General features: G+C 59.1%; 66 protein-coding genes (1 of these 66 running past the window's edge). 53 read left to right on the forward strand and 13 right to left on the reverse strand.

What is annotated here, in order from left to right; translation table 11 throughout:
- Together ACW9UQ_RS07955 and ACW9UQ_RS07960 are read right to left on the reverse strand one after the other, a co-directional pair.
- A partial coding sequence (locus ACW9UQ_RS07955) for an isocitrate lyase/PEP mutase family protein (protein WP_458930479.1) occupies positions 1-591 on the reverse strand: 591 nt, incomplete at its 3' end.
- A gap of 68 nt (positions 592-659) precedes the next feature.
- The gene (locus tag ACW9UQ_RS07960) at positions 660-998 is read right to left on the reverse strand and encodes an MmcQ/YjbR family DNA-binding protein (protein WP_458930480.1); all 339 of its coding nucleotides are present in this window, start codon (positions 996-998) and stop codon (positions 660-662) included.
- 210 nt (positions 999-1208) lie between these two features.
- Here ACW9UQ_RS07960 and cysS point away from each other — a divergent pair, with 210 nt between their 5' ends.
- The 4 genes from cysS (at position 1209) to ACW9UQ_RS07980 (ending at position 5925) form a co-directional block, all read left to right on the forward strand.
- Positions 1209-2600 carry a cysteine--tRNA ligase gene (gene cysS, locus ACW9UQ_RS07965; RefSeq protein WP_458930481.1) on the forward strand — a complete coding sequence of 464 codons (1392 nt, stop codon included), beginning with the start codon at positions 1209-1211 and terminating at the stop codon, positions 2598-2600.
- A 210-nt stretch (positions 2601-2810) separates the two neighbouring features.
- Complete coding sequence (gene cimA, locus ACW9UQ_RS07970) at positions 2811-4433, forward strand: citramalate synthase (protein ID WP_458930482.1); 1623 nt, start codon at positions 2811-2813, stop codon at positions 4431-4433.
- Positions 4430-5152, forward strand: coding sequence for a class I SAM-dependent methyltransferase (locus ACW9UQ_RS07975; protein ID WP_458930483.1), 723 nt, complete (start codon positions 4430-4432; stop codon positions 5150-5152). Before cimA ends, ACW9UQ_RS07975 begins: the two co-directional genes overlap by 4 nt.
- Positions 5149-5925, forward strand: coding sequence for a squalene/phytoene synthase family protein (locus ACW9UQ_RS07980; protein ID WP_458930484.1), 777 nt, complete (start codon positions 5149-5151; stop codon positions 5923-5925). The genes ACW9UQ_RS07975 and ACW9UQ_RS07980 overlap by 4 nt, the downstream gene beginning before the upstream one ends.
- Here the strand turns inward: ACW9UQ_RS07980 and ACW9UQ_RS07985 are convergent.
- Together ACW9UQ_RS07985 and ACW9UQ_RS07990 are read right to left on the reverse strand one after the other, a co-directional pair.
- Positions 5909-6643, reverse strand: a complete 735-nt coding sequence (locus ACW9UQ_RS07985; RefSeq protein ID WP_458930485.1) for a hypothetical protein — start codon at positions 6641-6643, stop codon at positions 5909-5911. The genes ACW9UQ_RS07980 and ACW9UQ_RS07985 overlap by 17 nt on opposite strands.
- The gene (locus ACW9UQ_RS07990) at positions 6640-7854 is read right to left on the reverse strand and encodes an MFS transporter (RefSeq protein WP_458930486.1); all 1215 of its coding nucleotides are present in this window, start codon (positions 7852-7854) and stop codon (positions 6640-6642) included. The genes ACW9UQ_RS07985 and ACW9UQ_RS07990 overlap by 4 nt, the downstream gene beginning before the upstream one ends.
- 90 nt (positions 7855-7944) lie before the next feature.
- On the opposite strand from ACW9UQ_RS07990, the gene ACW9UQ_RS07995 reads away from it, so the two are divergent.
- The 4 genes from ACW9UQ_RS07995 (at position 7945) to ACW9UQ_RS08010 (ending at position 11065) form a co-directional block, all read left to right on the forward strand.
- Positions 7945-8583 (forward strand): DNA-3-methyladenine glycosylase family protein, encoded by a 639-nt coding sequence (locus tag ACW9UQ_RS07995; RefSeq protein ID WP_458930487.1) that lies wholly within the window; start codon positions 7945-7947, stop codon positions 8581-8583.
- Positions 8580-9242 (forward strand): alpha/beta hydrolase, encoded by a 663-nt coding sequence (locus ACW9UQ_RS08000; protein WP_458930488.1) that lies wholly within the window; start codon positions 8580-8582, stop codon positions 9240-9242. The genes ACW9UQ_RS07995 and ACW9UQ_RS08000 overlap by 4 nt, the downstream gene beginning before the upstream one ends.
- 249 nt (positions 9243-9491) lie before the next feature.
- Positions 9492-10076: an HNH endonuclease gene (locus ACW9UQ_RS08005; RefSeq protein ID WP_458930489.1), complete on the forward strand. Its 585-nt coding sequence runs from the start codon at positions 9492-9494 to the stop codon at positions 10074-10076.
- A 167-nt stretch (positions 10077-10243) separates the two neighbouring features.
- A complete protein-coding gene (locus ACW9UQ_RS08010) occupies positions 10244-11065 on the forward strand; it encodes an ABC transporter substrate-binding protein (protein WP_458930490.1) in 822 nt (273 codons plus the stop codon).
- Between the two features lie 74 nt (positions 11066-11139).
- On the opposite strand, the gene ACW9UQ_RS08015 is transcribed toward ACW9UQ_RS08010, so the two are convergent.
- From ACW9UQ_RS08015 to ACW9UQ_RS08030, 4 genes are all read right to left on the reverse strand, one after another.
- Positions 11140-12531 (reverse strand): TRAP transporter large permease, encoded by a 1392-nt coding sequence (locus ACW9UQ_RS08015; RefSeq protein ID WP_458930491.1) that lies wholly within the window; start codon positions 12529-12531, stop codon positions 11140-11142.
- Positions 12531-13142, reverse strand: coding sequence for a TRAP transporter small permease (locus ACW9UQ_RS08020; RefSeq protein ID WP_458930492.1), 612 nt, complete (start codon positions 13140-13142; stop codon positions 12531-12533). Before ACW9UQ_RS08020 ends, ACW9UQ_RS08015 begins: the two co-directional genes overlap by 1 nt.
- 30 nt (positions 13143-13172) lie before the next feature.
- Entirely contained in the window at positions 13173-14183 is a 1011-nt protein-coding gene (locus tag ACW9UQ_RS08025) for a C4-dicarboxylate TRAP transporter substrate-binding protein (RefSeq protein ID WP_458930493.1), read from the reverse strand.
- Positions 14184-14245: 62 nt separating this feature from the next.
- Positions 14246-14827 (reverse strand): VOC family protein, encoded by a 582-nt coding sequence (locus tag ACW9UQ_RS08030; protein WP_458930494.1) that lies wholly within the window; start codon positions 14825-14827, stop codon positions 14246-14248.
- 198 nt (positions 14828-15025) lie between these two features.
- On the opposite strand from ACW9UQ_RS08030, the gene ACW9UQ_RS08035 reads away from it, so the two are divergent.
- Positions 15026-16036, forward strand: a complete 1011-nt coding sequence (locus ACW9UQ_RS08035) for a Fe(3+) ABC transporter substrate-binding protein (protein ID WP_458930495.1) — start codon at positions 15026-15028, stop codon at positions 16034-16036.
- A gap of 56 nt (positions 16037-16092) precedes the next feature.
- On the opposite strand, the gene ACW9UQ_RS08040 is transcribed toward ACW9UQ_RS08035, so the two are convergent.
- Complete coding sequence (locus ACW9UQ_RS08040; protein ID WP_458930496.1) at positions 16093-16920, reverse strand: LysR family transcriptional regulator; 828 nt, start codon at positions 16918-16920, stop codon at positions 16093-16095.
- Positions 16921-17192: 272 nt separating this feature from the next.
- Entirely contained in the window at positions 17193-18824 is a 1632-nt protein-coding gene (locus tag ACW9UQ_RS08045; protein ID WP_458930497.1) for an ABC transporter permease, read from the reverse strand.
- A 68-nt stretch (positions 18825-18892) separates the two neighbouring features.
- Between ACW9UQ_RS08045 and ACW9UQ_RS08050 the strand changes: the two genes are divergently transcribed.
- From ACW9UQ_RS08050 to cobM, 10 genes are all read left to right on the forward strand, one after another.
- On the forward strand, positions 18893-20005 hold the full coding sequence (locus ACW9UQ_RS08050; protein WP_458930498.1) for a PQQ-dependent sugar dehydrogenase: 1113 nt from the start codon (positions 18893-18895) through the stop codon (positions 20003-20005).
- 193 nt (positions 20006-20198) lie between these two features.
- Positions 20199-20357: a DUF6732 family protein gene (locus ACW9UQ_RS08055; RefSeq protein ID WP_458930499.1), complete on the forward strand. Its 159-nt coding sequence runs from the start codon at positions 20199-20201 to the stop codon at positions 20355-20357.
- A complete protein-coding gene (locus tag ACW9UQ_RS08060) occupies positions 20354-21397 on the forward strand; it encodes a sirohydrochlorin chelatase (protein WP_458930500.1) in 1044 nt (347 codons plus the stop codon). Before ACW9UQ_RS08055 ends, ACW9UQ_RS08060 begins: the two co-directional genes overlap by 4 nt.
- Positions 21394-23016, forward strand: coding sequence for a precorrin-8X methylmutase (locus ACW9UQ_RS08065; protein ID WP_458930501.1), 1623 nt, complete (start codon positions 21394-21396; stop codon positions 23014-23016). The genes ACW9UQ_RS08060 and ACW9UQ_RS08065 overlap by 4 nt, the downstream gene beginning before the upstream one ends.
- Positions 23013-23471, forward strand: a complete 459-nt coding sequence (locus ACW9UQ_RS08070) for a CPCC family cysteine-rich protein (protein ID WP_458930502.1) — start codon at positions 23013-23015, stop codon at positions 23469-23471. The genes ACW9UQ_RS08065 and ACW9UQ_RS08070 overlap by 4 nt, the downstream gene beginning before the upstream one ends.
- Positions 23468-24661 carry a precorrin-6y C5,15-methyltransferase (decarboxylating) subunit CbiE gene (gene cbiE / locus ACW9UQ_RS08075; RefSeq protein ID WP_458930503.1) on the forward strand — a complete coding sequence of 398 codons (1194 nt, stop codon included), beginning with the start codon at positions 23468-23470 and terminating at the stop codon, positions 24659-24661. The genes ACW9UQ_RS08070 and cbiE overlap by 4 nt, the downstream gene beginning before the upstream one ends.
- Positions 24658-25359 (forward strand): precorrin-2 C(20)-methyltransferase, encoded by a 702-nt coding sequence (cobI, locus tag ACW9UQ_RS08080; RefSeq protein ID WP_458930504.1) that lies wholly within the window; start codon positions 24658-24660, stop codon positions 25357-25359. The genes cbiE and cobI overlap by 4 nt, the downstream gene beginning before the upstream one ends.
- Positions 25349-27160 carry a precorrin-3B C(17)-methyltransferase gene (gene cobJ / locus ACW9UQ_RS08085; protein WP_458930505.1) on the forward strand — a complete coding sequence of 604 codons (1812 nt, stop codon included), beginning with the start codon at positions 25349-25351 and terminating at the stop codon, positions 27158-27160. The genes cobI and cobJ overlap by 11 nt, the downstream gene beginning before the upstream one ends.
- Complete coding sequence (locus ACW9UQ_RS08090) at positions 27153-27563, forward strand: GFA family protein (RefSeq protein ID WP_458930506.1); 411 nt, start codon at positions 27153-27155, stop codon at positions 27561-27563. Before cobJ ends, ACW9UQ_RS08090 begins: the two co-directional genes overlap by 8 nt.
- Positions 27564-27567: 4 nt before the next feature.
- Positions 27568-28329 carry a precorrin-4 C(11)-methyltransferase gene (gene cobM / locus ACW9UQ_RS08095; RefSeq protein ID WP_458930507.1) on the forward strand — a complete coding sequence of 254 codons (762 nt, stop codon included), beginning with the start codon at positions 27568-27570 and terminating at the stop codon, positions 28327-28329.
- A 166-nt stretch (positions 28330-28495) separates the two neighbouring features.
- On the opposite strand, the gene ACW9UQ_RS08100 is transcribed toward cobM, so the two are convergent.
- Together ACW9UQ_RS08100 and ACW9UQ_RS08105 are read right to left on the reverse strand one after the other, a co-directional pair.
- The gene (locus ACW9UQ_RS08100) at positions 28496-28933 is read right to left on the reverse strand and encodes a DUF7832 domain-containing protein (protein WP_458930508.1); all 438 of its coding nucleotides are present in this window, start codon (positions 28931-28933) and stop codon (positions 28496-28498) included.
- Positions 28934-29005: 72 nt separating this feature from the next.
- Positions 29006-29320, reverse strand: a complete 315-nt coding sequence (locus ACW9UQ_RS08105; protein WP_458930509.1) for a DUF3775 domain-containing protein — start codon at positions 29318-29320, stop codon at positions 29006-29008.
- A gap of 305 nt (positions 29321-29625) precedes the next feature.
- On the opposite strand from ACW9UQ_RS08105, the gene rplB reads away from it, so the two are divergent.
- The 31 genes from rplB to ACW9UQ_RS08260 all read left to right on the forward strand — a co-directional run bounded on the left by rplB (position 29626) and on the right by ACW9UQ_RS08260 (position 48404).
- On the forward strand, positions 29626-30465 hold the full coding sequence (rplB, locus tag ACW9UQ_RS08110) for a 50S ribosomal protein L2 (protein ID WP_458930510.1): 840 nt from the start codon (positions 29626-29628) through the stop codon (positions 30463-30465).
- A gap of 2 nt (positions 30466-30467) precedes the next feature.
- Positions 30468-30746 carry a 30S ribosomal protein S19 gene (gene rpsS / locus ACW9UQ_RS08115; RefSeq protein WP_458930511.1) on the forward strand — a complete coding sequence of 93 codons (279 nt, stop codon included), beginning with the start codon at positions 30468-30470 and terminating at the stop codon, positions 30744-30746.
- Positions 30747-30749: 3 nt separating this feature from the next.
- A complete protein-coding gene (gene rplV / locus ACW9UQ_RS08120; RefSeq protein ID WP_458930512.1) occupies positions 30750-31133 on the forward strand; it encodes a 50S ribosomal protein L22 in 384 nt (127 codons plus the stop codon).
- Positions 31133-31831: a 30S ribosomal protein S3 gene (gene rpsC, locus ACW9UQ_RS08125; protein ID WP_458930513.1), complete on the forward strand. Its 699-nt coding sequence runs from the start codon at positions 31133-31135 to the stop codon at positions 31829-31831. The genes rplV and rpsC overlap by 1 nt, the downstream gene beginning before the upstream one ends.
- Positions 31832-31843: 12 nt before the next feature.
- On the forward strand, positions 31844-32257 hold the full coding sequence (rplP, locus tag ACW9UQ_RS08130) for a 50S ribosomal protein L16 (protein WP_458930514.1): 414 nt from the start codon (positions 31844-31846) through the stop codon (positions 32255-32257).
- A gap of 221 nt (positions 32258-32478) precedes the next feature.
- Positions 32479-32985 carry a hypothetical protein gene (locus ACW9UQ_RS08135; protein WP_458930515.1) on the forward strand — a complete coding sequence of 169 codons (507 nt, stop codon included), beginning with the start codon at positions 32479-32481 and terminating at the stop codon, positions 32983-32985.
- 451 nt (positions 32986-33436) lie between these two features.
- Complete coding sequence (gene rpmC, locus ACW9UQ_RS08140; RefSeq protein WP_458930516.1) at positions 33437-33643, forward strand: 50S ribosomal protein L29; 207 nt, start codon at positions 33437-33439, stop codon at positions 33641-33643.
- Positions 33643-33873 (forward strand): 30S ribosomal protein S17, encoded by a 231-nt coding sequence (gene rpsQ, locus ACW9UQ_RS08145; protein WP_458930517.1) that lies wholly within the window; start codon positions 33643-33645, stop codon positions 33871-33873. The genes rpmC and rpsQ overlap by 1 nt, the downstream gene beginning before the upstream one ends.
- Before the next feature lie 65 nt (positions 33874-33938).
- Positions 33939-34307, forward strand: a complete 369-nt coding sequence (rplN, locus tag ACW9UQ_RS08150; protein WP_458930518.1) for a 50S ribosomal protein L14 — start codon at positions 33939-33941, stop codon at positions 34305-34307.
- Positions 34307-34621, forward strand: a complete 315-nt coding sequence (rplX, locus tag ACW9UQ_RS08155; RefSeq protein ID WP_458930519.1) for a 50S ribosomal protein L24 — start codon at positions 34307-34309, stop codon at positions 34619-34621. The genes rplN and rplX overlap by 1 nt, the downstream gene beginning before the upstream one ends.
- The gene (rplE, locus tag ACW9UQ_RS08160; RefSeq protein ID WP_458930520.1) at positions 34614-35189 is read left to right on the forward strand and encodes a 50S ribosomal protein L5; all 576 of its coding nucleotides are present in this window, start codon (positions 34614-34616) and stop codon (positions 35187-35189) included. The genes rplX and rplE overlap by 8 nt, the downstream gene beginning before the upstream one ends.
- A complete protein-coding gene (gene rpsN, locus ACW9UQ_RS08165; protein ID WP_458930521.1) occupies positions 35190-35498 on the forward strand; it encodes a 30S ribosomal protein S14 in 309 nt (102 codons plus the stop codon).
- A gap of 12 nt (positions 35499-35510) precedes the next feature.
- Positions 35511-35909 carry a 30S ribosomal protein S8 gene (rpsH, locus tag ACW9UQ_RS08170; protein WP_458930522.1) on the forward strand — a complete coding sequence of 133 codons (399 nt, stop codon included), beginning with the start codon at positions 35511-35513 and terminating at the stop codon, positions 35907-35909.
- Between the two features lie 11 nt (positions 35910-35920).
- Positions 35921-36454 (forward strand): 50S ribosomal protein L6, encoded by a 534-nt coding sequence (rplF, locus tag ACW9UQ_RS08175; RefSeq protein ID WP_458930523.1) that lies wholly within the window; start codon positions 35921-35923, stop codon positions 36452-36454.
- A gap of 11 nt (positions 36455-36465) precedes the next feature.
- Positions 36466-36825, forward strand: coding sequence for a 50S ribosomal protein L18 (gene rplR, locus ACW9UQ_RS08180; protein WP_458930524.1), 360 nt, complete (start codon positions 36466-36468; stop codon positions 36823-36825).
- A 12-nt stretch (positions 36826-36837) separates the two neighbouring features.
- Positions 36838-37413, forward strand: coding sequence for a 30S ribosomal protein S5 (gene rpsE, locus ACW9UQ_RS08185; protein WP_458930525.1), 576 nt, complete (start codon positions 36838-36840; stop codon positions 37411-37413).
- A gap of 3 nt (positions 37414-37416) precedes the next feature.
- The gene (rpmD, locus tag ACW9UQ_RS08190) at positions 37417-37605 is read left to right on the forward strand and encodes a 50S ribosomal protein L30 (protein WP_458930526.1); all 189 of its coding nucleotides are present in this window, start codon (positions 37417-37419) and stop codon (positions 37603-37605) included.
- 275 nt (positions 37606-37880) lie between these two features.
- On the forward strand, positions 37881-38363 hold the full coding sequence (gene rplO, locus ACW9UQ_RS08195; protein WP_458930527.1) for a 50S ribosomal protein L15: 483 nt from the start codon (positions 37881-37883) through the stop codon (positions 38361-38363).
- A gap of 98 nt (positions 38364-38461) precedes the next feature.
- Positions 38462-39832: a preprotein translocase subunit SecY gene (gene secY, locus ACW9UQ_RS08200; RefSeq protein ID WP_458930528.1), complete on the forward strand. Its 1371-nt coding sequence runs from the start codon at positions 38462-38464 to the stop codon at positions 39830-39832.
- Positions 39829-40476 (forward strand): adenylate kinase, encoded by a 648-nt coding sequence (locus ACW9UQ_RS08205; protein ID WP_458930529.1) that lies wholly within the window; start codon positions 39829-39831, stop codon positions 40474-40476. The genes secY and ACW9UQ_RS08205 overlap by 4 nt, the downstream gene beginning before the upstream one ends.
- Positions 40477-40696: 220 nt before the next feature.
- On the forward strand, positions 40697-41065 hold the full coding sequence (gene rpsM / locus ACW9UQ_RS08210) for a 30S ribosomal protein S13 (RefSeq protein ID WP_458930530.1): 369 nt from the start codon (positions 40697-40699) through the stop codon (positions 41063-41065).
- A gap of 12 nt (positions 41066-41077) precedes the next feature.
- Positions 41078-41470, forward strand: a complete 393-nt coding sequence (rpsK, locus tag ACW9UQ_RS08215; RefSeq protein WP_458930531.1) for a 30S ribosomal protein S11 — start codon at positions 41078-41080, stop codon at positions 41468-41470.
- 119 nt (positions 41471-41589) lie between these two features.
- Positions 41590-42606 (forward strand): DNA-directed RNA polymerase subunit alpha, encoded by a 1017-nt coding sequence (locus ACW9UQ_RS08220; protein WP_458930532.1) that lies wholly within the window; start codon positions 41590-41592, stop codon positions 42604-42606.
- 141 nt (positions 42607-42747) lie between these two features.
- The gene (rplQ, locus tag ACW9UQ_RS08225; protein WP_458930533.1) at positions 42748-43167 is read left to right on the forward strand and encodes a 50S ribosomal protein L17; all 420 of its coding nucleotides are present in this window, start codon (positions 42748-42750) and stop codon (positions 43165-43167) included.
- A 94-nt stretch (positions 43168-43261) separates the two neighbouring features.
- Positions 43262-44554: a replication-associated recombination protein A gene (locus ACW9UQ_RS08230; RefSeq protein ID WP_458930534.1), complete on the forward strand. Its 1293-nt coding sequence runs from the start codon at positions 43262-43264 to the stop codon at positions 44552-44554.
- Entirely contained in the window at positions 44551-45066 is a 516-nt protein-coding gene (locus ACW9UQ_RS08235) for a hypothetical protein (RefSeq protein ID WP_458930535.1), read from the forward strand. Before ACW9UQ_RS08230 ends, ACW9UQ_RS08235 begins: the two co-directional genes overlap by 4 nt.
- A 48-nt stretch (positions 45067-45114) precedes the next feature.
- Positions 45115-45489, forward strand: a complete 375-nt coding sequence (gene crcB, locus ACW9UQ_RS08240) for a fluoride efflux transporter CrcB (protein WP_458930536.1) — start codon at positions 45115-45117, stop codon at positions 45487-45489.
- A complete protein-coding gene (locus tag ACW9UQ_RS08245) occupies positions 45486-46526 on the forward strand; it encodes an RluA family pseudouridine synthase (protein ID WP_458930537.1) in 1041 nt (346 codons plus the stop codon). The genes crcB and ACW9UQ_RS08245 overlap by 4 nt, the downstream gene beginning before the upstream one ends.
- Positions 46523-47194 (forward strand): HAD-IA family hydrolase, encoded by a 672-nt coding sequence (locus ACW9UQ_RS08250; RefSeq protein WP_458930538.1) that lies wholly within the window; start codon positions 46523-46525, stop codon positions 47192-47194. Before ACW9UQ_RS08245 ends, ACW9UQ_RS08250 begins: the two co-directional genes overlap by 4 nt.
- Positions 47191-47907, forward strand: coding sequence for an ATP12 family chaperone protein (locus ACW9UQ_RS08255; RefSeq protein WP_458930539.1), 717 nt, complete (start codon positions 47191-47193; stop codon positions 47905-47907). The genes ACW9UQ_RS08250 and ACW9UQ_RS08255 overlap by 4 nt, the downstream gene beginning before the upstream one ends.
- The gene (locus ACW9UQ_RS08260; protein ID WP_458930540.1) at positions 47907-48404 is read left to right on the forward strand and encodes a PaaI family thioesterase; all 498 of its coding nucleotides are present in this window, start codon (positions 47907-47909) and stop codon (positions 48402-48404) included. Before ACW9UQ_RS08255 ends, ACW9UQ_RS08260 begins: the two co-directional genes overlap by 1 nt.
- 180 nt (positions 48405-48584) lie before the next feature.
- Here the strand turns inward: ACW9UQ_RS08260 and ACW9UQ_RS08265 are convergent, their stop codons facing one another.
- The gene (locus ACW9UQ_RS08265) at positions 48585-48767 is read right to left on the reverse strand and encodes a hypothetical protein (RefSeq protein WP_458930541.1); all 183 of its coding nucleotides are present in this window, start codon (positions 48765-48767) and stop codon (positions 48585-48587) included.
- On the opposite strand from ACW9UQ_RS08265, the gene ACW9UQ_RS08270 reads away from it, so the two are divergent.
- From ACW9UQ_RS08270 to ACW9UQ_RS08280, 3 genes are all read left to right on the forward strand, one after another.
- Positions 48754-49770 carry an amino acid ABC transporter substrate-binding protein gene (locus tag ACW9UQ_RS08270; protein ID WP_458930542.1) on the forward strand — a complete coding sequence of 339 codons (1017 nt, stop codon included), beginning with the start codon at positions 48754-48756 and terminating at the stop codon, positions 49768-49770. The genes ACW9UQ_RS08265 and ACW9UQ_RS08270 overlap by 14 nt on opposite strands.
- Before the next feature lie 141 nt (positions 49771-49911).
- Complete coding sequence (locus ACW9UQ_RS08275) at positions 49912-51477, forward strand: amino acid ABC transporter permease (RefSeq protein WP_458930543.1); 1566 nt, start codon at positions 49912-49914, stop codon at positions 51475-51477.
- 1 nt (position 51478) lies between these two features.
- Positions 51479-52487, forward strand: partial view of an amino acid ABC transporter permease gene (locus ACW9UQ_RS08280; RefSeq protein WP_458930544.1) — the 5' portion only. The gene runs 725 nt beyond the window's last position; only the first 1009 of its 1734 coding nucleotides appear in the window; it begins with the start codon at positions 51479-51481; its stop codon lies beyond the right edge, outside the window.

Below are 52487 nucleotides of genomic sequence, written 5' to 3' on the forward strand. Positions count from 1 at the left end.
CGGCAGGACAGGGACATAGACGCAATCCGCCCCGGCGGTTTCGAAGGCCTGAATGCGGGCGGTCGCCTCGGCTTCGTCATAGGCGCCATGCATCACGCCATCGGCGCGGGCGACCAGCACGAAATCCCGGGGCAGGGCGCGCGCAGCGGCAGCGGCGGCGCGAATACGCTCTATCGCGAAATCCCGGTCATAGGGTGTCGCATCTGGATAGCACATATCCTCGATTGAGCATCCGGCCAGCCCGGCCTCAGCCGCCAATCGGATGGTTTCGGCAACGATCTCTGGCGCATCGCCATAACCGTTTTCCAGATCGCCCGAGACGGGCAGGGGCGTTGCGGCCACCAACGCCTGAGCATGGGCCATCGCATCATCGCGGCTGACCTGCCCCAGATCGGCGGTCCCGATGGTAAAGGCGTGACCGGCAGATGTGGTGCCAATGGTAAAGGCGTGACCGGCAGATGTGGTGCCAATGGCTTGCGCCCCAAGGGCGGCCAGGACGCGGGCAGAACCAGCATCCCAGGCATTGGCTAGAATGAAAGGATCACCCGGTTTGTGCAGAGCACGAAAGGCGGGGCCGGGGTCGTGGGTCATGATCAGTCTCCGTTTGTTGATGCCGTTCGATTAGACCGAGCGGTGCAGACACGGCGACCCGTTTCCTGCTACCCGTCGATTTCGGCCTGCAGTTTTTTCGGCAACCCGGCCTTGATGGTCCGATAGCTGACATCAAGGCGATGCGTCAGATCCTCTACCGGCGTGGCATACTCTACCGCCACCCAGCCGCCGCGCGGCAGATGGGGGGCTTTGGTTGCGGCCCCAACCTCGATCAGCATCTCTGCCGTTTCAACACTGTCGCATTTGACCGAAACCCGCCCGGCCTCTGGCGCGGAAATGGCAAAGACCTTTCCGCCGACCTTCCAGACGTGGCATCCCTCCCATTGCACTACCATTGTGGTGCCGGGCAGTGCGGCGCAGTGTTTGTCGACCATATCGCTGCTCATAAGCGGCAGCCTGCAGCAGACCCGCGACAATCGCAACTTGCTTTTGTGTCGGCACCAGGTCATAAATGACCTCATGAAGACACGCATAATCTGCATTCGGATTTGTATTACCCGCTGACATAGTGTCCGTGGCGTCTCTTCATGTTTCCAAAACGATACTGGGATGGTAGGCCGCCGCGGGCGACGTTCGCGTAACAGGAGCCTTTGGCCATGACCGAGATCAGACTGACCAACACCGCCACCAAACGGAAAGAGGTATTTACCCCCCTCGATCCGTCAAACGTGCGGATGTATGTCTGCGGCCCTACCGTCTATGATCGCGCCCATCTGGGCAATGCCCGCCCGGTTCTGGTGTTTGACGTGCTGTTTCGGCTGTTGCGCCATGTCTATGGCGAAAGCGCTGTGACCTACGTGCGCAACTTCACCGACGTGGACGACAAGATCAACGCGCGTGCTGCCGAGACGGGACGTCCGATCCGCGACATTACGGATGAGACCATCGACTGGTATCACGCGGATATGGATGCGCTAGGGGCAATGCGCCCGACGAAGGAACCGCGGGCGACAGACTATATCACCCATATGGTCGAAATGATTGGCGAGCTGGTCGATAAGGGCGTCGCCTATGCGGCTGAGGGCCATGTGCTGTTCGCCGTCGATCAGTACGAGCAATACGGCCAGCTCTCACGCCGTTCGCTGGATGACATGATCGCCGGAGCCCGGGTCGAGATCGCACCCTACAAGCGCAACCCGATGGATTTCGTTCTGTGGAAACCGTCGGGGGAAGACGTGCCCGGCTGGCCCAGCCCCTGGGGCCGGGGCCGGCCCGGCTGGCATATCGAATGCTCGGCCATGGCGCGCGATATCCTGGGGGAACGCTTCGACATCCACGGCGGCGGCGTCGATCTGGTCTTTCCGCACCATGAGAATGAAATCGCACAAAGCAAATGCCTGTGCGGCGAGGAGTCCTTTGCCCAAGTCTGGATGCATAACGAGATGCTGCAGGTCGAGGGCAAGAAGATGTCCAAGTCGCTGGGCAATTTCTTCACCGTGCGTGATCTGCTGGATCAGGGCGTGCCGGGCGAGGTGATCCGCTTTGTGATGCTGTCGACGCATTACAGGAAGCCGATGGATTGGACGGAAGAGAAGCGACGCGAGGCTGAAAACACGCTTAGACGATGGAGGCACATCACTGCTGGTTTGGAAGCTTCCGAACCTCATCCGGATGTCGTTGCCGCATTGAGTGACGACCTTAATGTCGCAGAAGCTATAAGAGTTCTTCATTGGCTTGCCAACGATCCAAGTTGGGATCGCTCAATGCTATCTTCTTTACTTTCGAGCGCTCAGTTATTGGGGCTCTTGGAGGAAGAGGGAGGGGCTTGGCTTGCAACAAGGCGTGTTGGTCGAGGGGTTGATACTATTATTCAATCTCTAATGTCTGCTCGCTGGCAGTATCGCCAGGTGAAGATGTGGGCCGAAGCCGATGATATCAGAAACAAACTAACTGAAGCAGGTGTGTTGATCTCTGAAAGTAAAGACGGAAGCTATACGTATGACTTCTCAGAAGATTTTGACCCCGCTAAACTTGAGGCCTTCAAATGACCTGTTTAAGCGTAACAGAGATGAGGGCCGCGACCGACCTGGGGCGCGCTTTGGATCGGTTGAATGGGTTGGAGTGTTTCTCAAGTTGCAAGCATCAGTTCAACTTGAAACGTCGCACACGCGCCCTCCGGGGGGAGGTCGGGCGCGGCCCGGCCCAAGGGCCGGGCGGTGCGGTTGGTTGGTGTGTCACTTTTAGTTCGGAGGCCCGCCATGCAGCGTGAACGCCTTTACCTCTTCGACACCACGTTGCGCGATGGGCAGCAGACCCAAGGCGTCGATTTCTCGCTTGAGGATAAGCTCAAGATCGTCGCGGCCCTCGATAAGCTGGGCCTAGACTATATCGAAGGCGGCTGGCCGGGCGCTAATCCGACTGACAGCGATTTCTTCGACGCCGCCCCCCAGACCAAAGCCACCTTTACCGCCTTTGGCATGACCAAACGCGCCGGACGCTCTGCCGCGAATGACGAGGTGCTGGCCCCGGTGCTGAACGCAGGCACAAAAGCCGTCTGTCTGGTCGGCAAATCCCACGATTTCCATGTCGAAACCGCGCTTGGCATCAGCCTGGAAGAGAACCTCGACAATATCCGCGAAAGTTTTGCCCATATCACCGAGCGCGGGCAGGAAGCGCTCTATGATGCCGAGCATTTCTTTGACGGTTGGAAGGCAAATCCAGACTACGCCATTGCCTGCTGCAAAGCGGCCTATGACGCGGGCGTGCGCTGGATTGTCCTGTGCGACACCAACGGCGGCGCACTGCCGCATGAGGTGCGTGCAGGCGTCAAGGCGGTGATCGCGGCGGGCATCCCCGGCAGTCATGTCGGCATCCATACCCATGACGACACCGGCAATGCTGTGGCCAATTCGCTGGTGGCCGTCGCCGCAGGCGCGCGGCAGATCCAGGGCACACTCAACGGCCTTGGCGAACGCTGCGGTAATGCCAACCTGACCACGCTGATCCCGACCCTGCTGCTAAAGGAACCCTATGCCAGCCAGTTCGAGATCGGCGTAACGGCAGAGGGCCTGACCTCCCTGACCCATGTCAGCCGTATGCTGGACGATATCCTGAACCGCGTGCCAAACGCCCATGCGCCTTATGTGGGTGCCTCGGCCTTTACCCATAAGGCGGGGCTGCATGCCTCGGCCATTCTGAAAGACCCCAGCACCTACGAGCATGTGCCGCCTGAAACGGTCGGCAACAGCCGCTTTATCCCGATGTCCAATCAGGCCGGGCAGTCGAACCTGCGCGAACGGCTGGGGCAGGCGGGGCTGACGGTTGAAAAGGGCGATCCGCGCCTTGCTGCGATCCTCGATGATATCAAGGCGCGTGAGGATCGGGGCTATGCCTATGACAGTGCTGCGGCCAGCTTTGAGTTGCTGGCGCGGGGGCATCTCGGCCAGTTGCCGCGGTTTTTTGATGTCAGTCGCTATCGGGTAACGGTGGAACGCCGCCAGACCCGACCAGGGGAATTCGTCACCGTGTCCGAGGCGGTGGTTGTTGTTCGGATCGGCGAAGACCGCATTCTGTCTGTGTCAGAAAGCGTTGATGCGGCGGGCAATGACCAAGGGCCAGTCAACGCCCTGTCGCGGGCGCTGGCCAAGGACCTTGGTCCCTATCAGGCCTGCATCGCGGATATGCATCTGGTCGATTTCCGCGTCCGCATCACCAATGGTGGGACCGAGGCGGTGACCCGTGTGCTGATCGACAGCGAAGACGGGCAGGGCCGCCGCTGGACCACCGTTGGCGTCTCGGCCAACATCGTTGATGCCTCGTTCCAGGCGCTGATCGACGCCATTAACTGGAAACTGATCCGCGACAAGGCAGACCCGGCATGAGCGATTGGCGCGCCGCTTTTTTCACGCTGCATCAGGACCTGCCGCGCGAGGGGCCGGGGGATCGCGCCACGCTGGACTGGGCGTTGGATCTGGCTGGGGTCGACAATAATGCCCGCATATTGGATGCCGGTTGCGGACCCGGGGCGGATTTATCTGGCCTGCTGGATCGCGCCCCGCAGGGGCAGGTGACGGCGATTGACCGGCAAGACGGTTTTATCGCAGCGGTTCGGGCAAATTTTGGCGACGATCCGCGCGTGATTGCGCAGGTCGGGGACATGACCGAGGCGGGCGGACCGTATGATCTGATCTGGTGTTCCTCGGCCATCTATGCGGTGGGCGTCACCGAGGGGTTGTCCGCTTGGCGCGATGCGCTTGCGCAGGGCGGCAAGGTAGCGTTCAGCGAAGCGGTTTGGTTTACTGACAGCCCCGATGAGGAACCCGCTGCGTTCTGGAATGCGGAATATCCGGCGATGACCGGGATGGATGGCGTGGCTGACAAGGTTGCGGCCGCCGGCTATCGCCTGCTGGGCCAGCGTCAACTGCCCGATGCGGCGTGGGAGGCATATTATACGCCGCAGGAAACGCGGGCAAACGCCCTGCGGGCCGGGGCTGATGACGCGATGGTTCAGGTACTGGATGAGGCGGATGCCGAGATCAGCCTCTGGCGGCGCTACCGCGATCAGTTCGGTTACGCAGCCTTTGTGGTGGCCTCGGCGTGAGCATCGATGCCTGCGCCGAACTGGTGGCCAAGGGTGACCCGGACCGATTTGCCGCGACCATGACGGCACCGCCTGTTTTACGGGCAAAGCTGCTGCCGCTTTATGCCTTCAATCTGGAGGTCGCTCGCGCCCCTTGGGTCACGCAGGAACCGATGATTGCCGAGATGCGCCTGCAATGGTGGGCCGATGCGGTGGAAGAGATATTTACCGACGCAACGGTGCGGCGGCACGAGGTGGTTACACCTTTGGCCGAGGTGATTGCCGCCGCGCAGCTTCCTCGTGCGCCGTTTGACGCATTAATTGAGGCCAGACGGCGGCATGATGCGCAGGGCCAGGCCTTTGCCGATGATGCGGGGGTGCTGGACTATCTTGATGCAACCTCAGGCGGGCTGATGGCTTTGGCCGTGGCCGCTGCGGGTGCGGATGATGGCGTGCAAGGGTGCGCGCGACTGTTTGGGCTTGGCAGTGGGGCGGCGAATATGCTGGCCGCAATGCCGGTGCTGTTGGCCGAAGGGCGATATGAGTTTCATGCCGCACCTGAAGCCATCGCAGAGCTTCTCGTCCATCATGGCCGCAAAGCCTTGTACGCTGCCCGGAAAGATGACGCGCAAGTACCGCGCGATTTTGCGCCTGTGATGCTGTCCGGGTGGCAGGCTGACTATGTGCTGAAACGCGCCCGCGATTTTGAGGCCGTCAAAAAGGGCCAGCTGCTGCCGTCAGAGTTCCGCCGCCGTGCCAGCCTGAACTGGCGCGCACTTACCGGGCGCTGGTAGGCGCACGCAGACCGCGCAGTAAAACGATCTCATCCTCGCGTTCATCGCGCTGCCGCAAGGCGCGGTGCAGACGCTTGCGCAGGTAGCTGTCAAGGAAAGGCTCGGCGATACCGGGCGAGATATCTTTCAGCCGCAGAAAGGTCGCCAGCGCATAAGCACGGGTGTCTGAGGTCAGGTATCCTTTCCAGCCGACATCACGCGCGCCTTGCATATCAATCACGCCCATACCAGCATAGATCACCGTCAGGTCGGTCAGCAGCTCATGTTCTTCCTCGCCGCCCGGGGCCGTTTCCACATGCGGGGCCAGAATGTAATGCGCCAGTTCATGCGCCAGCGTGCCCATGAACGCGCAGGGCTTGGCCATCAAGCGCGGGTCATAGGTGATGGTCGTTTTGCCGCCATCGCCCTGATAGAATGTGCCTGCAATGTCGGTAAGGGACAGCGTGTCCATACCGAATTCCTGCGCTACTGTCGCGCGCGGCACCAGATCGACGGGCCAGTGGTCGATGCCCATATGCGCGCGCACTTCGTTAAAGATTGATTGGGCTGTGCCCTCATCCCGGCCTTGACCGGTCTTGAAAAAGCTGCGTGTTGGCAGGATCAGCCGGGTGTTCTCAAAAAACTCACGTGGGCCGAGCGTTGTGATCAGCCATTCGAACCGATCAATGACCCAGTCGGCCATCGCGTCCGATACAAGGTTGCGCCGCGCCCAGATCATGCCGGGCTGCGCTTGTGACGGACCACGTACCACCCCAGGGCACCGGCGGCCAATGCAAGGAACGGAACCATGGCGTAGTTTACCGCGCTCCATCCGGTCTGGGCCGAACCGCCGGAACAGTTCATCAGAAAACCAGAGGAGAGAGAGGCAATCGTGACCATGCCAAAGACAAAGAAATCATTCATTCCCTGAACCCGCCCACGTTCCTCGGGCGCATGGGCGGTGGCCAGCATGGCGGTGCCGCCGATAAAGCCGAAATTCCAGCCTATGCCCAGAAGGACAAGGGCAATAAAGAACTGCTCCAGCTGCACGCCGGACAGCGCGACCAGACCCGCGCCGACCAGGATGAACAGACCAATGGCAATGATTTTTTCCACACCGAAGCGCGCGATCAGATGGCCGGTGAAAAACGAAGGAAAGAACATCGCGATGACATGCGCCGATACAATATCAGCGGCATTGTCCGTCGAATATCCGCAGCCGACCACCGCCAAAGGGGTGGATGTCATCACCAGGTTCATTAGCGCATAGGACACCATTGCACAGATCATCGCCACGACGATTTGGGGGTCTTTCAGCAACTGAGCATAGCTGCGGCCCTTGGGGGCATCCGCTGCCGGTGGTTTGGGCTTGGGGATATCCAGCAGGAAAAACACTAGCGCGCCCACGAGGTTCAGCATCATCGCGGCCAGATAGCCGCCTGCAAACGGAATCGGGTCTGTCATTCCATCGGTTGCCTTGACCAACTGCGGCCCGATTAGTGCTGCAGCAAGCCCACCCGCCATGACATAGGAAATCGCTTTGGCGCGAAACGCCTCGCCAGCGGTGTCAGTGGCGGCAAAGCGATAGAAGCCATGCGCCGACATATAGATCCCGGTAAAAAGTGAGCCGATCAGAAACAGCGTGAACGAATCCCAGTAAAGCCCTGCCGCCGACAATCCGGCACCAATCGCCCCACCAATCGCTCCGATGAAGAAACCCAATTGCCGCCCGTGTTTCTGCATCACGTTGGAAATCACCGGTGCGGTTAGCATTGAGCCCAGCACGATCAGTGAGATGGGTAGCGTCGCAAAACAGGGGTTTGAGGCAAGATATTCACCGGACAATCCGCCCAAAGTGAAGGATATCGGCATCTGCGCGCCCAGCACCGCCTGAGCGATGACGAGTATGGTGACATTGCGCACGGCCTGTGGGGTAGCAGTCTCAGTCATTCCATCGCTTCTAAACGCCACTCCGGTTTTGTCCAGTCACGTTGCGTGTCAGGTTTGGATGTGCATGCTGGCCGCAAGGGAAGGGATACGATGCCGGAACGTCTGCTGACATCAGAAAAGGATATGGCGGAAGGGCTGGCCTGGCTGGCCGGGTCTTGTCCGAACCTCGCCCGTGCGGTTCAGGCCGTGGGTGAGGTGCCGATGCGCCAGCGTGAGGCTGGCTTTGGGGCTGTGTTGCAGATGATCGTATCACAGCAAGTCTCGGTCGCATCGGCCCGCGCCATCTGGTCCCGGCTTGAGGAGGCCGGTTTGGTCAAAGCGGACAAGGTGGTCGGTTGCACGGATGAGGACATGCGGGCCTGCGGCATGTCGCGCCAAAAGATGCGCTATGCCCGTGCTTTGGCAGACAGCGGCATCGATTTTGCTGCGCTGGGTGACTTGCCCACCGATCAGGTGATTGCACAATTGACCAAGGTTACCGGTATCGGCGTCTGGACTGCGAAAATCTATGCGATGTTTTCACTGCGCCGGGCGGATGTGTTCCCCTCGGGCGATCTGGCCTTGCAGGAGGCCGCGCGCCTGATCTTTGACATGGACAGCCGCCCCACCGATAAAGCCCTGCGCAAGCAGGCCGAAGCCTGGAGCCCCTGGCGCACGGTTGCAGCCAAGCTATTCTGGAAATACTACCATATCGCCAAGCAGCGCGAAGGAATAGGAGTAGGCACATGACACTGACCGGCCCCCGCCGCGCCCCGACCTCGGGGACAGCAAAGACCATGGTGATCTTGCTGCATGGCTATGGCGCGGATGGCAATGACCTGATCGGTCTGGCTGACCCGCTGGCCCCGCATATGCCAGACACAGTTTTCCTTGCGCCCAATGCGCCGGAGCGTTGCATCAACAATCCCATGGGGTATCAGTGGTTTCCGATCCCCTGGCTGGACGGCTCAACCGAGGAACAGGCGATGCAGGGCATGGCTGCCTCGATCGATTTGCTGAACGCCTATCTGGATACGGCAGCGCAAGAGGAAGGCGTTGCTGCAGATCAGACCGTGCTGATCGGGTTTTCGCAAGGCACCATGATGTCTCTGCATGTCGGGCTGCGCCGGGCACAGGCGTTCGCCGGGATCATCGGCTTTTCCGGGCGTCTGCTGGCACCCGAGCGTTTGTCGGAAATCACTGTGAAACCGCCCGTTCTGCTGATCCATGGTGATCAGGACGAGATGGTGCCGCCCTCCTCCATGCCCGATGCGGCGGATGCACTGACCGGTGCCGGGCTTGAGGTCATGACCCATGTGTCCAAGGGCACCGGGCACGGGATTGCGCCGGACGGATTGCAGATGGCCTTTGCTGCGCTGTCGGAGTGGCTACCGAAGTCTTGCGTATAGACTGGCAAGGCCGTGCGATTTCGGGATTACCCACCTCCTGTGGATAATTTCCGGGCAAACCCGCCAAAGGCGTCACGAAACTGTCAGCAATGCCGCCTATCTTGCGGACACAGACGCAAAACATAACATCATCTTGAGGGTTGAACCTTGCCCGAAGCGATATATAGTCGACGCTAAACAAGGGACGGGCTCGTCCCGTCCGCCGCGCCGCTTCGTGGGGCAGAGCAGGACAGGAAAAAGAGTCAAAAAATGGAAGTCGCTTATTCCCCCAGTTTCATCCGGCAACCCGCCGGGGCACGTGACCGGCCTGCGCTGGTGCTGAACGCGGACTATCGCCCGCTGTCTTACCTGCCACTGTCTCTGTGGCCGTGGCAGGAAGCGGTGAAGGCCGCTTATCTGGACCGGGTCACCGTGATCTCGGAATATGATGAGGTTGTGCGCTCCCCCACCACGGAAATCCGTATTCCGTCGGTTGTGGTACTGCATGACTATGTCAAACCGGCCAAGATGGCGGCGTTTACCCGCTTTAACCTGTTTTTGCGGGACGAATTCCGCTGCCAGTATTGCGGTGCGACCGGCGAGATGACCTTTGACCACGTCATTCCCCGGGCGCGCGGCGGGCGGACGACATGGGAAAACGTCGTCGCTGCCTGCGGGCCGTGCAACCTGAAGAAGGGGTCCAAGACCCTGAAACAGGCTGGCATGAACCTGCGCAAACCGGCCTGTCGTCCAACACCAGAGCAGTTGCAGAACACCGGCCGGAAATTCCCGCCAAACCATCTGCATGAAAGCTGGATGGATTTTCTGTACTGGGATGCAGAACTGGACGCATAAGCGAAACGCAATCGAAGCGCCGCGCCATTGGCCAAAGGTCAGGGCACGGCGTTTTGTTTGAGGGTAGGACATCTTGCCACGCTGATGGTGCTTGAGCGGCGGCTTGCCATCAGATTAGTTTCTTTCTGAATGCAGCCCCGCAGATGGCAGCCAAGAAGGAAGAAAAAATGAACAGACGCCATATGCTGGCGCTTGTGGCCATGGTCACTTTGGCAACGGGTCCGATGGTCAAGGCAGGCAATGACTTTATCGTTGTGCAGTCCACGACCTCTACCCAGAACTCTGGTCTTTTTGACCATATCTTGCCGATATTCGAGGCGAAGACCGGTGTTGAGGTCCGCGTCGTTGCGGTCGGCACCGGACAGGCAATCCGCAACGCCGCCAATGGTGACGGCGATGTGTTGTTCGTCCATGCCAAACCAGCAGAAGAGAAATCCGTCGCCGATGGCGATGGGGTGGCTCGGTTTGACGTGATGTATAATGACTTCGTGATTGTCGGACCTGCCGCCGACCCTGCGGGGGTCGCCGGTATGGCGGACGTGACGGCTGCGCTGACCCAAATCGCGGCGGCAGCGGCACCCTTTGCTTCGCGCGGGGATGACAGCGGCACCCACAAGGCTGAGTTGCGGCTTTGGGCACAGACGGATGTGGATGTCGCGGCGGCCAGTGGCGGATGGTATCGCGAAACCGGCTCTGGCATGGGGGCGACATTGAACACCGGCACGGCGATGGGGGCCTATGTTCTGACCGACCGGGCGACATGGATCAACTTTGGCAATAAAGGTGATTATGAGGTTCTGGTTCAGGGCGATGCACGGTTGTTCAATCAATATGGGATCATCCTTGTGAACCCGGACAAGCACCCAACCGTTAAGGCGGAATTGGGCCAGCGTTTTGTCGATTGGATCCTGTCCGACGAAGGGCAGGCCGCAATTGCCAGCTACAAGGTTGATGATCAGCAGTTGTTTTTCCCGAATGCGGAGCGTTGATCTGAGCGTGTGAGCAACTTTTCGACCTGCGCGACCAAATCAGGGCACGCAGGTCGCATTCAAAAATGGTGTCGTCAGCCCGCCAGCAGCGATGGCAGCCAAAGCACGATCCCGGGGAACGCGATCAGCACCGCGACGGTGGCCACATCAGCGATGAAGAAGGGGGAGGCCCCCCGGAATACATCCTGCACACTGATCGGCTGACCTGTATCGCGGGCAACACCAGCCACGACGAAACAGTTCAGGCCAATCGGCGGTGTGATCAGGCACAGCTCGGCCATTTTCACCACGATGATCCCGAACCATACAGCGCATTGATCCCCGGACATGCCAAGGGCGCTGGCTTCTGCTGTGACATCTGGCCCGCCGTTTAGGGCAATTACCGCAGGGAAAGTCACCGGCAGGGTCAGGATCAACATGCCGATGGCATCCATGAACATACCTAAGATGACATAGGCGCCAAGGATGATCATCAGGGTCAGCATCGGCGGCTGTTCCAGGCCCGCGATAAAGGCAGCAAAATTGTTCGGCAGATCGGCAAAGCCGAGATAACGCACAAAGATCAGCACGCCCCAGATCATGGTAAAGATCATCGCTGTCAGTTTGGCGCTTTCGATCAAGGCACCGGATAGCGCTTTCCAGCGCATGCCATGCCACAGCGCCATGATCAGCACGACAAAGGCCCCCAAAGCCCCGGCCTCGGTCGGGGTGCCCCAGCCGCCATAGATGCAATAGATGATGACCAACACGACAAAGGCGATGGGCGCGGCCCCCGGCAAGGTCTCGAACCGCTCGCGCCAGGTAAAGCCGTTGATCGGCGGGCCAAGATCCTTGCGCCAGCAGGCCAGCAGCACGATCAGCCCGCCATAGATCAGTGCAGACACCGCGCCGGGCAGAAACCCGGCCAGCAGCAATTGGCCGACCGAGCTTTCGGTGATGATCGCATAGATCACCAGAATGGCCGAAGGCGGGATCAGCGAGGCCAGCGTACCGCCCGCCGCAACCACACCTGCGGCAAAGCGTTTGTCATAGCCCAGCTTCAACATCTCCGGGATGGCGATGCGGGAAAACACGGCTGAGGTCGCAACAGATGCGCCCGAAACGGCGGCAAAGCCAGCAGTCGCAAACACCGTAGCCACGCCCATGCCGCCGGGCAGCCAGCCTAGCCAGCGTTTGGCGGCCTCGAACAGGGCTTTGGTTAATCCTGCGTAATAGGCGAGATAGCCGATCAGGATAAACACCGGGATCAGGCCCAGCACATGGCTGGCGGTTTTGGAATGCGGCACCTGACCGATCAGTCTGAGGGTTACAAGAAACGCCTTGTCGGCGGTCATGCCCTTATCCAGATAGAACAGAAAGAGCCCGACAAAACCGATCAGTGCTGTGGCGAAGGCCACCCGCACGCCGATCAGCACCAGCACAATCAGAACGCCCGAAAGGGCAATTGAGGTCTCAAAAGTCGTCATCAATCGGCCCCTGAAACCGTATCAGCCTCGTTCGAGGCTTGCGTTGCGGCGTCTTCGATCAGGGGCACGGCGACAGGTTCTTCGCCGCCTTCAGCAACGGCACGCCCATAGCCCCAGACCTGGACCGCCAGACGCGCGGACAAAAAGCCCAGCATCACTGGCACAACCATCTTTACCGGCCATGTCGGGATCTGAAGGTCATCAGTGGAATCGCCCTGAACCAGCGCCCGGTAGGCATGATCGAAGGACCCATAGATCAGCGCAAAAGCCAGCCCCAGCATCAGGACCACACCCAGAAGCTCTGCGATCCACAGGAACCGGCCCCGCAGCTTGCCAACCACAATGTCCATACGGATATGCCCGCCCAGCCGCTGGCACCAGGCAATACCCAGAAACGCCATCAGCGGCACCAGTTGCTGCATGATTGCGACATAGCCGGGGACCGGCAGATTGAACAACTTGCGGCCAAGGATGTTGGCCACAGAGATCAGCATCGCGACAAGAATGGACACCCCGCCCAGCAGCGTCAGCAAACGTTCTACATGGTCGAGGGCACGGTCGGCACGGGACAGCAAACTGCTGTCCTGACGGATATTGGAAACACCAGCCATGGGAATGGCCCCCGAAGGGGCCCTGTCCTATTACTTCATTTCGGCCAGTTTGCCGGTGACGAAGTCAAAAAGCTCCTGCCCGGGCAGGCCCTTTTCTTCCATCCCGGCGATCCACTCGGCCTGCACCTCACCGGCCGTGCCCTTGATGCCTGCGATCACCTCATCTGGCAGGGATACAACCTCGATCTCCTGCTCGGGCAGTACAACATCCCATTTTTCATATGTGGCGTCATAGGCGTCATAATAAGCCTGCATCGCCTCAGGGATAGAGGACATTAGCGCTTCGCGATGCGCATCGCTCAGCCCGGCCAGCGCATCATTGTTGACCACAACAGGGCAGTTGACCGAGCCTGGGTTCAGGTTGTCGGTCCACCAGTCGGCAATTTCGATGGTGCGGAACGCTAGATGCGCGTGGGGGGCGAAGGCAACGGCCTCAACCACGCCGGTTTCAAGCGCAGTGTATGCTTCGGACGAGGTAACAGAGGTCGGTACTGCGCCGATCTTCTTCATCGCCTCGCCAATCCCACCGGTTGCCCGCACGCGCAGGCCCTGGAAATCCTCAAGAGTTGCTGGCGGCTCGCCGACACCGGCCAGATTGTACTGCGGCAGCGGAGAGGCCATCAGGATTGTCGCGTTCCAACGGGCCAGATCCTTGACCACAGCCGGGTGCTGGTACAGTGCCATATCAAGGTCGCCTTCCTGTTTCAGGGTCTCAACCCCCAGGAAAGGCAGGTCCAGAACCATCAGGGTAGGGTTCTTGTCCGGGTGGTAGGTGGCGCAGAACTGCGCCATTTCAAATGCGCCAATGGAAATACCGTCAAGGTTTTCCTTGTTGTTCGACAGACCACCGTAAGAGATGTTCAGCGTCAGCTCGCCGCCGGTTTTCTCGGCCACCAACTCGGCCAGTTTTTCAACATGTGCGGTGAACGCCCGCGGCTTGCCCCAAAGCGATACATTCCACTGCGCGGCCTGGACAACCCCAGCGGTGGCAAATGTGGACAGCACTGTGGCCAGTGCGGTGGTTTTCAAAACGGATTTCATAGCTAACCTCCCAGTTTTGGTTTGGCGCTACCCTAACGAAGCGGGACGGCTTGGCAAGTGCACTAGTAGGGGTTCCGTGGTGACCTATCTTGCGACAGCGATCCGTTGCGCCGTGCAATGAGGGTTTCAATTGCGTCTGCCAGATGAACCTCCTGAATATTATAGTCGCCCGCCGCGACCCGCTGTTTATGTGCCTCAAGCATGACATCGGCGTGTGAATGTCCAAAGGGTGGTTCAAAACGATAGCACGCCAGTTCGATCAGCATACCCAGCGGGTCGTTGAAATAGATCGAATCCATGAAGCCACGATCTTTCGGACCGGAATGCCGGATCCCTCGTTCGTCCAGCCGCTCAACAGTTTGCGAAAAGGTGGCGCGGCTGACCGAAAATGCCAGATGATGCAGGCAGCCCGGTAGGGCAGGGGCGCGGCGACCGGTGGGTTTGCGATCTTCGTTGGTGAAAACGGTGATCAGACGACCATCACCGGGATCGAAATATAGATGCCCCTCGTTCGGGTCGTCCAGATTGGGCTGATCGAAAATAAAAGGCATGCCGAGCACCCCCTCCCAAAAGTCGATGGAGGTTTGGCGATCCGCACCAACAACGGTAATGTGATGCACGCCCTGACTTTGAAGTTTCCGCATGATCTGGCTCTGCTGCTGTTTCCATGTGCGGACAGATAGCGCGTTTCGCAAAGCATGAAAGCAACGCCTTTCGCAAAACTCTGCCGCCAAAATAGAAACACTGCGGCACCCGCCGCGGCATTTTTGCTTAGTTGACAAAAAAACTCAGACGTGAAATCTGCTTATCCGACAAATTAACTCAGAAAGAGGACCTGTCCCATGCGCCTTCCCCTCCTTTCCCTATTCGCCCTTGGCCTGTTCGCCGGCAGCGCCGTCGCGCAGGGTGAACTGAACCTGTATTCGTCACGCCATTACGACACAGATGAAAAGCTCTATAGCGACTTCGAAGAGCAGACCGGCATCAAGATCAACCGTATCGAAGGTAAGGCCGACGAGCTGATCTCCCGTCTGATGGCCGAGGGCGATAACAGCCCCGCCGATGTGCTCCTGACCGTTGATGCGGGCCGCATCTGGCGCGCCGACAATGCCGGGCTGTTGTCCCAGGTCGACTCCGAAGTGCTAAGCAGCCGTGTGCCCGCCGCCTTGCGCCATCCCGATGGCAAGTGGTTCGGCTTTTCCACCCGTGCCCGGGTGATCTATTACGCGAAAGACCGTGTTGATACCCCGCCGCAAACCTATGCCGCTTTGGCGGATCCGCAATACAAGGGCAAGATTTGCATCCGCTCTTCATCCAACATCTACAACCAGTCCCTGCTGGCGTCGATTGTTGAACATTCCGGCGAAGAGGCTGCAACCGATTGGGCCAAAGGCGTGCTTGCCAATATGGCGCGTGACCCGCAGGGCGGCGATACAGATCAGCTGCGCGGTGTGGTTTCCGGCGAATGCGATATCGCGATTGGCAACACCTACTACTTTGTTCGCGGCCTGACTGGCCAGGTTGATGGCTTGACCGAAGGCATCGAAAATATTGGCTGGGTGTTCCCGGATCAGGACGGCAACGGCACGCATGTCAACGTTTCGGCTGGTGGTGTCGTAAAGAATGCGCCCAACCGCGAGAACGCCATCAAGTTTCTGGAATACCTGACAACCGAAAGCGCGCAGCAGTATTTCGCCGCGGGCAACAATGAGTACCCGGTCGTTGAAGGGATTGAGAAAGTCAGCGCCCTGGAATCACTGGGTGATTTCAAACGCGATGATCTGAACCTGTCGGCCCTGGGCGCGAACCAGACCACAGCGCAAAAGATCTTCAACGCTGTAGGGTGGGAGTAATCCCACCATGTCTACCGTTTCGGAATTTGCTCTGTACCAGGTCATCTCGAAACGCACTAGGACACAGTCAACAGTGCAGTGATTGCGTCCAGCGCGGCACGAACGGGTGAGTCGTGCCGCGCCTCATGATGACAGACCAGCCATTCGTCGTGGGTCAGCTCGTCAATTTGGTCTGACAGGCGCACCAAGCCCGCAACCGCATCTCCTGCCATACAAGGCATCACGATCCGCCCGACACCTGCCAGGGCCAGATCCAACAGCAGCCGTGCATCGCTTGCGGTTGTCATGATGTTGTCGGGAAAACTTGCCCGCAACCAGCGCCCCGATGGGGTTGGGGCCACACGCTCATTCAGGGCGACATATCCCTGAACCTCCGGCGCTCTCGCATATACCGCGTAAGTGATCGTCCGTGTGCGCCGTCCCGCCAGCCAGGCTTGCTCTGGCCGGTGATTGCGAATGCCGATATCGGCTTCGCGCCTTGCGATGTCCACCGTCATGTTAGAGGCCAGAAATTCCGGTATCCAGCGGGACCGTTCTGACCAGAACTCATGGATATGTGTCGCCAGAAAGCGCGAGGTCCAAAGCCCGGCCGTGATACGAACGCGCGGGCGCGCCTCAGCCCGGGATTTCCAGCGATCGAGCACAGCCGCCGCTTCGCGCACTGGTGTGGCCTCCTCAAGCAGGCTGCGCCCTTCAGAGGTCAGCGTATACCCGCGCGGTCCACGCTCAAACAGCCGTTGGCCGACATACTGCTCAAGCGCGGTCATGCGGCGGCTCAGGGTTGGTGCGCTGACCCCGGTCAAGCGCACAGCGCCTGCCAACCCGCCTGCATCAGCGATCGCAAGAAACAGCGTAACATCGTCCAGTGGCAGTCTTTGTTTCATTTGTGAAAGTCCGGTTGCGATAGCTCCGTCTCAACTAGGGTAAGCGTCATGATTAATTGATTGATGGTCAAATCATTTTTCATAAATGAAAGGATATGTCGTGCTGGTCTTATATTCACGCCTGCCACCCCCATCCCCGGGTTTTGTTGAGACGCCTCTGACCGAAGCGGCCCTGATCCAACGCCGGATCACGCGATCTCGGCATAATCGCCGCCGTCGCTTGCGGTTGTATCTCTATGCCGTTCTAACGGGGCGGCGACCGCGCCGAAGTTTCAGGCTCTGGCGGGTCCTTTTCGGATCAGGGTCCGGCACAAAAGCAGCACCGGAAGCAGCCCGAAAACCATGATGACAAGCGAGGGCAGGGCCGCCTGATCCAGCCGTTCGTCGGCGGCCAGTCGGTAGGCCTGCACGGCAAGCGTGTCGAAATTGAACGGACGCAGGATCAGAGTCGCGGGCAATTCCTTCATCACATCGACAAAAACGATTAGCAGCGCTGTCAAAAGCGATGTTTTCATCAACGGCAGATGCACCCGGCGGATCATGGTTCCGGGACCGTTGCCTAAGGTGCGCGCGGCGGCATCCATCGACGGGTTGGTTGTGGCGATCCCGGCATCGAAGGCATTTAGTGCCGCTGCCATGAAGCGCACCATATAGGCCATCACCAAAACCCAGATTGATCCGGTGATTAGCAGCCCGGTGCGTATCCCGAAATTGGCCCGCATCCAGCCATCCAGCGCATTGTCAAATCCGGCCAGCGGCACCATCAGCCCCACCGCGATCACGCCGCCGGGCACCGCGTAGCCTAGTCCGGCCAAGTGCGCCATGACCCTGCGGCCCTTGCCCGGGCGCAGCCGTCCTGCAAAGCCAATCAAAGTTGCCGCCAGAACCGTCAACCCTGCCGCGATCAGCCCAAGGATCAGCGTGTTGCGCATAAAGCCGATATAGCGCGGATCGGTCAGTGACTGATCCGCCCGCAGCGCCATTAGCCCAAGCACCACCAAGGGCAGGACAAAACCGAATATCACCGGCAAGCCACAGGCCAGCCAAGCCCCGATAACACGCCATCCGCGCAAGGGTTCAGCTGGGGTGGTCTGCGCTGTCCCGCGCGTTGGATAGCGTTTCGCCGCTCCACGTTGCCAGCGTTCCAGCGTGGCCAGCACCAGGGCAACGGCCAGCAGGCACAGCGCCAGTTGCGCTGCGGCGGCCCGATCCCCAAAGGCAAACCAGGCTTGATAGATGCCTGTGGCAAAGGTCTGCACGCCGAAATGAGCCACAGTGCCGAAATCGGCAATTATCTCCATAACCGCAAGGATCACGCCCCCGGCAATGGCGGGTCGGGCCATAGGCAGGGACACCGTCAGGAACGCCCCAAGCGGAGAGCGGCCGAGTACGCGCGCAGCTGTATATCCACCAAAGCTCTGTTGCAGAAAGGCGGCGCGCGCCAGCAGGTAAACATAAGGATACAGCACCAATGTCAGCATCAGTGCGGCCCCACCAAGAGAACGGATTTCCGGGAACCAATAGTCCCGAGGTCCCCAGCCCATGATCTCGCGCAGCCAGGTCTGAACCGGACCGGGATGATCCAGAAGGTCAGTATAGGCATAGGCCAGAACATAGGCCGGAAAGGCCAGCGGCAGGGCCAGCAGCACCTCGAACACGGCTCGGCCGGGAAAACGACAGACGGTGACCAGCCAGGCGGTGCCTGTTCCGATAATGGCGGTGCCGGTTGCCACAGCGAGCACCAGCAGCAAAGTGGTCCTGCTATAGCGAGGCAGGACGGTTTCGGACAAGCTTTGCCAACTGTCCCAGTTTCCGGTCAGCGCCGCGATCATCACAGCGCTGATGGGTAAAAGGCAGAGGGCGGCAAAGACCCAGGCAACGATGCTGATTGCGCGCTCTGACATATCACTCCGATAGCTTGGCACGGCGCTGCGCCATGCTAAATACTGGCTATAGCGAAGGAGGGAGCGGGATGAAATGGTTGATTGGGACCGTCGCAGGCGTGCTGGCAGGGCTCGCGCTGTTTCAGGTTACGGCAAAGGCTGATGTGCAGACCGTCCAGACCTCGGCCGGTGCGGTGCAGGTGCAAAAGATGGTCGGCGGGCTTGACGAACCCTGGGCGCTGGCCTTTCTGCCTGAAGGGTTTCTGATCACGGAACGCAGTGGGCGGTTGCTGATTATTCAGGGCGGCGAGGCGCAGCCTGTGCGCGGTGTGCCAGAGGTTTGGGATAACGGGCAGGGCGGCTTGCTGGATGTTGTGGCGGCGCGGGAATTTGCGGCCAGTCGAGAGATATTCCTGACCTACTCCAAACCCGTTGGACGCGGTGCTGCAACGGCGGTTGTCGCTGCTCAGCTTTCCTCGGATAACGACAGGCTGCAAAACCTGCGCGAGATATTTGTGATGAATGCCCCGACACGGCGCGGCCAGCATTTTGGGTCCCGTATCGTAGAGGCACCGGACGGCACACTGTTCGTTACGCTGGGCGACCGTGGTGACGCTCCGAACTCCCAGGATTTGCAGATGCATAATGGCAAGGTGATCCGCATCAATCGGGATGGCTCTGCCCCTTCGGACAACCCGTTTGTAAATGTAGGCGGCCTGCCAGAGGTCTGGTCCTATGGTCACCGTAATCCGCAGGGTGCAGCCTTAGACGCGGATGGAACGCTTTGGATCGTGGAGCATGGTGCGCAGGGCGGGGATGAGATCAACAGGCCTGGGCCTGGCCGAAACTATGGCTGGCCGGTGATCAGCTATGGCCGCAATTACAATGGCTCGAAGATCGGTGAAGGCACGGCCAAACCGGGGATGGAGCAGCCCTTGCATTACTGGGACCCGTCCATCGCCCCGTCGGGAATGATGATCTATTCAGGCAAGCTGTTTCCCGAGTGGCGCGGTGATATCTTTGTCGGATCCCTGAAATTCGACATGATCTCACGGCTAGAGCATGGCAACGGCGTCACGGAAGCCGAGCGCCTGTTTCAGGATCGCTTCATCCGCATTCGCGACATCCGCGAAGCCCCGGACGGTACGATCTGGTTCCTGTCCGTCGGGGATGGGGCCGCCTATCGTATCACACCAGGATAAGCTGCCTTGCTCCGATCAGGCTGACCTGCTACGCGTGAGATCGACGATGCCGAAAGGTGGAGCGGAAGATCGGGGCAAATCGACCCAAACAGGGGATGGGTGCTGATCATCGTCAGGACACCGGGGCTATGCCATCGGTCACTGGGCGTTTCCCTAAAAGCATCCTCATGACATAGATAAGGGAGATCCCTAAATGCGTAGCTTCGCTTTACTGGTGCTTTCTGCACTGCCAGCCATCGCTCACCCCGGCCACCTTACTAAGGCAGGGGGGCATTCGTATATCAGCCTGGCCAGTGTGGCAATTATGGCCGTGATCGGATTCGGCGTGCTGCGTAAGCAGGTGTGCAAATGAAAGGGATCATGATTTGCGGCCACGGGTCGCGCAGCCAGGCTGCGGTTGATGAATTCGCCGTTCTCGCGCAAAAACTTCCAGCGCATTTCCCGGATATTCCAGTTGAATATGGCTATCTGGAGTTCGCTAACCCGGTGATCCGCGATGGCCTCGACAAGCTGCGCGAACAGGGCTGCGATGACATTCTGGCGGTGCCTGGGATGCTGTTTGCCGCGATGCATGCCAAGAATGATATCCCGACTGTGTTGAATACCTATGCCGCAAAACATGGTGTGCAGGTCCGTTTTGGCCGCGAATTGGGCGTCGATAGCCGCATGATCCGCGCCGCTGCCGCAAGGATCGAAGAGGCGCTAGCCGCCAATCCATCCGACGTTCCATTGTCCGAGACCTGTCTGGTGGTCATCGGGCGGGGCGCATCTGACCCCGATGCCAACTCCAACGTGTCCAAGATTACCCGGATGCTGTGGGAAGGCATGGGGTTTGGCTGGGCGGAAACCGGTTACTCGGGCGTGACCTTCCCACTGGTTGAGCCTTGTCTCGAACATGTCGCCAAGCTGGGCTATAAGCGTGTTATCGTTTTCCCGTACTTCCTGTTCACCGGTATCCTGATCGACCGCATCTACGGCTTTACTGACCGGGTTGCAGCAGCCCATCCTGAGATTGAATGGGTCAAGGCGGGTTATCTGAACGACCACCCGCTGGTCATCGAAACCTTGGCCGAACGCCTGCGAGAGATTGAGACAGGGTCAACGGCGATGAACTGTTCGCTGTGTAAATATCGCGAGCAGGTACTGGGGTTTGAGGCCGAAGTCGGCAGCCCGCAGGAAAGCCATCACCATCATGTCGAAGGGCAGGGGGCCGCAGCTCCGGGGTCAAACGTCGCCGATTGCAAGCTCTGCGATACCTTCTGCACGGGTGAATGTCGTCTGGACGGGCATAACCATCACCACCACCATGATCACGATCATGACCACCATCACCACGCCCCCTATCCGCATGCCAAACACCCGCTTGGCCCGGAAAGCGTGCGTCGCAAATGACGCGAGAAGGGCGGCTATTTGACCGCGTCATCATGGTTGACTGGTCGGCCCGCTCCAAGCCAAGCGGCGTCAGCCCGCAGACAGATGCGATCTGGTGGGCCGAGGCGACCGCCACATCCGTTGCCCCTCCCACTTATTGTCGCACCCGAGCAGCGGCTATGGCGCAACTGGCCGGCCGCATCGCTAAGGCGCTCGACAGCGGCGAACGGCTGCTGATCGGGTTTGATTTTCCCTTCGGTTATCCCGCAGGTGTTGCAAAAACCATCTGCGGTGCCGCAGATGCGCGTGCCCTCTGGCGATGGCTGGATGCACGTATCACGGACGATATCGATAATTCTAACAACCGTTATGACGTCGCCGCCGAGATTAACCGGCTTTACCCCGGCCTTGGCCCGTTTTGGGGACGTCCGAAGAACTGGAATTTTCCAGATATTCCGACCAAAGCTAAGGCTCGCACCAGCCTTGATGTCCCTGAACGTCGCCGCGCGGAGACCAAGCAATCCAATGCGAAGACTGTCTGGCAACTCAGTGGTGCTGGTGCGATCGGCTCGCAGGTGCTGATGGGACTGCCCGCTTTGCAAACGCTGATTGATGACCCGCGCCTCAAGGACCGCATTGCCGTCTGGCCCTTTGATACCGGCCTTGCGCCGCCGCGCGCCTCGGCAACGCTGGCCGAAATCTATCCGTCTATATTGGCCAAAACTATCGCGACACACTGCGCCCCTGATGATATCCTGGACGCCGTTCAGGTCCGTGTCCTTGCCCAGGCTTTTGCTGCCTGCGATGCCAAATCGGACCTTAGTGATATGTTTTCCCTGCCGGAGCTAACCGGCTTTGACCGCAAGATTGTTGCCACAGAGGAGGGATGGATCCTTGGTCTTGGCCATCACGATCGTCTGGCCAGTGCGCACCCGCAGCCCCCAAACTGTTCCGCTAGTTCAGATACCGGCAGCTCTGATGCCGCTGCTGCCGCTGTTCCATTCCCTGGCTATCTGCGTGATCCGTCAGCGATCTACACGCAAAGCTTCGCCACCATCCGGGCCGAGGCTGATCTGGTGGGTTTCCCGGACGATATTGCCGAGGTCGCCATTCGGCTGATCCACGCCTGCGGAATGACTGACCTCGCTGCAGATATCGCCTATTCGCCAGATGTGGCGCGCACCGCGCAGGCGGCGCTGGCCGATGGCGCGCCGATCCTGTGCGATACTCAGATGGTGGCGCATGGCATCATTCGCAGGGGGTTGCCGGAAGGCGTTGATGTGATCTGCACCCTGAACGATCCGTCTGTGCCGGACCGTGCCAAGGCTCTGCAAACCACTCGCTCCGCTGCTGCGGTGGAGTTGTGGCGTGATCAGTTGCAAGGCGCGGTTGTTGTCATAGGGAATGCGCCGACCGCGCTGTTTCATCTGTTGGAGCGGCTCGATCAGGGATGGCCGCGCCCCGCTGCCATCCTCGGCCTGCCGGTGGGATTTGTCGGCGCGGCAGAGAGCAAAGCCGAGCTTGCCGCCAACCCGCGCGGCGTGCCGTTTCTGACCGTAAAGGGTCGGCGCGGCGGCTCCGCCATGGCAGCTGCAGTCGTTAACGGGATTGCGCTGGGTTTAAGAGGGGACGGAACATGACGGCGCAATTGCCAGCATTCTTGGCTCCATTCCAAGAGCAGATTACGATTATTGAAGCTAGGCCAGGCAGTGTCGCGACGTACTACAAGTTACAGGACAGGCTTTTGTGTCCTTGTTGCCGCTTTCCAACCCTTAGCAGCCCTTCAGCATACGAGATTTGTCCAATTTGCGGTTGGGAAGATGACGGGCAAGGCGATCATAATGCACGCGAGCATTGCGGCGGACCAAACGGTAAGTATTCCCTGTCCGAGGCGCGCGAAAATTTTGATGCTCACTTGCACATGTACAACGCAGGTGAGGGCGTTGCGCATGTTGAACGACGGGACCGAAAACAAGAAAAGCTTCTGAGCTATGTTAAGAAGGTCATTGCGTTGGAAGAACCGCTCGATATTGCTTTGTTGGATAGCTTAGTTCCAATCACGCGTGCTGTTCGCGACAATGGGGATGGGACATGACCCCATGGCTGCATATCATCGGCATTGGCGAGGATGGCGTTGACGGGCTGTCGGCAGAGGCTCGGGAGCTGATTTCCTCGGCTGAGATTATACTGGGTGGCGACCGGCATCATGCGTTGTTGCCGGGTTTGGCGGCAGAGCGGATTGCCTGGCCCAGCCCGTTCGATGCGATGATTGATGTGATCCGCAACCATCAGGGCAGGCGGTTTGTGATCCTCGTGACGGGCGATCCGCTGTGGTATTCGGTTGGGGCGCGGATTTTGCGCTCTATCCCTGCCGAAGAGATCAGGTTTCACCCTCAGCTTTCGGCTTTTCAATGGGGTGCGGCGCGGATGGGGTGGAGCCTAGCGGATCTGGAAACCGTCACGGTGCATGGTCGTCCGGTCGAACAGATCATCCCCTATTTCGCCCCCGGCGCGCGTATTCTGGCCCTGACCAAGGATCGCACCAGCCCTGCAGCAGTGGCGGACCTGCTGACGGACCGGGGCTATGGACCCAGTAAGCTGACGGTGTTGGCCGCGCTTGGTGGTCCGCGTGAAGAACGCTTTGATGGGACTGCCGAGGATTGGGCGCAAGAGGTGCCCGATTTCCACCTGCTGGCGATTGAGTGTCAAGCGGCCCCCGGTGCAAGGCTGCTGCCGCGTGGGCCCGGACTGCCGGATGATGCGTTTGTGCATGATGGCACCATGACCAAGGCTGAGGTGCGTGCGGTCACGCTGGCCCGTCTTGCCCCGCAGCGCGGTGCGATGCTGTGGGATATTGGCTGCGGCTGCGGCTCGGTCGGGGTGGAGTGGATGCGCATGGCCCGCGATGCCGAGGCGGTGGGTATCGACCAGCGCGCGGATCGGTTGGCGATGGCGCGGCAGAACGCGGACGCATTGGGCGCGCCACGTTTGAAACTGATTGAGGGGGCCGCGCTGGATCATCTGGACAGCTTGCCTGAACCTGATGCGGTGTTCATCGGTGGGGGATTGAGCGTGGCGCTGGTGGATCGCTGCCGGGCTGCACTGAAACCGCACGGACGGCTGGTCGCCAATGCGGTGACGCTGGAAAGCGAGGCACTGCTGCTGGATCTGCATGCCCGGCACGGCGGGCAGTTGTCACGCCTGTCGGTAGCCCGGGCCGAGCCCGTTGGCCCGCGCACCGGCTGGCGACTTTTCATGCCGGTGACGCAGTGGTGCCTGCCATGAGCGGGGTGCTTTACGGTGTCGGCCTCGGCCCCGGTGATCCGGAGCTTGTGACGCTAAAGGCCGCGCGTCTGATCGACGCGGCGGATGTTGTTGCCTATCCTGCCCCGGACACCGGCGACAGCTTCGCCCGCAGCATTGCCGCAGGGCTGATCCCTGAGGGTGTCACGGAAATCCCCATCGTGATTCCGATGCGCACAGATCGCTACCTGGCGCAGGACGTTTATGATCAGGCGGCTGAAGCGATTGCAGCGCATCTTGAGGCGGGTCGCGATGTTGTTGTGCTGTGTGAGGGCGATCCGTTCTTTTACGGCTCGTTCATGTATCTGTTTGCCCGTCTGTCGGTGGCGCATCGCTGCGAGGTTGTGCCCGGCGTCACGTCCCTGACCGGCTGCGCGGCGGCAGCAGCGCGTCCGATCTGTGCAAGGAATGAGGCGCTGACTGTGCTGCCCGGGCCTTTGCCGGATCATGAACTGGTGACCGCGCTGCGCCGTGGCGGTGCCTTCGCGATCATGAAGGTCGGGCGGCATATGCCGCGCCTGCGTGCGCTGATCGCGGCTGAGGGCTTGACCGCGCGCGCCACCTATATCGCTCATGCCAGTTTGGCCGAACAGGTTGTGCTGCCGCTGGATGAGGCCCCCGAAAAAGCCCCGTATTTCTCGATGATCCTGATTGCCGGAAGTGACCCTTATGCTAGTTGATCCCGTTGTTCTGTTCCTGCCCCCATCTGCCGAAGCGACTGCGCGCAAGGCGGCCGACGCGCTGGGCGCGCAACTGCATGGCCGTGGGGCCGGGGTGGAGGTCGAGGTGACGGATGTGGCCGCGCATCTAAGGGCGCTTTTCGCGGCGAGGCATCCGATTGTCGGGGTCTGTGCCTCGGGTATCCTGATCCGTGCGCTTGCACCGATGATCTCGGATAAATGGTCAGAGCCGCCGGTGCTGGCGCTGGCTGAGGATGGCTCTACGGTGGTTCCCTTGCTTGGCGGGCATCACGGGGCCAATGATCTGGCCCGGCGGCTGGCAGAAGTTTTTGCTGTCACGCCTGCGCTGACCACCGCGGGTGAGGTTCGCTTAGGCGTTGCACTGGATGCACCCCCTAAAGGGTGGCGGTTGGAGAACCCGGCGGATGCCAAGCCCGCAATGGCTGCGCTGCTGGCAGGCGCACGGGCGGAAATTTCAGGGCAGGCGGACTGGCTGTCCGGGTTGGACGCCGATTGCGTACCGTCCCCTGATGATGCGCCGGTGGTGGTGCGGGCAGGCGATGCGCCGCCGTTGGTTTACCGCAGGCAGGCCTATGCGCTGGGCGTCGGCTGCGCCCGGCATTGCCCGCCTGACGAGATGATTGCGCTGGTACAGCAGGTACTGGCCGATGCCGGGCGCTCGGTGTTCGAGGTCGCCTCGGTCAATTCGATCAGTCTGAAATCGGATGAGGCGGCGGTGCATGCGCTGGCCGACAATCTGGGCGTTCCGGCCCAGTTCTTTGATGCCGAAGCGCTTGAGGCGCAAACCCCGCGCCTCGCAAACCCATCGGATATTGTGTTTGCCGAGGTCGGGGCGCATGGCGTCGCCGAGGCCGCCGCGCTGGCCGCCGCCGGGCCAGAGGCAGCGCTGGATATTTCTAAGGTCAAATCCGCCAATGCCACCTGCGCGTTGGCGCGGATTGTGACGCCCCAGCAGGGCCAGCCGCGCGGATCGCTGGCGGTGGTCGGGATCGGGCCGGGGCAGGCGGATTGGCGCAGCCCCGAAGCCTCGCGCCTGATTGCCAAGGCGGATGAACTGGTGGGCTATGGCCTCTATATCGATCTGCTTGGCCCGCTTGCCGCAGGGAAACCCCGGCAGGACTTCCCGCTGGGCGGAGAGGAAGATCGCTGCCGCTATGCGCTGGAACGCGCGGGCGAGGGGCGGCGGGTCGCGCTGATTTGTTCCGGTGACGGCGGGATTTATGCAATGGGCGCATTGGTCATGGAATTGCTCGACCGTCCGGCGGATCAGGGCGGTGTGTCGGACGCGGCCCGGCGGGTAGAGGTGATCAATGCGCCGGGGATTTCGGCGCTGCAAGCGGCGTCTGCCCGGGCAGGCGCACTGCTGGGTCACGATTTCTGTGCAATTTCGTTGTCGGATCTGCTGACCCCGCGTGACACGATCCTGCAACGGCTAAAGGCGGCGGCCGAAGGGGATTTTGTCATCGCCTTCTACAATCCTGTTTCAAAACGCCGCCGCACCTTGCTAGAGGCTGCGCGCCAGCAGCTGTTGCAACACAGGCCAGAAGATACGCCGGTTCTGCTGGCCTCAAACCTTGGACGCCCGGATGAGGTGCTGCGTCGCCGGACGCTGGCCAGCCTTGATACGGACGAGGTCGACATGCTGACCGTGGTGCTGGTCGGGTCGTCCCAGTCGCGGGCCTTCCAGACCGGTGACAGCCGTGCCGGCGCTGAAGGCTGGCAGCTATATACCCCGCGCGGCTATGCCAAGAAAATCGATAAGGAGGATACAAATGGCTGAGACCCGAACCGGCGGTTGCCTGTGTGGCCGTATCACATACCGAGTCACCGGCCCCTTGCGCCCGGTTGTGGCCTGCCACTGTAATCAGTGCCGCAAAACCTCGGGCCATTTCGTAGCGGCCACCTCGGCCCTGCGCGAGGATGTGATGATCGAAGGTCAGCCGCACTGGTATGCCTCCAGCCCCACGGCAAAGCGCGGCTTTTGCCCCAATTGCGGCAGCCCGCTGTTCTGGGACCCTGCCAAGGGCGACCGCCTGTCGATCCATGCAGGCAGTCTGGACACCCCGACCGGTCTGACCACCGCAGGCCATATCTTTACCGACGACAAGGGCGACTATTACCAGATCGCTGACGGGCTGCCGCAATGCCCGGCCGATGATCCGGCGCTGACAACGCAAAGGTAACACAATGACTGTCCATTTCATCGGCGCAGGCCCCGGCGACCCTGACCTGATCACCGTTAAGGGCCGCCGCTTGATCGAAAGCTGCCCGGTCTGTCTTTACGCCGGATCGCTGGTGCCGTCCGAGGTCGTCGCCTGCGCGCCCGAAGGCGCACGGGTGATTGACACAGCACCGCTGAACCTGGATGAGATCATCGCCGAGATCGAGGCAGCTCATGCCAAGGGCCAGGACATCGCACGCGTCCATTCCGGCGATCCGTCGCTTTACGGAGCCATCGCCGAACAAATCCGCCGCCTGCGCGCCCTGAACATCCACTACGACATCACCCCCGGCGTTCCGGCCTTTGCAGCCGCCGCGGCGGCGATGGGCCAAGAACTGACCGTGCCGGAGCTGGCCCAGACCGTGATCCTGACCCGCACCGCGATGAAATCCACCGGCATGCCCGAGGGGGAGGATCTGGTCACGCTGGGCAAATCCGGCGCAACACTGGCGATCCACCTTTCGGTGCGTAACCTGCGCCAGGTCGAACGTGACCTGATCCCGCTCTATGGCGCTGACTGCCCGGTGGTGATCGCCTATCGCGTCGGCTGGCCGGATCAGCAATTGCTGCGCGGGCAACTCGATGGCCTGCACAAACTGGCCCGAGGCGCCAAGATCACCCGAACAGCACTGATCTTCGTCGGCCCCGCACTGGGCGAGGCAGCGTTTCCGGATTCAGCGTTATACGACGCGGCTTGCACGCATATTTTGCGAACAGGGGTGAGTTGATAGTCCGAGAGTGCTCTTTCCTTCTTGCCGACGCTGTCAAATGACGATGGCGGCGGCAAAGCAAGAATTTTCAGTATGGACAATGCTTAAAAGCTAATCCGCGTGGCAACCAACCGGCAACTCAAATAGATGTAAAATACTAACAATGCACCCGCTAGGGGTGCCATCATGCCTTTGCTTCAGACATCTCAGCTTTTGTTAAGATGCCAGACCTGAGCCTCTGTTCAATCATGTCCGAGAAGAGCTGAAAATTGTGAGCATGCTCAGGCTCCACGTACATCAGATCGAAAAATTCTCTTGAGTAGTCATCAAGGTAGAGGCCATCTTTACCGTAATATCGCTGCGCAAACAGATTGCCGTCTTCGCTTAGGTCTTCATCTGTGAACTTCCCGTCGCAGTTTTGTAGAAGAAAGCTGGTGGCAGATTTAGTTCCATCTATCACCGCTTGGGTATCATCCGGCCATTCTTTCAGGTGTAGTTCACCTGCCCAACCATTTACAAAACACCACTTCAAAAATAGTGCGATATGCGTAGCACCATATTCGGCCGGAGAACTTTCTGGGAAATTCCCTTCAGAGTGCCAACTTGCGTCATCGTATTTCATGGGACAGTGCCTCTCTCAAATCTGGTGCAGTGTGTTTGTGCGAAAATCTTTGCCTTGCGCAATAAATCTGCCCTACAAATCATCCTCAGCCTCCGTCACATCGATCCCCAGCGCATCCATGCCCATTTCCAGATACTCCGCCAGATTGGGGATGCCGGACAGGTATTCCTCAGTCGGGGCGGTGGCCTCGGCGCGGGCGAGGGCTTTGGCCTCTTCCAGTTCGTCTGCCTCAAAGCTTTCGCGTCCGACCCACATGAGGGCGACCAGATTGACTTGCTCATCTGCGTTTAGGTCAGCAATGTAATCATGCAAAGACTTGCTGTCGGGCCCGTACTCGCGGGTCAGAGCAATGACGCGGACGATTTTTCCGGTGGAGAGGTTCAGCATAGAGGCCTCCGGTCTGTTTTTTTACAGCCTGTCGGGTCGGGTCCGGATTGGCAAGGGGAAAGCTGCGGGCCAAGTCCAGTGGTCAGATGGAATGCGGGCTGACGGCGCGGTCGCCTAAGTATATCAAGTCAGCGAAAGCGGTTTGTGTCGCTTATGTCCAACAGCGCTTGACGCCGTGAGTATTAGCCAATAGGAAAGCCCATCTTTCCCGCCCCGGATTCGTCCGGGGTGGTGTTCTTTGGGGCATATGCCTCGGACAAACATAGCTGGGGTCAACCCCCGCAAAGCAAACGGAAGACAGCAAGATGGCACTCAAGTCGTACAAACCAACGACGCCAGGCCAGCGAGGGCTGGTTCTGATCGACCGTTCGGAGCTTTGGAAAGGCCGCCCGGTTAAGTCCCTGACACAGGGACTGACCAAAAAGGCGGGCCGGAACAATACCGGACGGATTACCATGCGCCGCCGTGGCGGTGGGGCGAAGCGTCTGTATCGCGTCGTCGATTTCAAACGCACAAAGTTCAATATGTCGGCGAATGTCGAGCGGATCGAATATGATCCGAACCGGACCGCGTTCATCGCCTTGGTCCGCTACGAAGACGGCACGCAGGCCTATATCCTGGCCCCGCAGCGTCTTGCTGTTGGCGACAAGGTTGAGGCCGGTGAAAAGGTCGACGTTAAACCCGGCAACGCAATGCCATTTACCGGCATGCCAATCGGGACGATCATTCACAATATCGAACTGAAGCCCGGCAAGGGTGGTCAGATCGCACGTGCTGCTGGCACCTATGCCCAGTTCGTGGGCCGCGATGGGGGCTATGCCCAGATCCGCCTGTCCTCGGGCGAGTTGCGCATGGTTCGTCAGGAATGCATGGCGACTGTTGGCGCGGTTTCGAACCCCGACCATTCCAACCAGAACCTTGGTAAGGCTGGCCGCAACCGTCACCTGGGCAAACGCCCGTCGGTGCGCGGTGTGGTCATGAACCCGATCGATCACCCGCATGGTGGTGGTGAGGGCCGAACCTCGGGCGGACGTCACCCGGTGACCCCCTGGGGCAAACCGACCAAGGGCGCGAAAACGCGCAAGAACAAATCGACCGATAAGTACATTATCCGGTCGCGTCACGCTCGTAAGAAGGGGCGCTAATCATGGCACGTTCAGTCTGGAAAGGCCCGTTCGTCGACGCCTATGTCCTGAAAAAAGCCGAGAAAGTCCGCGAGTCGGGCCGCAACGAGGTTATCAAGATCTGGTCGCGTCGTTCGACCATTCTGCCGCAATTCGTCGGCCTGACCTTCGGTGTTTACAACGGTCAGAAGCATATCCCGGTCAACGTGACCGAGGAAATGATCGGCCAGAAATTCGGTGAATATTCGCCCACCCGTACCTATTACGGCCATGCGGCGGACAAAAAAGCGAAACGGAAATAAGCCATGGGCAAGGAAACAAACCCCCGCCGCGTGGCGGAGAATGAGGCGATGGCCGTCAGCCGTATGCTGCGCACCAGCCCTCAGAAACTCAATCTGGTTGCCCAGATGATCCGTGGTCAGAAGGTCGACAAGGCGTTGAATGACCTGACCTTCTCTAAGAAACGGATCGCTGAGGATGTGAAGAAAACGCTTCAGTCCGCGATTGCCAATGCCGAGAACAACCATGGGCTGGATGTTGACGATTTGATCGTTGCAGAAGCCTGGGTTGGCAAGAACCTGGTCATGAAGCGCGGTCGTCCGCGCGCACGTGGCCGGTTCGGCAAAATCCTGAAGCCATTCAGCCAGGTCACCATCAAGGTGCGCCAGGTAGAAGAGGAGCAAGCCTGATGGGCCATAAAGTCAATCCGATCGGCCTGCGCCTTCAGGTCAACCGCACCTGGGACAGCCGTTGGTACGCCGATGGTGAAGAATACGGCCAGCTTCTGCACGAAGACCTCGCCATTCGCGAGTATATCGAAAAGAACTGTGCGCAGTCCGGCATTTCCCGCGTGATCATCGAACGCCCGCACAAGAAGTGCCGGGTTACGATCCATGCGGCCCGTCCGGGTGTCATCATCGGCAAAAAGGGCGCGGATATCGAAACCCTGCGTCGCAACCTGTCAAAGTTCACCGACAGCGAATTGCACCTGAACATCGTCGAGGTCCGCAAGCCTGAGATCGACGCACAGCTGGTTGCCGAAAACATCGGTCAGCAGCTGGAGCGCCGCGTCAGCTTCCGCCGGGCGATGAAACGAGCGGTGCAGAATTCGATGCGCATGGGTGCTCTTGGCATCCGGGTCAACTTGGCTGGCCGTTTGGGCGGCGCCGAAATCGCGCGGACAGAGTGGTATCGCGAGGGCCGTGTGCCCCTGCACACCCTGCGCGCCGATATCGACTATGCGCATTACGAAGCACTGACAGCTTATGGCATCATCGGCATCAAAGTCTGGATCTTCAAAGGGGAGATCATGGAACATGACCCGCAGGCCCGGGATCGCCGTCAGTCCGAACTTCAGGAAGGCGGCGGTCGCCCCGCGCGCCGCTGAGGAGAATAGATCATGCTTTCACCAAAGCGTACGAAGTTCCGCAAACAGCATAAGGGCCGTATCCACGGTCAGGCCAAGGGCGGAACAGAGATTACCTTCGGCCATTACGGTCTGAAGGCCACCGAGCCGGAGCGCATCACCGCGCGCCAGATCGAAGCCGCCCGCCGGGCCATGACGCGTCACATGAAACGTCAGGGTCGAGTGTGGATCCGCATCTTCCCGGATGTGCCGGTCACCAAGAAGCCAACCGAGGTGCGTATGGGTAAAGGTAAAGGCTCTGTCGAATACTGGGCAGCCAAGGTCAAACCAGGCCGGGTAATGTTCGAAATCGACGGCGTCTCGGAAGAGGTTGCCCGCGAGGCGCTGCGCCTTGCCGCAATGAAGCTGCCGGTCAAGTGCCGCTTCGTGGAGCGCGTCGACTGGTAATTGGTGGGTTTCACCCACCCTACGGATCTGGGCCCCATTTTGGGGCCCTTTTTCTTTTTGGGACGCTCGATGGTTCACCTTGTCTTCACGGCCTGATGAGCGACCGAAACAAGGTTTCAGCGGGTCACCGAAGCGTTGACAGGCTTGATGTGCCAAGGGCGCATATGGGGTATATGAGATATGCATCTGATCTCTACCCTCTGTTTAAAAGGATGCACATCATGGCTGCTGAAACACAAACTTTCCCCGCGCGCGCCTTGCCTGCGATTAATGTTGAAACCCTGGGACTGATGTTCGTGGCGGGCTTTTTTGCCACCATCGCCTTTGACCTTTGGGGGCAGGTTATCGGTCCGGCCCTCAGCATGGCGAAGTTGTCGCCGCATGGTCTGGCCAAAAGTCTGCTGGGTACGCTGGGCTTGCCCAATAGCAATTTCGCTGGGTATTTTGTGCATTTCTATGTGGTCGGATTGATCGGCTATCCGATTGGCTGGCTGTTTGTCTTTCGGCCGATTTGGGGAAAGGTCATGGGTGATAAGCTGGGCTGGTTTATACCGTCGGCGATTTACGGGTTTGGTCTGTGGGTCTTTGCCATCGGTGGGATCACGACAGTTGCCGGGCTGCCGACATTCCTGAACTTTACCGGGATCACTTGGGCCGCATTGGTCGGGCATGTGCTTTATGGGATCGTGCTGGTTGCTGCGCTGCAGTTCGCGCGGGAAAAAGCCTGATACACTTTGGGGCGGGGTGCATGTGACTATGCACTCCGCTAGCTGATGAGTCCCAACCGCGAATCCGATAAGAGAGTCTCGCTTATCTATGCAATGCAGTTTTTTGCGCGGCGATGATACATGGCGCACGGTACAAGACGGCATCTTTTTCTATATCTGTCTGGATCTTCGGCGATACGGATTGAGTGTTGATGTCCTGTAGCCTGCTATCCGAAAATGCTCTCTGGAATTCCATTATGACCCCAACTTGAGCCACCAAGCCACTATCTATTGGAAGCAAGCGCAGAATGCGGCGTGTTTATAAGAGCACCCCGACACAGGCGGCAGGATATTATTGCTTGCAAACCCATTGCTTCCCGCTTATACGGCCCACTTCACCAAGACCTCCACCGGAATCAGGGTGACCCATCAAGGGGCCTGCCGGTGATGTTGAAGAAGGGATATCAAGCACATGAGTGCTGCAGAATTGCGCGAAAAGACGCCGGATCAGCTGCGGGAGCAGCTTGAGACGCTGAAAAAAGAAAGCTTCAACTTGCGGTTCCAGAAGGCCACTGGCCAGCTGGAAAACACGGCGCGTATGCGGACCGTTCGCCGGGAAGCGGCTCAGGTCAAAACCATTTTGAACGAAAAAGCGGCCGGTGCCGCAGGAGGCGAATGATGCCCAAGCGTATTCTTCAGGGCACCGTCACCTCGACGGCCAATACACAGACAGTGACTGTCTCGGTCGAGCGTCGCTTCACGCATCCGGTTCTGAAAAAGACGATCCGGAAGTCGAAGAAATATCGTGCGCATGATGCGAACGAGAAATTCGCGGTCGGCGATTCCGTGCGTATTCAGGAATGCGCGCCGATCTCGAAAACCAAGCGCTGGGAGGTGATTGCCGAATAAGGTAGTCACACCCGGTTTTAGCGAAACCGTGGGGCTGTTGTTCCCACAGGTCGGGAGAAACCAAAATGATCCAGATGCAGACCAATCTGGATGTCGCTGACAACTCCGGTGCCCGCCGGGTTCAGTGCATCAAGGTCCTCGGCGGTTCCAAGCGTAAATACGCTTCTGTCGGCGACATCATCGTGGTGTCGGTGAAGGAAGCTATTCCGCGTGGCCGCGTCAAGAAAGGCGACGTCCGCAAGGCCGTTGTCGTTCGGACCGCCAAGGAAGTTCGCCGTGAAGACGGCACCGCGATCCGCTTTGATCGCAACGCAGCCGTTATCCTTAACACCGCAGGGGAGCCGATTGGCACCCGTATCTTCGGACCGGTTGTGCGTGAGCTGCGGGCGAAGAACTTCATGAAAATCATCTCGCTTGCGCCGGAGGTGCTGTGATGGCTGCGAAACTCCGCAAAGGTGACAAGGTCATCGTGCTGACCGGCAAAGACAAGGGCAAAGAGGGTGAGATCACCCAGATGATGCCCGCCAAAGGCAAAGCTGTTGTTGATGGTGTGAACATCGCCATCCGCCACACCCGCCAGTCGCAGAACGCGCAGGGCGGTCGTATTCCGACCGCGATGCCGATTGATCTGTCCAACCTGGCCCTGGTTGACCCGAAAGAGGGCGGCCCGACCCGCGTTGGCTTCCGCATGGATGGCGACAAGAAGGTTCGTTACGCCAAGAAATCGGGGGAGGCTCTCGATGCTTGATACTGCAAACTATACCCCGCGTCTGAAGACCCTTTATCGTGAGACCATCAAGGCCGCGATGAAAGAGGAATTCAGCTACAAGAACGACATGCAGATCCCGGCGCTGGACAAGATCGTGCTGAATATTGGGTGCGGCGAAGCCGTTGCCGACAGCAAAAAGATCAAGTCAGCCCATGATGATCTGATGGCAATCGCAGGTCAAAAGCCAGTGATCACCAAGGCCAAGAAATCCATCGCGGGTTTCAAGGTCCGTGAAGAGATGCCGCTGGGCGTCAAGGTGACCTTGCGCGGTGCTCGGATGTACGAATTCCTGGATCGCCTGATCACCATCGCGATGCCGCGTGTTCGCGACTTTCGCGGCGTGAATGCCAAAAGCTTCGATGGTCGTGGCAACTACGCCCTTGGCCTGAAAGAGCACATCGTGTTCCCTGAGATCGAGTATGACAAAGTCGACGAGATCTGGGGCATGGATATCGTTATCTGCACAACCGCGCATACCGACGCGGAAGCGAAGAGCCTGTTGACACGGTTCAACATGCCCTTCCCTGCCAGCGCGGAGGAGGCGTAAATGGCTAAGAAAAGCATGATCGAACGGCAGAAAAAGCGTGAGCGGCTGGTCAAACAGTATGCTGCCAAGCGCGCTGCCATCAAAGAGCAGTTGTCCAAGGACAATGATCTGGAACTGAAAGAGCGTGTTCAACTGGTGATGAAGCTGGCCAAACTGCCGCGCAATTCATCAGCAACACGTCTGAACAACCGCTGCCAGGTATCCGGTCGTCCAAAGGCCTATTACCGCAAGTTGCGGATGTCTCGTATCGCGCTGCGTGATCTTGCCTCAAAAGGCCAGATCCCCGGCATGGTCAAGTCAAGCTGGTAAGGAGGGTTTGATATGTCAATGAACGATCCTATCGGCGATATGCTGACCCGTATCCGTAACGCGCAGATGCGCGGCAAATCGACCGTACGCACGCCGGCCTCCAAGGTTCGGGGTTGGGTTCTCGATGTGCTGCAGTCCGAAGGTTACATCCGTGGCTACGAAAAAGCCGTAGGCGCAGACGGTCATCCTGAGCTGGAAATCAGCCTCAAGTACTATGAGGGTGAGCCAGTAATCCGCGAGCTTAAGCGTGTTTCAACGCCTGGCCGCCGCGTTTATGCCGGTGTGAAGGACATCCCGCAGGTCCGTCAGGGCCTGGGTGTGGCCATCGTATCGACCCCGCGCGGTATCATGTCCGATGCGCAGGCCCGCGCCGACAATGTCGGTGGCGAAGTCCTGTGCACGATCTTCTAAGGGGGGCTGGTATGTCTCGTATTGGTAAACGACCGGTCGAGCTGCCCAGTGGCGTTTCCGCCTCTGTGTCCGGCCAGACCGTAGAAGTGAAAGGCCCCAAGGGCGTCCGCAGCTTCAGCGCCACCGATGATGTGACGCTGAAGGTTGAGGATAATGCCATTCTGGTCGAGCCGCGTGGCAAGTCCAAGCGTGCCCGCCAGCAGTGGGGTATGTCCCGCAGTCAGGTACAGAACTGCGTCACCGGCGTGACCGACGGGTTCAAGAAGAACCTTGAGATCAACGGTGTTGGCTACCGTGCCGCTGTGCAGGGCAAGGTTCTGAAACTGTCGCTGGGCTATTCCCATGACGTTGATTTCGATATTCCGGAAGGTGTGCAGATCACTGCGCCCAAGCCGACCGAGATCATTGTCGAAGGGATCGATCAGCAGATCGTCGGTCAGGTCGCCGCAAATATCCGCGAGTGGCGTAAGCCTGAGCCCTATAAGGGCAAGGGCATCAAATATGCCGACGAGTATATCTTCCGTAAGGAAGGCAAGAAGAAGTAAGGACGCGAAACATGGCAAATACCAGACAAGACCAGTTCCGCAAGCGCCGTATGCGCGTCCGGAGCAAGCTGCGCAAGATGGCCGGTGGCCGTCCGCGATTGAGTGTTCACCGCTCCAACAAGAATATCTCGGTCCAGGTGATCGACGATGTTCAAGGCCGCACGCTGGCCAGCGCCTCGACGCTGGAAAGCAAGCTGGGCCTCGTTGGCAAGAACAATATCGAAGCTGCGGCCAAGATTGGCACCGAGATTGCTGCGCGGGCGAAAGCCGCCGGTGTCGAGGATGTCTATTTCGATCGTGGTGGGTTCCTCTTTCACGGCAAGGTGAAGGCATTGGCCGACGCTGCGCGTGAAGGCGGACTGAAGTTCTAAGGAGACGAGAGAATGGCAAGAGAAGGTCAACGCCGGGACCGTCGCGATCGCGACGAAACACCGGAATTCGCCGACCGCCTTGTGGCGATCAACCGCGTCTCGAAAACCACCAAGGGCGGTAAGAACTTCGGTTTTGCGGCACTTGTTGTGGTGGGCGACCAGAAGGGCCGCGTCGGTTTCGGCAAGGGTAAGGCCAAAGAGGTGCCCGAGGCGATCCGCAAAGCGACCGAAGCCGCCAAGCGCGCAATGATCCGCGTGCCGCTGCGCGAGGGTCGGACTTTGCATCATGACATGCAGGGCCGTTGGGGCGCTGGCAAGGTTGTGATGCGGACGGCACCTGCGGGTACCGGCATCATTGCCGGTGGTCCCTGCCGTGCGGTGTTCGAGATGCTGGGCATTCAGGACGTGGTCGCGAAATCGACCGGGTCGCAGAACCCTTACAACATGATCCGCGCAACGATCGACGGCTTGAAAAAAGAGGCAAGCCCGCGTCAGGTCGCGGCGCGCCGTGGCAAGAAGGTCACCGATATCCTGCCCAAGCGTGAAGACGCCGTGCAGCAAAACGCGCCGGTCGCTGAGGAGGCTTGATCCATGGCAAAGACGATTGTTGTCAAACAGATCGGCAGCCCGATCCGCCGCCCCGCCATCCAGCGCCAGACGCTGATCGGGCTGGGCCTGAATAAGATGCACAAGACCCGCGAGTTGGAGGATACCCCTGCAGTGCGCGGTATGGTCGCCAAGATATCGCATCTGGTTGAGATCATCGAAGAACGCGGCTGACAGGCTTTGGTGGGTTTCACCCACCCTACATATGGGTCGCGGTAGGGTGGGTGAAACCCACCATTACCGACCCGATCACAAGGACACCCGGCAGGTTTGTCGAGTGTCCTGTTTTTAAGCCGGTGCACGGCAACGGATGTGCCAAGCCCCTCTTGAACATCGCCGCTACACCAGCTATACGCCGCCGGTGGCCTGATAGAGGCCCATAGAAAACCAAGAAACGCCGTGGTTGGCCCAATCGCTTCGGGGGTCACATCCGGCAAAGGAGAAGCGAAATGAAATTGAATGAACTCCGGGACAATCCCGGTGCGACAAAACGCGCAAAACGCATTGGCCGTGGTCCGGGCTCTGGCAAGGGCAAAACCGGTGGACGCGGTATCAAAGGGCAGAAATCCCGTTCGGGTGTAGCCATCAATGGCTATGAGGGCGGTCAGATGCCACTCTACCAACGGCTGCCGAAGCGTGGGTTCAACAACCCGAACGCCAAGCGCTATGCGGTTATCAACCTTGGTATCCTGCAGAAATTCATCGATGCGGGCAAACTGGACACCGGCAAGCCAATCACCGATGCCGAACTGATTGCCAGCGGCCTTGTCCGCCGGGTCCGCGATGGCGTGCGCCTGCTTGCCAAGGGTGAGTTGACGGCAAAGGTTGAACTGACTGTTGCCGGTGCCTCTAAATCGGCCATTGAAGCGGTCGAAAAAGCGGGCGGCAAAGTCACAGTCACAACTCCGGTCAAGGCGGCCGCGGAAGAATAAGGGTTGTGGGGCGCGGCCCCGCGCCCTAAATCCCAAAGGGAACGATTTCGCACCGCCAGGCCAACAGGCCGGGGCGGTGCCGTCATGGGAGGGCCTTCATGGCATCAGCGGCGGAACAGATGGCGGCGAACCTCAATTGGGGCTCGTTCGGCAAGGCCAAGGAACTGCAGGCGCGCATCCTTTTTGCAATCGCTTTGCTGATTGTCTATCGGATTGGCACTTATATTCCGGTCCCGGGCATCGACACGGATGCCCTGAAGCAATTCTTTGAAGAAGCAGGGCAGGGTATCGGTGGCATGGTGGTCGCCTTTACGGGCGGCGCAGTCAGTCGTGGTGCTGTGTTTGGTCTGGGGATCATGCCCTATATCTCGGCTTCGATTATCGTGCAGTTGCTGTCCGCGATGTACCCGCCTTGGGAAGCCTTGAAAAAAGAAGGCGAGATGGGGCGCAAGAAGCTGAACCAGTACACCCGCTATGGCACGGTGTTCCTGGCCACCGTGCAGGCCTATGGCATCTCGGTCGGGCTTGAAGGCCAGGAACTGGCGCTGGATCCGGGCTGGTTCTTCCGCGCAACCTGCGTCATTTCGCTTGTATGTGGCTCTATGCTGCTACTATGGCTCGGCGAACAGATAACTCAGCGCGGGATCGGCAACGGTGTCTCGCTGATCATCTTTACCGGCATCATTGCCGAACTGCCCGCAGGCATTGCCCAGTTCCTCAGCCAAGGCCGTCAGGGGGTTTACTCCACAGGCTTTGTTATGGGGCTGATCGTTATGGCGATTGCGCTTGTCATCTTCATCGTCTTCATGGAGCGTGCCCTGCGTAAGATTCACATCCAGTACCCGCGCCGTCAGGTCGGGCAGAAGATGTATGGCGGTGAAAGCTCTCACCTGCCGATCAAGCTGAACCCCGCTGGCGTGATCCCTGCGATTTTTGCCTCGGCGGTACTGCTGCTGCCGGTGACGTTTTCGGGTTTCTCTGATCCGACCGGCGAAGGGATTATGAGCTACATTCTGGCTTATCTTGGCAGGGGACAACCGCTCTACCTGCTGCTGTTTGCCGCGATGATCATCTTCTTCACCTATTTCTATACAGCCAACGTGTCGTTCAAGTCCGAAGATGTGGCCGATAATCTCAAGAAACAAGGTGGGTTCGTGCCCGGTATCCGACCTGGTGCCCGGACGGTGGAGTATCTCGACTATGTCGTTGCTCGCATCCTTGCGGTCGGTTCACTCTATCTTTCGTTTGTTTGTCTGCTGCCAGAAATGCTGTTCTCTAGCTCTGGTCAACTTGTGCCGTTCTTCTTCGGCGGTACCTCGTTGTTAATCGTTGTCTCGGTGACCATGGACACGATCAACCAGGTGCAAAGCCATATGCTGGCACACCAGTATGAGGGTCTGATCGAGAAGTCACAGCTGCGCGGCCGTTCAAAAGGCAAGACCCGGACACGTAGGAAGCTGAACCGATGAACATCATCCTGATCGGGCCACCTGGTGCAGGCAAGGGAACGCAGGCGCATCGGCTGGTGGCCGAACGCGGGATGATACAACTATCGACAGGTGACATGCTGCGTGAAGCCCGGACATCAGGAACCGAGATGGGCCGTAAGGTGGCCGAGGTGATGGATCGCGGTCAGTTGGTCACAGACGAGATCGTTATCGGTCTGATTGCGGAAAAACTCGATGGTCCAACCGAGGGCGGTTTCATCTTTGATGGTTTCCCCCGGACGCTGGCACAGGCTGATGCACTGGCAGACCTGCTGGCACAAAAGGGTGCCAGGTTGGATGCTGTGGTTGAAATGTCCGTGGCCAAGGATGAAGAACTGGTGCGTCGGGTTTCGGGACGGTTCACATGTGCAACCTGCGGCGAGGTTTTTCACGACGAAACCAAGAAGCCAGCCGTAGAGAGTGTTTGTGACAAATGTGGCGGGACTGAATTTAAGCGCCGCGAAGACGACAATGCCGAAACCATGCGCACGCGCTTGCTGGCCTATTACAAGCAGACCTCGCCTCTTATCGGGTATTATCACGCCAAAGGGCAACTCAAGAGCATTGAGGGATTGGGCAAGATTGACGAGGTTGCCGCGCGTCTTGCAGCGTCCTTGGATAGCTGAAAAGCTTGATATCGGATCGTTTTGCCCGCGCTTTTCGTGGTTCGGGCAAATAAGTCCTTGACGCGCCCCAGCGTGATTCTATAAGTCCGCATCTCTTAACGTATGAGTCGGGCTTTTCCCTGATTTTGCGATTGGGATCGGAAGCGCCCGCCTTAGGCGGGTGTCGTTGTGAAAAAAGGTTCTGGTGCTACGGAACCGCAATGAAAGATCGGAGACGACTTTGGCACGTATTGCAGGCGTGAACATCCCGACGAACAAGCGGGTGCATATCGCATTGACTTATATTCATGGTATCGGCCACAGCACGGCGCAGGAAATCTGTGCATCGACTGGTATCGACCCTACCGCCCGCGTGAACGAACTGTCGGATGCCGACGTTCTGAAAATCCGCGAGCACATTGACGCGAACGTTACCGTCGAAGGTGATCTGCGTCGTGAAACCCAGATGAACATCAAGCGTCTGATGGATCTGGGCTGCTATCGCGGTCTGCGCCATCGTCGTAAGCTGCCCGTTCGTGGTCAGCGGACCCACACCAACGCCCGCACCCGCAAGGGCAAGGCCGTCGCCATTGCCGGCAAGAAGAAATAAGGGGACGGGACCATGGCACGTGATACAAAGACCCGCAGCAAGCGGAAGGTCAAAAAGAACATCACCGCTGGCGTCGCGCATGTAAATGCCAGCTTCAACAACACCAAGATCCTGATCGCCGATGTGCAGGGCAACGCCATTTCCTGGTCGTCTGCGGGCACCATGGGCTTCAAGGGCTCGCGGAAATCCACACCTTATGCAGCACAGATGGCGGCAGAAGATGCGGGTAAGAAGGCGCAGGAACATGGTATGAAGACGCTTGAGGTTGAGGTTCAGGGCCCGGGCTCTGGCCGCGAAAGCGCACTGCGCGCCTTGGGTGCCGTCGGGTTTACCATCACCGCGATCCGCGATGTGACCCCGATTGCCCATAATGGCTGTCGTCCGCCCAAACGCCGTCGCGTCTGATCTGACATTTTCTGGACCGGACGGCGTCAGCGGGCGCGGTCCGGCCAGTCCTGTTTTCACCTCGGGGGTACCCGCCGCAGAATACGGATCAAGGCAGGTACGAGCATGGAGGCTATATAATGATCCACAAGAACTGGCAGGAACTTATTCGACCCACCGCACTGGACATAAAGCCAGGCGCGGATGCACAACGTCAGGCAACCGCCATTGCCGAACCGCTTGAGCGGGGTTTTGGTCTGACGCTTGGCAATGCGCTCCGTCGGGTGCTTTTATCCTCGCTTCAGGGTGCTGCGATTACATCTGTGCAGATCGACAATGTGCTGCACGAGTTTTCGTCGGTAGCCGGTGTGCGTGAAGACGTCACAGATATCGTTCTAAACCTCAAGGGTGTGTCCTTGTCGATGGAGGTTGAGGGGCCGAAACGCCTGTCGATTAACAAGACTGGGCCGGGTGTCGTCACAGCCGGAGATATCATGGAGACCAACGGCATTTCGGTTCTGAACAAGGACCACGTCATTTGTCACCTGGATGATGGCGCAACCCTGTTTATGGAACTGACGGTTGAGACTGGAAAAGGCTATGTCGCAGCTGACAAGAACCGGCCCGAGGATGCGCCGATTGGTCTGATCTCGGTCGATGCGCTTTTCAGCCCGGTTACGAAGGTCAGCTATAAGGTCGAACCGACCCGTGAAGGTCAGGTTCTTGACTATGACAAGCTAACGCTGAAGGTCGAAACCGACGGCTCGATCACACCAGAGGATGCAATCGCATTTGCTGCGCGCATTCTGCAGGACCAGTTGCAGGTCTTCGTCAACTTTGACGAGCCGGAAGCTGCCGGCCGCGCCGAGGAAGAGGACGATCTGGAGTTCAACCCGCTGCTGCTTAAGAAAGTGGACGAGTTGGAACTGTCGGTCCGTTCGGCCAACTGCCTGAAGAACGACAACATCGTTTATATCGGCGACCTAATCCAGAAGACCGAAGCTGAAATGCTGCGCACGCCGAATTTCGGCCGCAAGTCGTTGAACGAGATCAAAGAGGTGCTGTCAGGCATGGGCCTGCATCTGGGCATGGATATCGTCGACTGGCCGCCAGAGAATATAGAAGACCTCGCCAAGAAATACGAGGATCACTTCTGAGCCATGGTGGGTTTCACCCACCCTACAAGGTTTCGCGCCAGTAGGGTGGGTGACAACCCACCAAAACCGGGCAATCCCGCCCCAAGGAGAAAGCGCCGCACGCATGGCGCTTCAGACAAAGTATAAATAAGGATAGATATCATGCGTCACGGACACGGATACCGTAAACTCAACCGCACCCACGAACACCGCAAGGCGATGTTTGCCAACATGGCGGGTTCTTTGATCGAACATGAGCAGATCAAAACCACCCTGCCGAAAGCCAAGGAACTTAAGCGCATTGCCGACAAGCTGATCACGCTGGGCAAGCGCGGAGATCTGCATGCCCGCCGTCAGGCGGCTGCTCAGTTGAAGCAGGACATGCACGTCTCTAAGTTGTTCGACGTGTTGGGTGAGCGCTACAAAGAGCGTCCGGGCGGCTATGTCCGCGTTCTGAAAGCGGGCTTCCGCTACGGTGATATGGCGCCGATGGCGATTGTTGAACTGGTTGATCGCGACCCGGACGCAAAGGGCGCTGCAGACCGCGCCCGGCTTGAAGCTGAAGAAGCCTCTGAAGATTGATCAAAGGGCCGCCTTCGGGTGGCCTTTTTACTTTGCGGATGACAGGATCAGCGGAAACGCTGGTCTTCCCCGCAACATGCCCTAGACTTCCTGCATGGCTGACCTTTTTGACACCGCTGCTGCCGAACCGTCGCAGGACGCGCCGCGCCCCTTGGCAGATCGGCTTCGTCCGGCCAGCATTGCCGATGTGATCGGTCAAGGCCATGTGCTGGGGCCGGATGCTCCGTTGGGCCGGATGCTGGCTGCGCGCAACCTGACCTCCGTTATTTTCTGGGGCCCGCCTGGGGTCGGCAAGACCACCATTGCGCGCCTGTTGGCAGATAGCACCGATCTCGCCTTTGTTCAGATCAGCGCGATCTTCACCGGCGTTCCGGAACTGCGCAAAGTGTTTGAGGCCGCAAAACTGCGCCGCACCAACGGGCAGGGCACGCTTTTGTTCGTTGACGAAATCCACCGGTTCAACAAGGCGCAACAGGACGGGTTTCTGCCGCATATGGAAGATGGCACTATAGTCCTTGTGGGGGCCACAACGGAAAACCCGTCCTTTGAACTGAACTCCGCTTTGTTGTCGCGCGCGCAGGTTTTGGTGCTCGACCGGCTCAGCCCTGCAGATCTGGAATTGATGGCGAAGCGGGCCGAGGCGTTGATGGACCGACCGCTGCCCCTAACCGCAGGGGCGCGCGAGACCTTAATCGACATGGCCGATGGCGACGGCCGGGCGCTGCTGAACCTGCTGGAACAGGCCTTTACCTGGGATGACAAGGTCGATCGCGACGGGCTGGAGACCCGCCTGTCGCGGCGCGCCCTGAAATACGACAAGACCGGGGAAGAGCATTACAACCTGATCTCGGCCCTCCATAAATCGGTGCGCGGCTCGGACCCTGATGCGGCCCTATACTGGCTGGCCCGGATGCTTAAGGGGGGCGAGGATCCGCGCTTTCTGGCCCGGCGCATCACCCGGATGGCGGTGGAGGATATCGGGCTGGCCGATCCGCAGGCGCAGGTCCACTGCCTGTCCGCCTGGCAAACCTATGAACGTCTGGGCAGCCCCGAGGGAGAGTTGGCGCTGGCTCAGGCGGTGATCTATCTGGCACTGGCCCCGAAATCCAACGCAGCCTATGTCGCCTATAAAGCGTCCATGAAAACGGCGGGCAAAACCGGGTCGTTGATGCCGCCTAAACATATCCTGAACGCGCCGACCGGGCTTATGAAAAACGAAGGGTATGGCGCGGGCTATGAATATGATCACGACACCGATCTGGGTTTTTCCGGGCAGACCTATTTTCCCGACGATATGAAACGCGAGGTCTATTACCAGCCCGTCGAACGCGGGTATGAGCGTGAGATGAAAAAGCGTCTCGATTTCTTTGCAAAGCACCGCAAATGACCCCCGAATTGTCCGCCGATTGTGCCCAGTGTCAGGGCTTGTGCTGCATGGCGCTAGCCTTTGATGCGGGTGAGATGTTCGGGGCGGACAAACCAGCGGGCCAGCCCTGCCGCCACCTGAACCCGGATTATGGCTGCGCTATCCATAAGCAGCGCGAGGATCAGGGATATCGTGGCTGCATCGGCTATGACTGTCAGGGGGCTGGGCAGCGGGTGTGTCAGGAGGTGCTGGCGGGCCTGAACTGGCGTGACGACGCGGCGACCAAACACCACTTTCTTGAGGCATTTCAGGCCATGCGCCAGGTGCACCGTTTGCTTGATCTGCTGCACCTTGCCGGGCAACTGCCGCTAACCGTGCCGCAGCGCGAAGCCCTGCATGCGTTGCGGGCGGATCTGTGCCCGGATCAGTGGGATGAGGCCTCACTGGCGGCATTCCAGACCGGCCCGCTGCCTGGCGCTGTCCGCACGTATCTTCAGGGATTGCGTGGCCAGGTGCCAGCGCCGCGTGCTTGACAAACGGCCCTGCGTTTGAGCATTGGCTTTCATGACCCGAGGTTTCCAATGATCCCGATCCTGCAAGTTGCCCTTGGTGGCGCCGTTGGTGCTGTTCTGCGCTATCTGTCCGTGACACAGGCGGCGGTCTGGTTTGGCACGGCATTCCCGTTTGGCACGATGTTCGTCAATATCGCGGGCTCTTTCCTTATGGGGCTGGCGGCGCATCTGTTGCTGCGTGATGGTGCTGTGCTGTCGACCTCTCCTTTGATTATAGCCGGTGTGCTGGGCGGGTTCACCACGTTCTCGGCGTTTTCGCTGGATGCGATCGGACTTTATGAAAATGGCCAGGTTGGGGGCGCGGTGCTTTATGTTGTCGGCTCTGTTTTGCTGTCCTTGCTGGCCCTTGTTTTGGGCCTGTGGCTGGCGCGGGGACTGACATGAGCGGTGTGCAGACGATAGAGATTGATGCCGATGGCCAGGATCAGCGTCTTGATCGCTGGCTGCGCAAACGGTTTCCGCATGTCACCCAAGGCCGCATTGAAAAGATGTGCCGCAAGGGAGAGTTGCGGCTGGATGGCGGGCGGGTAAAAGCGAATACGCGGCTAAGCGAAGGGCAGGTGCTGCGTGTGCCGCCCTTGCCTGAAAACACCGCACCAGCGCGGGAAAGACCACAGATCAACGAGGCCGATGCCCGAATGATCCGCGACTGCGTGATTTATCGCGATGCAGATGTCCTGGCCCTGAACAAGCCTGCCGGGCTGGCGGTGCAGGGTGGGTCAGGTCAGCACCGGCATGTGGATGGGCTGGCCGAGGCGTTGCGGTTTGACGCGGACGAGCCGCCCCGGTTGGTGCATCGACTGGACAAGGACACCTCGGGCGTGTTGCTGCTGGCGCGCAGCGGCCGGGCGGCAGCGGCGCTGGCGCGTGCCTTTCAGTCGCGTGAGACGCGCAAGATTTATTGGGCTGCGGTTGCCGGGGTGCCCAAGCCGTCTGCCGGTACGATCCGCTATGGCCTTGTCAAACAGGCCGGGCATGGACCGCATGGGGCGGGGGAAAAGATGATCTGCGTTCACCCCAACCGGATTGGCGATACGGACGGGGCGAAACGGGCGACAACCGACTATATGGTGCTAGAAAAGGCCGCACAGCGCGCCGCCTGGGTGGCGCTGTCACCAATCACCGGGCGCACCCATCAGTTGCGTGCGCATATGGCTGAGATTGGCGCGCCGATTGTCGGGGATGGCAAATATGGCGGCAACTCTCAGACCAACGAGGGCGACGGCTGGGGCGCGCAACTGGGCGGCGATGTCAGCCGCAAGCTGCATCTTCATGCCCGGTCCCTGACCCTGACCCACCCGGTAAGTGGCGCTGTGCTGACCCTGACCGCGCCACTGCCCGAGCATATGGAAAAGACATGGGACATCCTGGGCTGGTCGCCCGGCGATGCCCCGGAGGATCCGTTTGAGGTGGGTGAATGACCTCACTGATCCTTTTTGATGTAGATGGCACACTGATCGACAGTCAGGAACTGATTGTGTCGGCCATGACCCGTGCGCTGCAATTGCACGATCTGGCGATCCCGCCGCGGGATCAGATTCTGGCGGTTGTTGGCCTGTCACTGCACGAGGGGATGGCCGCGCTGAAGCCCGACCTGAACGACGCGCTTTACGATCAACTGACCACCACCTATCGCGATGGGTTCATCCGCCAGCGACGGGAGTCTGGGGGTGAGGCACTGGCACCGTTCTACCCCGGGGCGCATCAAGCCCTGCAACGGTTGAAATCGGCAGGCCACAAGTTGGGCCTCGCCACCGGCAAGGCTATGCGCGGCGTCGAGCACACGATTGAAACTCATGGGTTGCATGGCCTGTTTGATACGATCCAGACGGCCGATACACATCCGTCCAAGCCGCATCCCTCTATGCTGCTGACCGCAATGCAGGAGGTTGGTGCAGACCCATCCCGAACCGTGTTCATCGGGGATACCGAATTTGATATCGATATGGGCTGTGCTGCCGGTGTGGGGACCGTCGGCGTCGGCTGGGGCTATCACCCGCAGGCGCGTCTTGCAAAGGCGGATCGCTTGATCGCCAGCTTTGACGCGTTGGATGCGGCAGTTCACGAGCTAATCGGAGGGGCATCATGAGCCTGCAGGTCCCGCGCCGTTTCTGGACAGATGTTGCCGTGGTGCAGGAAGGGCAGGGGTATGCTGTGCGGCTGGACGACAAGCCGCTGCGCACCCCGCATAAATCCCTCCTGCTACTGCCCAACCGTGGGTTGGCTGATGCCCTCGCCGCAGAATGGCAGGCCGTTGGCGATACGATTGATCCCGAGGTGATGTCCATCACCCGCAGCGCCAATTCCGCCATCGACAAAGTTGCCCCGCAAAAGGCGGCAGTGGCCGCGATGCTGGCCGATTATGCGGGCACAGACCTGCTTTGCTATCGTGCAGAGACCCCGCAAGGGCTGGTGCAGCGCCAGGCTGCCGCATGGGACCACTGGCTGGACTGGTCCCGAACCCGTCATGATGCGCCGCTTGTCGCTGCAGCCGGTGTAATGCATCACCCGCAACCCCCAGACAGCCTGTTCCGGCTGGCCGCTGCGGTCACCGCCCATGATGCGTTCGAGATGACGGCGCTGCATGACCTGATCACCCTGGCGGGCTCCTGCGTGCTGGGGCTCGCGATTTCGGACGGGGCGCTGGATGCTGACGAGGCCTGGAGCCTGTCTCGCATCGACGAGGACTGGCAAGCAGAGCAATGGGGCCAGGATGAAGAGGCAGAGGCCGCAGCGGCCGTCAAGCACGCCGCTTTGCGCCAAGCTGAAAGATTTCTGGCACTGGTAAGAAAGGGCGATTGATGCGCTATGCAGAATCAGCGGCAGAATTGATGCCAATGGACAAAATCGCGTCTATGTCCGGGCTAGACTTCCTGACCGGAATACTGGAAGGACGCCACCCGGCGCCCCCAATCGGCCAGACAATGAATTTTCACATGCATGCGGTTGAGGAAGGCTCTGTTACCTTTCGGGGCGTTCCGACATTCTCGGTCATGAACCCCATTGGTACCATCCATGGCGGTTGGTTCGGCACGCTGCTGGACAGTTGCATGGCCTGCGCCGTGCAAAGCCGACTGCCCGCCGGTATGGTCTATACGACCCTGGAATTCGGTATCAACATCGTCCGGCCCCTGCTGGATGACAGCGGGCCGGTGCTGGCCATTGGCACAACAACGCATGTCGGGCGCCGTACCGGCCTGGCCGAGGGGCGCATTATCGGCGAGGCGGACGGCAAACTTTATGCCACCGGTACGACCACCTGCATGGCGATCCCTTGGCATAGCGATTCTGCCGGGTGAGGGCAAAATCCGGTGGCATTTTGATGAATCTCCCGAGTTTCAGTCAGTTGCGCGGCGATATTGAGGTATGCTTTCGCATAGAGCCGATCACGCGCCGCGAAAGATTTATCGCACTATCTGAGCCGCTAAGCGGTAGATATGCTTGAGTGCGACCAAGGTTCTGGTGCTCATCACGACGCTTCAGAACACTAAGCTGTTATAGGTTTCTTCCACGTCAGACTTGACCTTTTTCACGGTTGTTTCATTGTTGTGGCGCTTGTCGGGTTTTTCGGACCCGACAAAAATCTTAAATCCGGCGGCAAGGCCGGACAAAAAGCCCTTGATGGGCAGACACAGGAAGAGGTCAAATATGAAAACATCCATTTTCCTCGGCACGCTGACGGCCGCTGGTCTTGCGGCTGGCCTGGCTGGCGCGGCGACGCTTGACGACATCAAAGCCAACGGTGTGCTGAAATGTGGCGTGTCGACTGGCCTGGTTGGCTTCGCGTCGCCCGATGCTAATGGCAACTGGGAAGGCTTTGACATTGCGGTTTGTCGTGCTGTTGCCGCCGCTGTGCTGGGCGACCCGCAAGCCATCGAATTTGTACCGCTGACCACCAAGATGCGCTTTACGGCGTTGGCATCGGGGGAGGTAGATGTGCTGTCGCGCAACACTACCTGGACCTTCCAGCGCGATGTCGAACTCAAGATGACCTTTGTTGGCGTCAACTACTACGATGGTCAGGGCTTCATGGTGCGCAAAGATCTGGGCGTGTCCTCGGCCAAGGAACTTGATGGTGCGACCGTCTGCATCCAGACCGGTACCACGACCGAGCTGAACCTGGCCGACTATTTCCGCACCAACAATATCAGCTATGAGCCGGTGCCGATCGAAACCAACGCCGAAGCACAGCAGCAGTACCTGGCTGGTGCCTGCGACGTCTACACCACTGACGCATCCGCGCTGGCTGCGACCCGTGCAACTTTCGAAGATTCGGATGCACATGTGCTGCTGCCTGAAATCATCTCGAAAGAGCCGCTCGGACCACTTGTCCGTCAGGGCGATGACCAGTGGGCTGATATCGTGCGTTGGACCCTGAACGCGCTGATCACAGCTGAAGAGCTTGGCGTAACCTCGGCCAATCTGGATGAAATGGCCAACGGCACCAACAACCCGGAAATCAACCGTCTGCTGGGCACCGAAGGTGAACTCGGCGCGATGCTGGGTCTGGATGCTGACTGGGCAAAACGCGCGATTGCTGCGGGGGGCAACTATGGTGAGATCTTTGCCTCCAATATCGGCGAAGGTACACCGATCGCACTGGCGCGCGGTCTGAACGCGCAGTGGACCCAGGGTGGTCTGATCTACTCGCCGCCGTTCCGGTAAGATTGATCAAAGCAAGGGCGCGCCTCACCGGCGCGCCCTTCGCGATTCAAGGGTAAAAATAATGGCCGGGTTTTAGGCAAGGCGGGATCAACCCACCTGCGAGAGACGCCCTGGCTGGCAAACGACAAGGAGGTGCCGCGCATGGCCGCGATCACCGACGAGACGGAGAAGTCATTCCGTCTTAACATGCTTATCTACGACACGCGCTACAGGTCGCTGACGATCCAGGTCGTCGCCCTAATCGGCTTTATGCTGCTGGTTGGCTGGCTGGTGTCGAATATGTTCATCAACCTCGAGGCACAGGGCAAGGAGCTAGGCTTCGGTTTTTTGGACACACCTGCAGGTTACGATATCAGTCAAAGATTGATCAACTATAATTCACAAAGCATGCATTGGGAGGCAGCTCTTGTGGGGTTGCTCAACACTTTGCTGGTGGCGTTTTTGGGCTGTATTGCTGCAACGATAATAGGTGTTTTCGTCGGCGTAATGCGTCTGTCGAAGAACTGGTTGATTGCGCGCCTGATGACCATCTATGTGGAAATGTTCCGCAATGTGCCGGTCCTGCTTTGGATCGTGTTTGCGATGGCGATCTTTATCGAAAGCCTGCCAAAGCCCAAAGAGTTTCGCGGTGACGAGGCCGAAGCAACGATGTCCCTGTTTGGCAGCACGGCTGTATCCAATCAGGGTGTGTTTATCCCGCGGCCTATGTTTGGTGACTATGCCTGGGTGCTGTTTCTGGTGCTCGTGTTGTCTTATCTGGCGGTCAGATGGGTCAGGCAGCGGGCTGATAGCATTCAGCAGCGGACTGGCGATCGGCCGGGGACTTTCCTGATCTCGACCGCAATTTTTGTCATCCCTGTCATGATTGCTTATTTCGCGGTTTCCTCAGTAACGACGCAGGCACCGCAAAGCTTTGTCGCAGTAAATATCAAAGACGCGTCAAGCGTCAGCAATCTGTCCAAGGATGGTGGCAAAGTTGATTATTGCCATTCTGGCGGGTCAGCGGCGTCGCTGATGGCGTTGCAGATGCTGGAGGCAGAAGAGGTCAAATTCCGGCGCAAGCAGTATTTCAGCCCATCTGCTGCCCAGGACGCGCTTTTGAACGGAAGGTGCAATCTGATAGCTGTTCCTGCTGAGAAAGCTATCGAAGTTGCACAAAGCGTCAAGAATACCCTTGGCGAGGAAGCATCTATTGTCATCCTCGAAAGCGATCTTAAACAGGGTCGCGCGGTGGAAGTTGAGTTTCCCAAGATGGCCGAAGAGGGTATAGCGCGCTTTGAAGGCGGGCTGATGCTGCGTAACTCGCTGATTGCGCTTTGGTTGGCGCTTAGTCTTTATACTGCGGCCTATATCGCCGAGATTGTCCGGGCAGGTATCCTGTCCGTATCCAGGGGCCAGAGCGAGGCGGCTTCGGCCCTGGGGCTTCGCCCCAACCGTACGATGCGTCTGGTCATCTTGCCTCAGGCGCTTCGGGTGATCATTCCGCCGCTGATCTCGAACTATTTGAACCTGACCAAGAACTCCTCTTTGGCGATTGCGGTCGGCTATATGGATATCACCGGCACATTGGGTGGGATTACCATGAACCAGACTGGGCGCGAGATGGAGTGTATCCTTATTCTGATGCTGATCTATCTGGCCATTTCACTGACCGTCTCGGCGGTGATGAACTGGTACAACAATTCTATCAAACTGAAGGAGCGGTGAGATGAACGATACACATCAGCACAAGCTTGCCGCCTATGTCCGCGACGAAATGTTGCCGGAAAGCCCGCCACCCACCCGTGAGGCGGGAGTGGTCAAATGGATGCGCGAAAACCTGTTTTCCAGCATCCCGAACGCGATCCTGACAGTCATTTCGGCGGCCTTCATCCTGTATGTTGTCGGCTTCGTTCTGGACTGGGCTTTGCATTACTCCTGGACTGCAAACTCCCTAAGTGAATGCCGCGATCAGATCAAGGAAGCCTATGGCGAGGGGCAGCACGGGGCTTGCTGGGCTGTGATCCGGGACCGGTTCCTGCAACTGATCTACGGGTTCTATCCGCCAGAGTACTACTGGCGGATCAATCTGGCCTTCGTTCTGATGCTGGTGGCACTGGCCCCGGCCCTGTTCACCGAGTTGCCGCGCAAGATGTTGTGGTTCTCGGTCATCTATCCTTTTGTCGGCTACTGGCTGATCTGGGGTGGGTCGATCCTTGCGCCGGTCCTGGTGTTGCTGGGTTTTGTTCTGGGTTATCTGGCCTTCCGCCTGACGCAACCGGTGGGCGGTGAACTGGGGGCTGTGATCGCGGCTATTCTGGTGCCACTGCTTTGGTGGCTGGTCGCGGTCGGGCCGATCAACTACAACGTGACCAATGCCATTGGCGCATCGCAGATGGCGTCGACCATAACCAGCTATGAAACGCAGATCGCCGGTCTGGAGAGCGAGATCGCCGATCTGCAAGGCCAGATGGACGAGCTTGAACGCGGTTCACGCGCCAGGGAAAACCTGGCCAGCTTGCAAAGCGCCCGCAAGACCGTGCTGAGTGCTGCAAAGCGCACGTTGGTCGGGTTGCAAAAACTACCTGAGCGTGAGGAAAAGTATCCCAAGGCACAGGCAAAGGCAGAGAAGCTGCGTGCCGAGTTGCCTGAATCCGTGGCCAAGTTCGAAGACATCAATGCGGCGTCCAGCAACATCCCAGCGGATGATCGACGTGCACTGCAGGCAGCGTTGAATG

It is taken from the genome of Halovulum sp. GXIMD14793 (genome assembly GCF_054457435.1).

What these genes read in the sequence shown, in the direction of transcription:
- ACW9UQ_RS07960 (WP_458930480.1), bottom strand. Translation starts at nt 998, where the DNA reads ATGAGCAGCGATATGGTCGACAAACACTGCGCCGCACTGCCCGGCACC.
- cysS (WP_458930481.1), top strand. Translation starts at nt 1,209, where the DNA reads ATGACCGAGATCAGACTGACCAACACCGCCACCAAACGGAAAGAGGTA.
- cimA (WP_458930482.1), top strand. Translation starts at nt 2,811, where the DNA reads ATGCAGCGTGAACGCCTTTACCTCTTCGACACCACGTTGCGCGATGGG.
- ACW9UQ_RS07975 (WP_458930483.1), top strand. Translation starts at nt 4,430, where the DNA reads ATGAGCGATTGGCGCGCCGCTTTTTTCACGCTGCATCAGGACCTGCCG.
- ACW9UQ_RS07985 (WP_458930485.1), bottom strand. Translation starts at nt 6,643, where the DNA reads ATGATCTGGGCGCGGCGCAACCTTGTATCGGACGCGATGGCCGACTGG.
- ACW9UQ_RS07990 (WP_458930486.1), bottom strand. Translation starts at nt 7,854, where the DNA reads ATGACTGAGACTGCTACCCCACAGGCCGTGCGCAATGTCACCATACTC.
- ACW9UQ_RS07995 (WP_458930487.1), top strand. Translation starts at nt 7,945, where the DNA reads ATGCCGGAACGTCTGCTGACATCAGAAAAGGATATGGCGGAAGGGCTG.
- ACW9UQ_RS08000 (WP_458930488.1), top strand. Translation starts at nt 8,580, where the DNA reads ATGACACTGACCGGCCCCCGCCGCGCCCCGACCTCGGGGACAGCAAAG.
- ACW9UQ_RS08005 (WP_458930489.1), top strand. Translation starts at nt 9,492, where the DNA reads ATGGAAGTCGCTTATTCCCCCAGTTTCATCCGGCAACCCGCCGGGGCA.
- ACW9UQ_RS08010 (WP_458930490.1), top strand. Translation starts at nt 10,244, where the DNA reads ATGAACAGACGCCATATGCTGGCGCTTGTGGCCATGGTCACTTTGGCA.
- ACW9UQ_RS08015 (WP_458930491.1), bottom strand. Translation starts at nt 12,531, where the DNA reads ATGACGACTTTTGAGACCTCAATTGCCCTTTCGGGCGTTCTGATTGTG.
- ACW9UQ_RS08020 (WP_458930492.1), bottom strand. Translation starts at nt 13,142, where the DNA reads ATGGCTGGTGTTTCCAATATCCGTCAGGACAGCAGTTTGCTGTCCCGT.
- ACW9UQ_RS08025 (WP_458930493.1), bottom strand. Translation starts at nt 14,183, where the DNA reads ATGAAATCCGTTTTGAAAACCACCGCACTGGCCACAGTGCTGTCCACA.
- ACW9UQ_RS08030 (WP_458930494.1), bottom strand. Translation starts at nt 14,827, where the DNA reads ATGCGGAAACTTCAAAGTCAGGGCGTGCATCACATTACCGTTGTTGGT.
- ACW9UQ_RS08035 (WP_458930495.1), top strand. Translation starts at nt 15,026, where the DNA reads ATGCGCCTTCCCCTCCTTTCCCTATTCGCCCTTGGCCTGTTCGCCGGC.
- ACW9UQ_RS08040 (WP_458930496.1), bottom strand. Translation starts at nt 16,920, where the DNA reads ATGAAACAAAGACTGCCACTGGACGATGTTACGCTGTTTCTTGCGATC.
- ACW9UQ_RS08045 (WP_458930497.1), bottom strand. Translation starts at nt 18,824, where the DNA reads ATGTCAGAGCGCGCAATCAGCATCGTTGCCTGGGTCTTTGCCGCCCTC.
- ACW9UQ_RS08050 (WP_458930498.1), top strand. Translation starts at nt 18,893, where the DNA reads ATGAAATGGTTGATTGGGACCGTCGCAGGCGTGCTGGCAGGGCTCGCG.
- ACW9UQ_RS08055 (WP_458930499.1), top strand. Translation starts at nt 20,199, where the DNA reads ATGCGTAGCTTCGCTTTACTGGTGCTTTCTGCACTGCCAGCCATCGCT.
- ACW9UQ_RS08060 (WP_458930500.1), top strand. Translation starts at nt 20,354, where the DNA reads ATGAAAGGGATCATGATTTGCGGCCACGGGTCGCGCAGCCAGGCTGCG.
- ACW9UQ_RS08065 (WP_458930501.1), top strand. Translation starts at nt 21,394, where the DNA reads ATGACGCGAGAAGGGCGGCTATTTGACCGCGTCATCATGGTTGACTGG.
- ACW9UQ_RS08070 (WP_458930502.1), top strand. Translation starts at nt 23,013, where the DNA reads ATGACGGCGCAATTGCCAGCATTCTTGGCTCCATTCCAAGAGCAGATT.
- cbiE (WP_458930503.1), top strand. Translation starts at nt 23,468, where the DNA reads ATGACCCCATGGCTGCATATCATCGGCATTGGCGAGGATGGCGTTGAC.
- cobI (WP_458930504.1), top strand. Translation starts at nt 24,658, where the DNA reads ATGAGCGGGGTGCTTTACGGTGTCGGCCTCGGCCCCGGTGATCCGGAG.
- cobJ (WP_458930505.1), top strand. Translation starts at nt 25,349, where the DNA reads ATGCTAGTTGATCCCGTTGTTCTGTTCCTGCCCCCATCTGCCGAAGCG.
- ACW9UQ_RS08090 (WP_458930506.1), top strand. Translation starts at nt 27,153, where the DNA reads ATGGCTGAGACCCGAACCGGCGGTTGCCTGTGTGGCCGTATCACATAC.
- cobM (WP_458930507.1), top strand. Translation starts at nt 27,568, where the DNA reads ATGACTGTCCATTTCATCGGCGCAGGCCCCGGCGACCCTGACCTGATC.
- ACW9UQ_RS08100 (WP_458930508.1), bottom strand. Translation starts at nt 28,933, where the DNA reads ATGAAATACGATGACGCAAGTTGGCACTCTGAAGGGAATTTCCCAGAA.
- ACW9UQ_RS08105 (WP_458930509.1), bottom strand. Translation starts at nt 29,320, where the DNA reads ATGCTGAACCTCTCCACCGGAAAAATCGTCCGCGTCATTGCTCTGACC.
- rplB (WP_458930510.1), top strand. Translation starts at nt 29,626, where the DNA reads ATGGCACTCAAGTCGTACAAACCAACGACGCCAGGCCAGCGAGGGCTG.
- rpsS (WP_458930511.1), top strand. Translation starts at nt 30,468, where the DNA reads ATGGCACGTTCAGTCTGGAAAGGCCCGTTCGTCGACGCCTATGTCCTG.
- rplV (WP_458930512.1), top strand. Translation starts at nt 30,750, where the DNA reads ATGGGCAAGGAAACAAACCCCCGCCGCGTGGCGGAGAATGAGGCGATG.
- rpsC (WP_458930513.1), top strand. Translation starts at nt 31,133, where the DNA reads ATGGGCCATAAAGTCAATCCGATCGGCCTGCGCCTTCAGGTCAACCGC.
- rplP (WP_458930514.1), top strand. Translation starts at nt 31,844, where the DNA reads ATGCTTTCACCAAAGCGTACGAAGTTCCGCAAACAGCATAAGGGCCGT.
- ACW9UQ_RS08135 (WP_458930515.1), top strand. Translation starts at nt 32,479, where the DNA reads ATGGCTGCTGAAACACAAACTTTCCCCGCGCGCGCCTTGCCTGCGATT.
- rpmC (WP_458930516.1), top strand. Translation starts at nt 33,437, where the DNA reads ATGAGTGCTGCAGAATTGCGCGAAAAGACGCCGGATCAGCTGCGGGAG.
- rpsQ (WP_458930517.1), top strand. Translation starts at nt 33,643, where the DNA reads ATGCCCAAGCGTATTCTTCAGGGCACCGTCACCTCGACGGCCAATACA.
- rplN (WP_458930518.1), top strand. Translation starts at nt 33,939, where the DNA reads ATGATCCAGATGCAGACCAATCTGGATGTCGCTGACAACTCCGGTGCC.
- rplX (WP_458930519.1), top strand. Translation starts at nt 34,307, where the DNA reads ATGGCTGCGAAACTCCGCAAAGGTGACAAGGTCATCGTGCTGACCGGC.
- rplE (WP_458930520.1), top strand. Translation starts at nt 34,614, where the DNA reads ATGCTTGATACTGCAAACTATACCCCGCGTCTGAAGACCCTTTATCGT.
- rpsN (WP_458930521.1), top strand. Translation starts at nt 35,190, where the DNA reads ATGGCTAAGAAAAGCATGATCGAACGGCAGAAAAAGCGTGAGCGGCTG.
- rpsH (WP_458930522.1), top strand. Translation starts at nt 35,511, where the DNA reads ATGTCAATGAACGATCCTATCGGCGATATGCTGACCCGTATCCGTAAC.
- rplF (WP_458930523.1), top strand. Translation starts at nt 35,921, where the DNA reads ATGTCTCGTATTGGTAAACGACCGGTCGAGCTGCCCAGTGGCGTTTCC.
- rplR (WP_458930524.1), top strand. Translation starts at nt 36,466, where the DNA reads ATGGCAAATACCAGACAAGACCAGTTCCGCAAGCGCCGTATGCGCGTC.
- rpsE (WP_458930525.1), top strand. Translation starts at nt 36,838, where the DNA reads ATGGCAAGAGAAGGTCAACGCCGGGACCGTCGCGATCGCGACGAAACA.
- rpmD (WP_458930526.1), top strand. Translation starts at nt 37,417, where the DNA reads ATGGCAAAGACGATTGTTGTCAAACAGATCGGCAGCCCGATCCGCCGC.
- rplO (WP_458930527.1), top strand. Translation starts at nt 37,881, where the DNA reads ATGAAATTGAATGAACTCCGGGACAATCCCGGTGCGACAAAACGCGCA.
- secY (WP_458930528.1), top strand. Translation starts at nt 38,462, where the DNA reads ATGGCATCAGCGGCGGAACAGATGGCGGCGAACCTCAATTGGGGCTCG.
- ACW9UQ_RS08205 (WP_458930529.1), top strand. Translation starts at nt 39,829, where the DNA reads ATGAACATCATCCTGATCGGGCCACCTGGTGCAGGCAAGGGAACGCAG.
- rpsK (WP_458930531.1), top strand. Translation starts at nt 41,078, where the DNA reads ATGGCACGTGATACAAAGACCCGCAGCAAGCGGAAGGTCAAAAAGAAC.
- ACW9UQ_RS08220 (WP_458930532.1), top strand. Translation starts at nt 41,590, where the DNA reads ATGATCCACAAGAACTGGCAGGAACTTATTCGACCCACCGCACTGGAC.
- rplQ (WP_458930533.1), top strand. Translation starts at nt 42,748, where the DNA reads ATGCGTCACGGACACGGATACCGTAAACTCAACCGCACCCACGAACAC.
- ACW9UQ_RS08230 (WP_458930534.1), top strand. Translation starts at nt 43,262, where the DNA reads ATGGCTGACCTTTTTGACACCGCTGCTGCCGAACCGTCGCAGGACGCG.
- ACW9UQ_RS08235 (WP_458930535.1), top strand. Translation starts at nt 44,551, where the DNA reads ATGACCCCCGAATTGTCCGCCGATTGTGCCCAGTGTCAGGGCTTGTGC.
- crcB (WP_458930536.1), top strand. Translation starts at nt 45,115, where the DNA reads ATGATCCCGATCCTGCAAGTTGCCCTTGGTGGCGCCGTTGGTGCTGTT.
- ACW9UQ_RS08245 (WP_458930537.1), top strand. Translation starts at nt 45,486, where the DNA reads ATGAGCGGTGTGCAGACGATAGAGATTGATGCCGATGGCCAGGATCAG.
- ACW9UQ_RS08250 (WP_458930538.1), top strand. Translation starts at nt 46,523, where the DNA reads ATGACCTCACTGATCCTTTTTGATGTAGATGGCACACTGATCGACAGT.
- ACW9UQ_RS08255 (WP_458930539.1), top strand. Translation starts at nt 47,191, where the DNA reads ATGAGCCTGCAGGTCCCGCGCCGTTTCTGGACAGATGTTGCCGTGGTG.
- ACW9UQ_RS08260 (WP_458930540.1), top strand. Translation starts at nt 47,907, where the DNA reads ATGCGCTATGCAGAATCAGCGGCAGAATTGATGCCAATGGACAAAATC.
- ACW9UQ_RS08270 (WP_458930542.1), top strand. Translation starts at nt 48,754, where the DNA reads ATGAAAACATCCATTTTCCTCGGCACGCTGACGGCCGCTGGTCTTGCG.
- ACW9UQ_RS08265 (WP_458930541.1), bottom strand. Translation starts at nt 48,767, where the DNA reads ATGGATGTTTTCATATTTGACCTCTTCCTGTGTCTGCCCATCAAGGGC.
- ACW9UQ_RS08275 (WP_458930543.1), top strand. Translation starts at nt 49,912, where the DNA reads ATGGCCGCGATCACCGACGAGACGGAGAAGTCATTCCGTCTTAACATG.